This is a genomic window from Aggregicoccus sp. 17bor-14 (assembly GCF_009659535.1).
Classification (GTDB): domain Bacteria; phylum Myxococcota; class Myxococcia; order Myxococcales; family Myxococcaceae; genus Aggregicoccus.
This window is the reverse complement of record NZ_VJZZ01000006.1, coordinates 337,011-392,265: the sequence shown is the minus strand read 5'-3', so window position 1 is coordinate 392,265 and position 55,255 is coordinate 337,011. Positions and strand designations below refer to the sequence as shown.

Annotated in this window: 50 protein-coding genes (2 of these 50 only partly in view); 21 read left to right on the top strand and 29 right to left on the bottom strand. The window is 73.7% G+C overall.

The window, feature by feature from the left end; genetic code table 11:
* The 5 genes from FGE12_RS14390 to FGE12_RS14370 form a co-directional block, all read right to left on the bottom strand.
* A protein-coding gene (locus FGE12_RS14390; RefSeq protein ID WP_153867033.1) for an alpha/beta fold hydrolase crosses the window boundary here: on the bottom strand, nt 1-379 show its 5' end (the start). It extends 659 nt beyond the left edge of the window; only the first 379 of its 1,038 coding nucleotides appear in the window; its start codon is at nt 377-379; its stop codon lies beyond the left edge, outside the window.
* A 2-nt stretch (nt 380-381) separates the two neighbouring features.
* On the bottom strand, nt 382-2,046 hold the full coding sequence (locus FGE12_RS14385) for a hypothetical protein (protein WP_153867032.1): 1,665 nt from the start codon (nt 2,044-2,046) through the stop codon (nt 382-384).
* A gap of 65 nt (nt 2,047-2,111) precedes the next feature.
* Nucleotides 2,112-2,726, bottom strand: a complete 615-nt coding sequence (locus tag FGE12_RS14380) for a hypothetical protein (RefSeq protein ID WP_153867031.1) — start codon at nt 2,724-2,726, stop codon at nt 2,112-2,114.
* 71 nt (nt 2,727-2,797) lie between these two features.
* Nucleotides 2,798-3,799 carry a 3-oxoacyl-ACP synthase III family protein gene (locus FGE12_RS14375; protein WP_153867030.1) on the bottom strand — a complete coding sequence of 334 codons (1,002 nt, stop codon included), beginning with the start codon at nt 3,797-3,799 and terminating at the stop codon, nt 2,798-2,800.
* The gene (locus tag FGE12_RS14370; RefSeq protein ID WP_153867029.1) at nt 3,796-4,455 is read right to left on the bottom strand and encodes a TetR/AcrR family transcriptional regulator; all 660 of its coding nucleotides are present in this window, start codon (nt 4,453-4,455) and stop codon (nt 3,796-3,798) included. The genes FGE12_RS14375 and FGE12_RS14370 overlap by 4 nt, the downstream gene beginning before the upstream one ends.
* 142 nt (nt 4,456-4,597) lie before the next feature.
* Between FGE12_RS14370 and FGE12_RS14365 the strand changes: the two genes are divergently transcribed.
* From FGE12_RS14365 to FGE12_RS14335, 7 genes are all read left to right on the top strand, one after another.
* Complete coding sequence (locus tag FGE12_RS14365) at nt 4,598-5,344, top strand: SDR family oxidoreductase (protein ID WP_153867028.1); 747 nt, start codon at nt 4,598-4,600, stop codon at nt 5,342-5,344.
* Nucleotides 5,345-5,359: 15 nt separating this feature from the next.
* Entirely contained in the window at nt 5,360-6,292 is a 933-nt protein-coding gene (locus FGE12_RS14360) for a LysR family transcriptional regulator (RefSeq protein ID WP_153867027.1), read from the top strand.
* A 73-nt stretch (nt 6,293-6,365) separates the two neighbouring features.
* On the top strand, nt 6,366-7,940 hold the full coding sequence (locus FGE12_RS14355) for an aromatic amino acid hydroxylase (RefSeq protein WP_153867026.1): 1,575 nt from the start codon (nt 6,366-6,368) through the stop codon (nt 7,938-7,940).
* A gap of 906 nt (nt 7,941-8,846) precedes the next feature.
* Nucleotides 8,847-10,109: a DNA polymerase beta superfamily protein gene (locus FGE12_RS14350; RefSeq protein WP_153867025.1), complete on the top strand. Its 1,263-nt coding sequence runs from the start codon at nt 8,847-8,849 to the stop codon at nt 10,107-10,109.
* Nucleotides 10,106-10,906: a DNA polymerase beta superfamily protein gene (locus FGE12_RS14345; protein ID WP_153867024.1), complete on the top strand. Its 801-nt coding sequence runs from the start codon at nt 10,106-10,108 to the stop codon at nt 10,904-10,906. Before FGE12_RS14350 ends, FGE12_RS14345 begins: the two co-directional genes overlap by 4 nt.
* A 6-nt stretch (nt 10,907-10,912) precedes the next feature.
* Complete coding sequence (locus tag FGE12_RS14340; RefSeq protein ID WP_153867023.1) at nt 10,913-11,668, top strand: DUF6597 domain-containing transcriptional factor; 756 nt, start codon at nt 10,913-10,915, stop codon at nt 11,666-11,668.
* 35 nt (nt 11,669-11,703) lie between these two features.
* Entirely contained in the window at nt 11,704-12,081 is a 378-nt protein-coding gene (locus FGE12_RS14335) for a hypothetical protein (RefSeq protein WP_153867022.1), read from the top strand.
* 23 nt (nt 12,082-12,104) lie between these two features.
* Here the strand turns inward: FGE12_RS14335 and FGE12_RS14330 are convergent, their stop codons facing one another.
* Complete coding sequence (locus tag FGE12_RS14330) at nt 12,105-12,959, bottom strand: hypothetical protein (RefSeq protein ID WP_370458982.1); 855 nt, start codon at nt 12,957-12,959, stop codon at nt 12,105-12,107.
* Between the two features lie 228 nt (nt 12,960-13,187).
* Here FGE12_RS14330 and FGE12_RS14325 point away from each other — a divergent pair, with 228 nt between their 5' ends.
* Nucleotides 13,188-14,249: a PHB depolymerase family esterase gene (locus FGE12_RS14325; protein ID WP_153867021.1), complete on the top strand. Its 1,062-nt coding sequence runs from the start codon at nt 13,188-13,190 to the stop codon at nt 14,247-14,249.
* Here the strand turns inward: FGE12_RS14325 and FGE12_RS14320 are convergent.
* Complete coding sequence (locus tag FGE12_RS14320; protein WP_153867020.1) at nt 14,200-14,499, bottom strand: helix-turn-helix domain-containing protein; 300 nt, start codon at nt 14,497-14,499, stop codon at nt 14,200-14,202. The genes FGE12_RS14325 and FGE12_RS14320 overlap by 50 nt on opposite strands.
* Before the next feature lie 123 nt (nt 14,500-14,622).
* Here FGE12_RS14320 and FGE12_RS14315 point away from each other — a divergent pair, with 123 nt between their 5' ends.
* Nucleotides 14,623-14,988, top strand: coding sequence for a VOC family protein (locus tag FGE12_RS14315; RefSeq protein ID WP_153867019.1), 366 nt, complete (start codon nt 14,623-14,625; stop codon nt 14,986-14,988).
* A gap of 115 nt (nt 14,989-15,103) precedes the next feature.
* Entirely contained in the window at nt 15,104-16,090 is a 987-nt protein-coding gene (locus tag FGE12_RS14310) for a M20/M25/M40 family metallo-hydrolase (protein ID WP_194797872.1), read from the top strand.
* On the opposite strand, the gene FGE12_RS14305 is transcribed toward FGE12_RS14310, so the two are convergent.
* The 4 genes from FGE12_RS14305 to FGE12_RS14290 form a co-directional block, all read right to left on the bottom strand.
* The gene (locus FGE12_RS14305; RefSeq protein ID WP_153867017.1) at nt 16,039-16,731 is read right to left on the bottom strand and encodes a YqiA/YcfP family alpha/beta fold hydrolase; all 693 of its coding nucleotides are present in this window, start codon (nt 16,729-16,731) and stop codon (nt 16,039-16,041) included. The genes FGE12_RS14310 and FGE12_RS14305 overlap by 52 nt on opposite strands.
* Nucleotides 16,732-17,244: 513 nt before the next feature.
* Nucleotides 17,245-17,643, bottom strand: coding sequence for a hypothetical protein (locus FGE12_RS14300; RefSeq protein ID WP_153867016.1), 399 nt, complete (start codon nt 17,641-17,643; stop codon nt 17,245-17,247).
* A 32-nt stretch (nt 17,644-17,675) separates the two neighbouring features.
* Entirely contained in the window at nt 17,676-18,578 is a 903-nt protein-coding gene (locus FGE12_RS14295; RefSeq protein ID WP_153867015.1) for a patatin-like phospholipase family protein, read from the bottom strand.
* Nucleotides 18,579-18,721: 143 nt separating this feature from the next.
* On the bottom strand, nt 18,722-19,435 hold the full coding sequence (locus FGE12_RS14290; protein WP_153867014.1) for an AraC family transcriptional regulator: 714 nt from the start codon (nt 19,433-19,435) through the stop codon (nt 18,722-18,724).
* A 96-nt stretch (nt 19,436-19,531) separates the two neighbouring features.
* Here FGE12_RS14290 and FGE12_RS14285 point away from each other — a divergent pair, with 96 nt between their 5' ends.
* Together FGE12_RS14285 and FGE12_RS14280 are read left to right on the top strand one after the other, a co-directional pair.
* The gene (locus tag FGE12_RS14285; RefSeq protein ID WP_153867013.1) at nt 19,532-19,999 is read left to right on the top strand and encodes an OsmC family protein; all 468 of its coding nucleotides are present in this window, start codon (nt 19,532-19,534) and stop codon (nt 19,997-19,999) included.
* A gap of 11 nt (nt 20,000-20,010) precedes the next feature.
* Nucleotides 20,011-20,628 (top strand): class I SAM-dependent methyltransferase, encoded by a 618-nt coding sequence (locus FGE12_RS14280; RefSeq protein WP_153867012.1) that lies wholly within the window; start codon nt 20,011-20,013, stop codon nt 20,626-20,628.
* 51 nt (nt 20,629-20,679) lie between these two features.
* Here the strand turns inward: FGE12_RS14280 and FGE12_RS14275 are convergent, their stop codons facing one another.
* Nucleotides 20,680-23,109, bottom strand: a complete 2,430-nt coding sequence (locus FGE12_RS14275) for an ABC transporter permease (protein WP_153867011.1) — start codon at nt 23,107-23,109, stop codon at nt 20,680-20,682.
* Nucleotides 23,110-23,382: 273 nt separating this feature from the next.
* On the opposite strand from FGE12_RS14275, the gene FGE12_RS14270 reads away from it, so the two are divergent.
* Both FGE12_RS14270 and FGE12_RS14265 read left to right on the top strand, forming a co-directional pair.
* Nucleotides 23,383-23,790: a hypothetical protein gene (locus FGE12_RS14270; RefSeq protein WP_153867010.1), complete on the top strand. Its 408-nt coding sequence runs from the start codon at nt 23,383-23,385 to the stop codon at nt 23,788-23,790.
* Nucleotides 23,787-24,074, top strand: a complete 288-nt coding sequence (locus FGE12_RS14265) for a sensor histidine kinase (protein ID WP_370458981.1) — start codon at nt 23,787-23,789, stop codon at nt 24,072-24,074. Before FGE12_RS14270 ends, FGE12_RS14265 begins: the two co-directional genes overlap by 4 nt.
* Before the next feature lie 2 nt (nt 24,075-24,076).
* Here FGE12_RS14265 and FGE12_RS14260 read toward each other — a convergent pair whose 3' ends face one another.
* Both FGE12_RS14260 and FGE12_RS14255 read right to left on the bottom strand, forming a co-directional pair.
* Nucleotides 24,077-26,506 (bottom strand): ABC transporter permease, encoded by a 2,430-nt coding sequence (locus FGE12_RS14260; protein ID WP_153867008.1) that lies wholly within the window; start codon nt 26,504-26,506, stop codon nt 24,077-24,079.
* Between the two features lie 297 nt (nt 26,507-26,803).
* Nucleotides 26,804-29,869 (bottom strand): helicase-related protein, encoded by a 3,066-nt coding sequence (locus tag FGE12_RS14255; protein WP_153867007.1) that lies wholly within the window; start codon nt 29,867-29,869, stop codon nt 26,804-26,806.
* 292 nt (nt 29,870-30,161) lie between these two features.
* Between FGE12_RS14255 and FGE12_RS14250 the strand changes: the two genes are divergently transcribed.
* Nucleotides 30,162-30,584, top strand: a complete 423-nt coding sequence (locus FGE12_RS14250; protein ID WP_153867006.1) for a hypothetical protein — start codon at nt 30,162-30,164, stop codon at nt 30,582-30,584.
* Between the two features lie 4 nt (nt 30,585-30,588).
* Here the strand turns inward: FGE12_RS14250 and FGE12_RS14245 are convergent, their stop codons facing one another.
* Entirely contained in the window at nt 30,589-31,851 is a 1,263-nt protein-coding gene (locus FGE12_RS14245) for a CotH kinase family protein (RefSeq protein WP_194797871.1), read from the bottom strand.
* Between the two features lie 170 nt (nt 31,852-32,021).
* Between FGE12_RS14245 and FGE12_RS14235 the strand changes: the two genes are divergently transcribed.
* Nucleotides 32,022-33,242: a low temperature requirement protein A gene (locus FGE12_RS14235; protein WP_153867003.1), complete on the top strand. Its 1,221-nt coding sequence runs from the start codon at nt 32,022-32,024 to the stop codon at nt 33,240-33,242.
* Nucleotides 33,243-33,249: 7 nt separating this feature from the next.
* On the opposite strand, the gene FGE12_RS14230 is transcribed toward FGE12_RS14235, so the two are convergent.
* Nucleotides 33,250-34,680: a hypothetical protein gene (locus tag FGE12_RS14230; RefSeq protein WP_153867002.1), complete on the bottom strand. Its 1,431-nt coding sequence runs from the start codon at nt 34,678-34,680 to the stop codon at nt 33,250-33,252.
* 220 nt (nt 34,681-34,900) lie between these two features.
* Here FGE12_RS14230 and FGE12_RS14225 point away from each other — a divergent pair, with 220 nt between their 5' ends.
* A complete protein-coding gene (locus FGE12_RS14225) occupies nt 34,901-36,772 on the top strand; it encodes an ATP-binding protein (protein ID WP_153867001.1) in 1,872 nt (623 codons plus the stop codon).
* A gap of 97 nt (nt 36,773-36,869) precedes the next feature.
* Here FGE12_RS14225 and FGE12_RS14220 read toward each other — a convergent pair whose 3' ends face one another.
* Nucleotides 36,870-37,523, bottom strand: coding sequence for a response regulator transcription factor (locus FGE12_RS14220; RefSeq protein WP_370458980.1), 654 nt, complete (start codon nt 37,521-37,523; stop codon nt 36,870-36,872).
* A 240-nt stretch (nt 37,524-37,763) separates the two neighbouring features.
* On the opposite strand from FGE12_RS14220, the gene FGE12_RS14215 reads away from it, so the two are divergent.
* Nucleotides 37,764-38,453, top strand: a complete 690-nt coding sequence (locus tag FGE12_RS14215) for an SDR family oxidoreductase (RefSeq protein ID WP_153866999.1) — start codon at nt 37,764-37,766, stop codon at nt 38,451-38,453.
* Here the strand turns inward: FGE12_RS14215 and FGE12_RS14210 are convergent.
* The 3 genes from FGE12_RS14210 to FGE12_RS14200 all read right to left on the bottom strand — a co-directional run bounded on the left by FGE12_RS14210 (nt 38,434) and on the right by FGE12_RS14200 (nt 46,008).
* On the bottom strand, nt 38,434-42,621 hold the full coding sequence (locus FGE12_RS14210; RefSeq protein WP_153866998.1) for a GAF domain-containing protein: 4,188 nt from the start codon (nt 42,619-42,621) through the stop codon (nt 38,434-38,436). The genes FGE12_RS14215 and FGE12_RS14210 overlap by 20 nt on opposite strands.
* A gap of 141 nt (nt 42,622-42,762) precedes the next feature.
* Nucleotides 42,763-44,115: an AarF/ABC1/UbiB kinase family protein gene (locus FGE12_RS14205; RefSeq protein WP_153866997.1), complete on the bottom strand. Its 1,353-nt coding sequence runs from the start codon at nt 44,113-44,115 to the stop codon at nt 42,763-42,765.
* Nucleotides 44,116-44,196: 81 nt separating this feature from the next.
* A complete protein-coding gene (locus FGE12_RS14200; RefSeq protein ID WP_370458979.1) occupies nt 44,197-46,008 on the bottom strand; it encodes a protein kinase in 1,812 nt (603 codons plus the stop codon).
* Nucleotides 46,009-46,452: 444 nt separating this feature from the next.
* Here FGE12_RS14200 and FGE12_RS14195 point away from each other — a divergent pair, with 444 nt between their 5' ends.
* Entirely contained in the window at nt 46,453-46,827 is a 375-nt protein-coding gene (locus tag FGE12_RS14195) for a PilZ domain-containing protein (RefSeq protein WP_153866996.1), read from the top strand.
* A 6-nt stretch (nt 46,828-46,833) separates the two neighbouring features.
* On the opposite strand, the gene FGE12_RS14190 is transcribed toward FGE12_RS14195, so the two are convergent.
* The 7 genes from FGE12_RS14190 to FGE12_RS14160 form a co-directional block, all read right to left on the bottom strand.
* Entirely contained in the window at nt 46,834-47,109 is a 276-nt protein-coding gene (locus FGE12_RS14190) for a DUF5985 family protein (RefSeq protein WP_153866995.1), read from the bottom strand.
* A 2-nt stretch (nt 47,110-47,111) separates the two neighbouring features.
* Nucleotides 47,112-47,369, bottom strand: coding sequence for a DUF5985 family protein (locus FGE12_RS14185; protein ID WP_153866994.1), 258 nt, complete (start codon nt 47,367-47,369; stop codon nt 47,112-47,114).
* Between the two features lie 6 nt (nt 47,370-47,375).
* Nucleotides 47,376-47,762: a hypothetical protein gene (locus FGE12_RS14180; RefSeq protein WP_194797870.1), complete on the bottom strand. Its 387-nt coding sequence runs from the start codon at nt 47,760-47,762 to the stop codon at nt 47,376-47,378.
* A 31-nt stretch (nt 47,763-47,793) separates the two neighbouring features.
* Nucleotides 47,794-49,080, bottom strand: coding sequence for a response regulator (locus tag FGE12_RS30330; RefSeq protein ID WP_153866992.1), 1,287 nt, complete (start codon nt 49,078-49,080; stop codon nt 47,794-47,796).
* A 164-nt stretch (nt 49,081-49,244) separates the two neighbouring features.
* Nucleotides 49,245-50,075, bottom strand: coding sequence for a hypothetical protein (locus FGE12_RS14170; protein ID WP_153866991.1), 831 nt, complete (start codon nt 50,073-50,075; stop codon nt 49,245-49,247).
* A 17-nt stretch (nt 50,076-50,092) separates the two neighbouring features.
* On the bottom strand, nt 50,093-50,458 hold the full coding sequence (locus FGE12_RS14165; protein WP_153866990.1) for a response regulator: 366 nt from the start codon (nt 50,456-50,458) through the stop codon (nt 50,093-50,095).
* On the bottom strand, nt 50,455-51,984 hold the full coding sequence (locus FGE12_RS14160) for an RAD55 family ATPase (protein ID WP_370458978.1): 1,530 nt from the start codon (nt 51,982-51,984) through the stop codon (nt 50,455-50,457). Before FGE12_RS14160 ends, FGE12_RS14165 begins: the two co-directional genes overlap by 4 nt.
* A 183-nt stretch (nt 51,985-52,167) precedes the next feature.
* On the opposite strand from FGE12_RS14160, the gene FGE12_RS14155 reads away from it, so the two are divergent.
* Both FGE12_RS14155 and FGE12_RS14150 read left to right on the top strand, forming a co-directional pair.
* Nucleotides 52,168-52,512, top strand: coding sequence for a hypothetical protein (locus tag FGE12_RS14155; RefSeq protein ID WP_153866988.1), 345 nt, complete (start codon nt 52,168-52,170; stop codon nt 52,510-52,512).
* A gap of 116 nt (nt 52,513-52,628) precedes the next feature.
* Nucleotides 52,629-52,952, top strand: a complete 324-nt coding sequence (locus tag FGE12_RS14150; protein ID WP_153866987.1) for a hypothetical protein — start codon at nt 52,629-52,631, stop codon at nt 52,950-52,952.
* Between the two features lie 14 nt (nt 52,953-52,966).
* Here the strand turns inward: FGE12_RS14150 and FGE12_RS14145 are convergent, their stop codons facing one another.
* A complete protein-coding gene (locus FGE12_RS14145) occupies nt 52,967-54,283 on the bottom strand; it encodes a DUF1501 domain-containing protein (RefSeq protein ID WP_153866986.1) in 1,317 nt (438 codons plus the stop codon).
* A 14-nt stretch (nt 54,284-54,297) separates the two neighbouring features.
* Nucleotides 54,298-55,255: the 3' portion of a hypothetical protein gene (locus tag FGE12_RS14140; RefSeq protein ID WP_153866985.1), read on the bottom strand. 1,052 nt of this gene lie beyond the right edge of the window; only the last 958 of its 2,010 coding nucleotides appear in the window; its start codon lies off the right edge, out of view; its stop codon occupies nt 54,298-54,300.

The following is a 55,255-nucleotide window of genomic DNA, read 5'->3' as shown; positions in this document are numbered from 1 at the left end:
AGCTCGCGGGCTTCTCGCTCTTGCCGTAGCCCGGCAGGTCCAGCGCCACCACGCGGTAGCCCTGCGCGGCGAAGGCATCCAGCTGGTAGCGCCAGAACTTGAGATAGCTGCCCAGGCCGTGCACGAAGAGCAGCGTGCGCGTGCCCTGGGGGTTGAGCTCCACGTAGGCGATGCGCGGCGGGTTCACCATGCCGTGCAGCGCGGCCGTCTTGGGCAGCGCGAGCTGCTTCACCGGCCAGGGCTTGCCGTCCAGCGAGGTGTAGGGCAGCTCCTCGAAGGAGAGCGGCGGGCGCTTCGCGTAGGAGGTGGCGCAGCCGGGGGTGGCGAGGACCGCGAGCGCGAGCAGGCCCGCGCGGCTGAGGGCTCGAGCGATGGTCATGGCTAGAACGCGTACCAGGTGAAGGTGGTGAAGAGGGCGTAGGGGTTCGCGGAGACGCGCGGCATGCCGTCGTAGAAATCGCCCTTGAACATGTAGCCGCCGTGCAGGCCCACGGTCATGAGGTAGCGGATGGTGTAGCGAAGCTCCGCGTTGATCTCGGTGCCGATGTACTTGCCGCGAGCAGACGTCGCATCCGCGAGCGCCACCGGATTCACCCCGCTCATCGCCGTGCCCACGCCCAGCTTGAGGTTGAGCTTGTTGGGGATGAAGTCGTGGGAGGCGCTCGCCAGCAGTGTCCGCAGGCCGTAGCCCTGGTTCGAGATGTCCGTGACTGCGCCCGTGTAGTTGTTCACCGTGCTGGTGAAGGGGAACAGCAGGAGCATGCCGTGGTTGAACCACACCGCCCCGGGCAGGCCGTACTCGTTGAGGGTGAACGCGCCCTTGTACTTGTCGTCGTTCAGGTCCGAGTCACCCGTGCTGAACAGGCCCTCAAGCCGCACGATGTCGTTCGCGCCGTGGCCGTAGCGGTACAGGAACTCGGCATCAGCCGACAGGCCGCTGATGTCCACGTGCTTGTTGAAGGTCGTATCGGGGTTCTGGCTCGTGAAGCGGCCGAAGTTGTACATGGCGAAGCCGCTCGCCCCGAACCGGCCCATGCGGAAGTCGATGTTGTGGTTGAAGTGCGCGCCCGCCCAGTAGACCGTGCCGTTGGGCCGCTCGATGTTGAAGCGCGGCACGCCAGTGAAGCCGCCCAGGCCTGTGGAAGAGGGACCGCTGCGCACGAGCCCCTCGTACGCGTAGGCGTCGCCCTTCGTGTCATCGCGCAGGCGCCAGAAGGACGCGCCTACGTTCGTGTTCGGCGCCAATGGGTACACGTAGTCGGCGCTGATGAGGTAGACGTACTTGAGGCGTGGATCGTCGCGCGCCGCCTTGTCCGACTGCGCGCTTCCCAGCGGCAGGAAGCTCAGCTTCGCGTGCCCCTTGTAGGAGCTGAAGACCGAGAGGCCGGTCGCATCCGAGCCGAGGAAGGTGAGCTTGTAGCCGGTCCGGGTGATGTCGTTGAGTGGCGTCCGGGTGGGGTCCTGGTAGCTGTCGTAGACGCTCTGGGTTCCGATGAGCAACGTGAGCTTGGTGGGGTCGCGGAAGGGATAGAACGCGACGTTGACGTTCTTCGTCTGGATGTTGATCTGGTCCGCGTTGAAGCCGCCGCCCTCGTTCTGCTGGACGGTGTTCGCCGACCGGCCCCAGAGGTAGTCGATCTCCATCTGCGCACGGAAGGCGGCGAGCCCATCCACGAACCAGGGCGTGTATTCGATGACGGGAATCCAGCGCTGCTCGATGTACGCGTTGGTCTTTCCGGACTCCACGCGCACGGAGCTACCGCCGACCTGCCCGATCGGACCGAGCGACACACCCTTGAGGCCTGAGGGATCACCCAACTGATTGGTAAGCGTGGCGCGGGTGAAGAAGTAGTTGATCAGCGAGAACTCGCGCGGCTGCGCGTCCTTCTCGCGCTCCTGCGCGTCCTGCCACTCCGAATAGGGAGCCGGGACGGACGGCCGCTGCGCCCACGCCGGCGCAGCGAAGCCGAGCAGGCCCAGGGCTAGCGCGAGCGCACTCCCCGACCGGAGGACATACGAACGACGTGCAGCGGCCCACTGCGACATGACGGCTCCTCGAGATGCGAGGGAAGGAGTGCGCCCAGGCGCACGGAGCGCCTGGGCGCTGAGCGCTACTGCTGGACGTAGACCTGCTGCGCGTTGCCCGTGAAGGCCGCGCCGTTCAGGGTCACCGTCTTTGAGCCGACCGCGCCGTTCACGCAGCGGTGACCCGTGGCCTGACCCGCGAAGAACAGCTCGAGGGTCATCGTCTTGCCGTCCTTGCTGAGCTTGCCACGGCCCTCCTGCCCGAAGCCGTTGTACGTGTACGTGACGTCGAAGCAGCTGCCGTCCGCGGCAACGTTCTCGACCAGCACGTTGGTCGTCGTGAACGGCGCGGCGTTCCCCGACTTGGTGGTGTTGTCGCAGATCGTGGTGCTGCCCTCGGTGCGGAAGGTGCCGAGGTCGCTGGTGACCGCGTACGTGGGGCCACCGGTGATCACCATGGTGACCTTGTTGTAGCACTGGCTGTACGAGCCGAGATTCTTGTTCTCGTCATACCCATTGGGGTGGCTCGGGATGTTGGCCCCCTCCATCAAGTAGGTCTTGCCCTCGAGATAGGTGTTGATCGCCTGGGCCGTGGTGAAGGCAGGCGTGGTGGGCTCGTTGGTGGTGCCCTCGTCGTCACCGCCACAGGCAGCGAGGCACAGCGAGCCGAGCATCAGGGCGGACAGCAGCTTGTTCTTCATTGTGGTGCTCCCTTCGACAGCGGTGGTGCGAGTGGTTCCAGAGGTGGGTTGAAGAATCTTCGGGGGGCCGCTCAGGCGGCGCCCTCCGTCCAGCGGAAGAGCGCGCTCGCCATGGCCAGGCCGCCGCCGCTCGCGCAGAAGGCGACCACGTCTCCGCGCTGCAGCTTTCCCTGCACCACGGCGTCGTCGAGCGTCATCGGGATGCAGGCGGAGCCGGTGTAGCCCCACTTGTCCATGGTGTAGTGCGCGCGCGCCATGGGCTGCTCGAGCCGCTCCATGGTGGCCTCGATGGTGCGCAGGTTGAGCTGGGTGAAGAGGAAGAGCTTCACGTCCCCGAGGCCCAGCTCCGCGCCCGCGAGCAGCTCGCGCAGCATCGCGGGCCAGCGCTCGGTGTTGAAGCTCGCGGGAAAGCGCCGCACGAACTCCACGTGGGGCCGTCCGCTCTCGGCGACGGCGTTCGCGGTGGCCGGACGGTGCGCGCCGCCGGTGTAGATGCCCAGCGCGTCGTGGTAGTCGCCGTTGGCGAGCAGCTTGGCTCCCAGGAACCCGGGCCGCTCGCTCGCGCGCAGCACCACCGCGCCCGCGCCGTCCGCGAACAGGGTGCAGGTGCGCTTGTCCTTCCAGTCCAGGAAGCGGCTCATGGCGTACGCACCCACCACCAGCACGTAGCGGTAGGCGGGGTCCGCGGCGATGCTCTTGCTCGCCACGTCCAGCGCCGTCACCCACCCGGCGCAGGCGCTGTTGAGGTCGAAGACCCCGGCGCGCCGCGCGCCCAGCTTCGCCTGCACCACGGCGCTGGTGGCGGGGCTCAGGTAGTCCGGCGTGTCGGTGGCCACGATGATGAGATCCAGCGCTTCCGGGGTGAGCCCCGCGCGCGCGAGCGCCTGACGGGCGGCGGCCACCGCGAGGTCGCTCGTGGCCTCGTCGTCCGCCATCACGTGGCGCTCGGCGATGCCCACGTGTTCGCGCAGCCACGCGTCCACGGGCTCCCCCAGCCGCCGCTCCAGCTCGGCGTTGGTGACCACGCGCTCGGGCACGTAGCGCCCGGTGCTGAGGATCTCCGCAAACCTCATCGTGCGGGCTTCCGGGTGCCGGCGCCCTTCGGGGCGCGCGGCTTCTCCGAGGGGTCCATGCCGTGCGCGAGCAGGCTCATCGCGGTCTCCAGCACCGCGTCCAGCTCGCGCCCGTTCTTCCACAGCACCCAGCGCATCCCGAGGAAGTCCGCGATGCCCATGAGGCAGTACGCGAGCGCCTCGGGGTCCATGCGGCGCACCTGGCCCTCGTCCATCGCCCGCGAGAGCCCGCGCACGTAGCCTTCCGCGAGCTTGTCGTAGTAGCGGTGGTAGGCGGCCTCGTCCACGAACTCCGCCTGGCGCACGATGCGGTAGAGCGCGCGGTGCTTGCTCGCGAACTCGAAGAAGACGCGGAAGCCCTCGCGCTCCACCTCGAGCCGGTCCGTGAGCCCCGCCACGCTCTCGGCGATGAGCCGGCGCAGCCGCGTGCCCATCTCGTCCACCAGCTCCACGTACAGGCTCTTCTTGTCCGGGAAGTAGACGTAGAAGGTGCCCAGCGCCACGTCCGCCTTGCGGGTGATGTCCGCGATGGAGGCGGCCTCGTAGCCCTTGGCGCCGAACACGGCCTCCGCCGCCTTGAGCAGCTTCTGGCGGGTACGCTGGCCGCGCGCGGTGGGCGGAGTCGCTGCGGTGGCTGAAGTTGAATCCCGATTCATATTTCAGATGAACAGAGCACTGCGCGCGGGCGCTTGTCAAAGGACTCGGCGCGCAAAATGCGCGAGGATTCGCCCCGCGCGCGGCAACGCGACGCGTCAGCCGCAGCAGGGCACTCTTCCCCGGGCAGTGGAGGCACGAGCGATGGAGCTGAAGGACCTGAAGGTGATCATCACCGGCGGTGCGCAGGGCATGGGCGCGCACTTCGCCAAGCGGCTCGCCGAGGCCGGCGCGAAGGTGGCCGTGGGGGACGTGAACGAGGCGCGGCTCGCAGAGCTGCCGGCGGGCATCCAGCGCCGCAAGCTGGACGTCTCGAAGGAGCAGGAGTGCGTGGACTTCGTGGCGTGGGCGCACGGCGCGCTCGGCGGCCTCAACGCGCTGGTGAACAACGCGGGCATCCTGCGCGACGGCCTGCTGGTGAAGAAGGACCGGGCCACCGGCGAGGTGAAGCGGCTGCCCACCGCGGACTGGGACGCGGTGATTGGCGTCAACCTCACTGGCGCCACCCTCATGGTGCGCGAGGTGGTGGCGAAGATGGTGGAGACGGGCGCGGGCCCCGGCGTGGTGGTGAACCTCTCCTCCATCGCGCGGCACGGCAACCGCGGGCAGAGCAACTACGTGTCCGCCAAGGCGGCGCTCGCGGCCAACACCTTCACCTGGGCGCGCGAGTTCGCCCCCTTCGGCATCCGCGTGGGCGCGGTGGCCCCGGGGATGATCGAGACCCCCATGACCCAGGGGATGAACCAAAAGGCCCGCGACCAGCTCGTCGCGAACATCCCGGTGGGGCGCATCGGGCTGCCCGAGGACATCTGGCGCGCGGTGAAGTTCGTCCTCGAGTGCGACTACTTCAACGGCCGCACCATCGACGTGGACGGCGGCCTCACGATGTAGCGACACTGGCCGCCCATGACCACCCGCAAGCTCGTGCGTCACCTCGTCTGGCTCGAGTCCTTCACGGCCGCCGTGGAGGCGGGGAGCCTGGAGGGTGCGGCGGAGCACCTGGGCGTGGCGCGCTCGGTGGTGAGCGAGCACCTGCGCGCGCTGGAGGACGCGCTCGCGGGTGGCGAGCCCCTCCTCGAGCGCGGGCCCGGGCGCCGGCTGCAGCTCACGTCGCGCGGGGAGCGGCTCTACGAGGGCAGCCAGACCCCGCTGCACCAGCTGGACCTCAAGCGCCTGAGAGACCTCGCGAGCACGGGCTCCACGCTGCGGCTCGCGCTCAACCCCACCCTCTCCACCGCGCTCTTCGCCGGCATCGCGAAGGACGCGGCCGCGGGGGACCTGAAGCTCGCGGTGAGCTTCGCCGGGCCCTACGAGCTGGTGCGCCAGCTGCAGTCGCGGCAGCTGGACCTCGCGCTCGCCTTCACTCCCCTGCCCCCGCACGGCGGCGTGGAGACGGCGGTGCTGCTGCAGCTGCCCTTCGTCGTGCTCGCGGCGCCGCAGAGCGCGCTCGTGGAGCGCCAGGGCGGCCGCCGGGCGGTGCGCGTGGAGGACCTGCAGGGCGAGGCCTTCGTGGACTGGCTTCGCAACGACCCCTACGGCGGCGCGAACAGCGCGCGCTTCGCCCAGCACGGCGTGAGCGTGCAGGAGGCGGCGCGCGCCGAGAGCTTCCTGCAGCTGTACGAGCTGCTGCGCGCCTACGGCGCCTGCGCCATCGCGCCGGACCTGCGCCCGATGCAGCCCTTCCCCCCGGACCTCCACGTGTGGCGGCTGCGCGAGGAGGCGCCGCAGACGGTGGAGATCGTCGCGCTGTGGCCCACCGGCGGCCCGGGCGCAGAGGCTCAGCGCATCCTCGCGGGCCTGCGCCGACGGCTCGGTGCGTCAGGCGGAAAATCGAAATAGTCTTCGGTTTTTATCGGATTCTCGTTGGCCCCTCCCGTGCCCATATTCGGGGCCTGGAGAGGAGTGTCCGACCATGACGCCGACCGAGAGGACCATCGCCCGCCTGCCTGCCCACCTGCGGCGCTACGTGGTGACGCAGGACTACGCCGGCTACACCCCGCGCGACCACGCGGTGTGGCGGCACATCCTGGGCAAGCTGCGTGGCCACCTCGGCGAGCGCGCGCACTCCGTCTACATGGAGGGCCTGGAGGCCACCGGCATCGGGCGGGAGAGCATCCCCAGCCTGGACGAGATGAACGAGCGGCTCGCGCGCCTCGGCTGGGGCGCGGTGGGCGTGCGCGGCTTCATCCCTCCCGAGGTCTTCACCGAGCTGCAGGCGCTGGGCGTGCTCGCCATCGCGGCGGACATCCGCACCCACGAGCACATCGAGTACACGCCCGCGCCGGACATCGTGCACGAGAGCGCGGGCCACGCTCCCATCATCGCGAACGCGCGCTACGCGGACTACCTCAAGCGCTGCGGCAAGGCGGGCTTCAAGGCCATCGCCACGGTCGAGGACCAGGCGGTGTTCGAGGCCATCCGCAACCTGAGCGTGGTGAAGGAGGACCCCACCGCGACCGAGGCGGAGGTGGCCCACGCCCAGGCCCGCCTCGAGGCCGCGGCGAAGAGCCGGCGCTACACGAGCGAGAGCACCCGCGCCTCGCGCCTGTACTGGTGGACGGCGGAGTACGGGCTCATCGGCGAGCTGGAGCGCCCGCGCCTCTACGGCGCCGGGCTGCTCTCGAGCATCGGCGAGGCGCAGCACTGCCTCACCCCGGCGGTGAAGAAGCTGCCGCTCAGCCTCGCGTGCGCGGACACCGAGTACGACATCACCCGGATGCAGCCGCAGCTCTTCGTGGCGCGCGACTTCGACCACCTCTTCGAGGTGCTCGCCGAGTTCGAGGCCACGCTCGCGTGGAAGCGCGGCGGGGACCACGGCCTGAAGGAGGCCTTGAACGCGCGCACGGTGAACCACCTGGTGCTCTCGGACGGGCGCGAGGTGACGGGGCGCGTGGTGGAGCTGCTCACGGGCGACGGCGAGGTCGCACCGGGGCTCGGCACGGCGCTCGCGCGGCTCGAGGGGCCGGTGATGGTGTCGCGTGGCGGCAAGGACGGGAGCAAGCCGCGCTTCATGCCGGCGCTGGTGGCCTTCGGCGGGGGCGAGCTGCCCGAGCGCGGCGCCTTCGAGCTGAGCCTGAAGAGCGGCCTGCGGCTGCAGGGCTTCGCGGTGGGCGGCGGCGAGGTGGTGGACCTGCGCGGCGAGCTGCAGGGGCGCGCGCTGCCGCTGCCCGCGGTGTGCGAGCTCTTCCTCAGCGCGGGGCTCCCCTCCGTCGCCGGTGGCCCTGCGGACCCGGGCACCTGGGACCGCTGGTTCGGCGAGCTCAACGCCTTCAGCGAGGGCGACGCCGAGGCCAAGGCGCGCGCGAAGAAGGCGAGCGCCCTGCCTCCGGCCGTGGCGGAGCTGTACCGCCAGGTGCGCACCCTGCGCGAGCAGGGCAACCCGAGCCCCTCGGCGCTGCAGCAGCTCGCACAGGCCTGCGCCAGCCACCCGGACGAGTGGCTGCTGCGCGCCGAGGTCGAGGAGCTGCAGCGGCTCGCGCGGGCCTGATCCGATTCAGGCAGGTCGCGAATCGAGGCGCGACGTTCTTGGATGTCGCGCCCTGACTCGGCGAACAAGAGCCCTCGGCCGAGTGCGCGGGCGTTGCCGCTTCACGCGCACCGTCCTCAGCACGGTGCGTTGGCTTGCCGGTGCGGGCGTCGAGGGTGGAAGGGTAACGGAGCGCCTGCGCCTTTGGCGTCGGGGCGCCGCCGGCTCGCGACGCTCAGGGGTAACGCGCTGGCGCTGCGCGCAAGAGGGCCGCCCGTTCCGGCGCACCGCCTGGAAGGAAGCTTCCTTCTGCGCTCTCCTGCGCGGCCTGCCGAGGGCGCACCTCGCGCGCAATGAAGCGTCCCTTCTCCGCGCGAGCCTCCCGCCTCCACGCCGCACTTCACTCTGCGTGCGTGCCCCCTCGGGAGCGGACGACTGCGTCGCGCAAAAACGTAAACTAGGTATTTACCTATTTGCAGCGCGCGCCGGTCCGCGCCCGGGAGGGGCGTCTCCTTTCGGGACAGGCGTCCACGCGTCGTGGACGGCTTCACCCACCTGGAGAAGCCCCGTTCCCTCCCGGCCTCTCCTTCTCGAGGCCGTGGCCCTCGCGCCACTCTCGTGTGTCCGTTGAGGACGGGAGCGTGGTGTGCCCTCCCAGGACCTACTTCTTCTCGAAGCGGAGCACGGGCACGCGCTCGCGCCGGGATGCTGCGCAGGCGTCACACGCGCACGCCGGTGCGTGGCGGTAGGCCTGCGGGTCCTCTCCCCAGGTAGCCCCCGCGGGCGCCTCGTGCTCTCCCACGTGGCCTGCGGCGCGTACACATGGCCAGCCGAAGGGCCCTCGCTCCGCGCAGCGCGGCGTCGCCCTCCAGGCTTTCCACTCGTCGGCATTCATCGGAGACTGAGGGTAGCGCGCTTCGCCTCCCCATGACCCAGCGACTCTCCGCATTGAGCGACATCGACCCGCTCTCCATCCCCCTGCCCCACGGCACGGAGGTGACGACGCGGGTGGAGCGCGTGGTGGATGGCCGCCGCATCCCGCAGGGGCTCATCGGTCGCGTGGTCCGCGCGCGGGATGGCGGCTTCGACGTGCTCATCGTCGGCGTGGGCGAGCTCTGGTTCGCGCGCGCCGAGCTCACGCCGCGCAAGGCGGGCCAGCTCGAGTTCGCCCAGCGGCGCGAGAGCTCCTGGGCCGCGCTCATCCCCTGCACGGTGCTCACCGGCACGGTGGGCAGCCGCGCGTGGGGGCTCGCGGACGAGGGCTCGGACACGGACGTGCGCGGCGCCTTTGCCCTGCCCCTGCTGTGGACGGTGGGCCTCGTGTCACCGCCCGTGGACCTGGTGAGCGCGGACGGGAGCCAGACCTTCTGGGAGACGCGCAAGCTCGTGCAGCAGGCGCTGCGCGCGGACCCGAACACGCTGGAGCTGCTCTTCGTCCCCTCGGCCGAAGCCACCGACGTCATCGGCGAGTGGCTGCTGGAGGCGCGCGACGCCTTCGTCTCCAAGCTCATGTTCGGCAGCTTCGGCCGCTATGCGCTGAGCCAGCTGAACAAGCTCTCCGCGAGCCAGCGCCTCGCGCAGCACCGCGACCTGGTGCTGGACTGGCTCGCGCAGGAGCCCTCTCCCACGTTGGACGAGGTGGCGGCCCGGCTCGCACGCATCTCCCCGCGCCAGGCGGCCTCCCCCGAGAACGCGCTGCTGCAGGCCAAGACGTACATCAAGCAGCTCTACCGCTCGCTCTCGGACCAGGGCCTCATCGAGGCCAACGACTTCGCCTCCATGCAGCGCTATGCGCGCTCGGGCGGCCGCAGGCCCGCGGACGCGAGGGAGCTGCGCCCGAAGAACGCCTACAACCTCTTGCGCCTCATCCACCTCGCCGCGGGCTGGCTGCGCGACGGCGCGCCGCAGTTCGAGGCGACGGGCGCCTTCCGCGAGCGCCTGCTGCGCATCAAGCGCGGCGAGGTGAGCCTCGACGAGGTGCTCGCCGAGGCAGAGGCCCTCGCCCCTTCGCTGGAGCAGGCCCGCGACGCGAGCCGCCTGCCCGAGCACCCTGACTACGTGCGCGCCGACGCGCTGCTCAAGCGCATCGGCGACGAGGTCGCTCGGCGCCACGTGCAGGGCGTGCCGGGTCCCTTCGGTGTTGCTGCGCCCCCGCCGCCCGAGCCTGTGGCCCCCGAGGAGGAAGCATGAGCCCCGAAGTGCAGGAGGTCCTCACGCCGCACCAGCGCGAGGTCGCGGCGCGCGTCCTCACCGAGGAGGGGGCGCACCGGCGCCACCTGGTGGTCTCGCTCTCGGGCGCACATGCGTACGGCTTTCCCTCGCCGGACTCGGACCTGGATGTGAAGGCGGTGCACCTGGACCCCACCGAATCCCTGCTCGGCTTCCCCCGCCCCGCGCGCGCCTCCGAGCGGCTCGAGGTGGTGGACGGAGTCGAGGTGGACTACTCGTCGAACGAGCTGGGGGGCGTGCTGCTCGGCGTCCTCAAGGGAAACGGGAACTTCATCGAGCGCTTCCTCTCGGGCTTCACCTTCGAGCACCAGCCGGTCCTCGCCTCGCTGCAGCCGCTGGTTCGCGGGGCGCTCTCCAAGCGCGTCCACCGCCACTACGCGGGCTTCGCTGGTCAGCAGAAGCAGGAGTGGGAGCGCACGGGGCGCACCTCCGCGAAGAAGCTGCTCTACGTGCTGCGCACCACCCTCACCGGCACCCACCTGCTGCTCACCGGCGAGGTGGTGACGGACGTGACCCGCCTGCTCGCACGCTACGGCTTCGAAGAGGCGCTGGAGCTGGTGGAGCAGAAGCGGCGGGGCGAGAAGAGCGAGCTGCCGCCGGAGATGGTGCGCCGCTGGGAGGCGCGCGTCCCCAGCGCCTTCGAGCGGCTCGACCGCGCGCTCGCCGACAGCCACCTCCCGGACGATCCTCCCAACACCGCCGCGCTCGACGCGTGGCTCATCCATCAGCGGCTCGCCCTGCTGGAAGAGGGGCGCTGAGTCGCCATGCTGCAGCAAGCCCCCTCCCCGCTCGCGCTCTCCCGCTGGGTGGACGCCTTCTGGCTCTACGAGGGCGCGGGCCACGCGCACCGCGTCCTGCCGGATGGGTGCATGGACCTGCTGGTGGACCTCGCGTCCGGCGAGGGCAGCATCGCGGGGCCGATGACGCGCGCCGAGGTGGTGGACCTTCCGGCGGGCACGCGGCTCTTTGGCGTGCGCTTCCGTCCCGGCGCCGCGGCGCTGCTGCTCGAGGAGCCCGCCCATGCGCTCGCGGACCAGCACGTGGCGGTGGCGGAGGTCGCCTCCCGGGCTGTCGCTGCGCTCGCCGAGCAGGTCGCAGAGGCCCGCACGCCCCAGGCGCGCATCGCCCGCGTGGAGGCGCTGCTGCAGCAGGCCACCCTGCGGCGGCGCGCCTTCGACCCGCGCGTGCACCACGCCGTGATGCTGCTCGAGCAGGCCCACGGCACGCTGCCCGTGCGCGAGGTCTCGGAGCAGGTCGGCGTCGGCGAGCGGCAGCTGGAGCGGCTGTTCCGCGAGCGCGTGGGCTATGGTCCCAAGCTCTTCGCGCGCATCGCGCGCCTCTCGCACGCGCTGGCTCAGCCGGAGTCCCTGGTGCAGGCCGCCCTCGCTGCGCAGGCAGGCTATGCGGACGAGTCCCACCTGCTGCGCGACTGCCGCGCCCTCACCGGCCGCACGCCCCAGGCGCTGCGCGCGGAGCGCGATGTCGGATTCGTCCAAGTCGAGGCCGCGACCGGGGCGTAGAAGAGACTCCACACCCGACGCGGGAGGACGAGACGATGAGCCTGAAGAAGCTGACGACGCTGCTGGTGGTGGACCGCATCGAGCCCTGCCTCTCCACGTGGCAGGCGCTCGGCTACGCGAAGGTGATGCAGGTGCCGGAGACGGGGGCGGCGGGCTTCGCCATCCTCGCGGGGCCCGCGGGCGAGCTGATGCTCCAGACGCGCGAGAGCCTCGCCGAGGACCTGCCGGTGGTGGCCGCGTTGAAGCCCACGCACGTGCTCTACGCCGACGTACCCTCGCTCGCCGAGGCCAAGCGCGCGCTGTCCGGGGCCCGCGTGCTCGTCGAGCAGCGGACCACCTTCTACGGCGCGACCGAGTCCTGGCTGCAGCTGGTGGGCGGCACGGTGCTCGGGCTCGCGGAGCACAAGGGGTAGGAGCTCGCAGGGAGAGGGAGCACTCAGCGCCCGGTGCTCGCCACGCGCCGGCGCTGCTGCGCGAGTCCCCAGACATAGAGCAGCGCGAGCGCTGCGAGGCACACCCCGCTCAACGTCACGTAGCGGCCGACGAGCGCACCCTGCGTCCAGCCGAGGTCCTCGGTGAGGCGGCTCGGGTCGCTCAGGCCCACCCCCTCCTGCAGGCCGTAGGGGATGCGCTCCGGGTCCCGCACGGCCGCCCACCACTGCTCCGCCGCGTCCATGAAGCCGAAGGCCCCGATGGCGAGGAAGCCCCAGCGCAGGCTCGCGGTGCGCAGGCGGCTCGCCTCGGGCGCGTAGAGCGTCGCCATCAGCAGGCTGCCCAGCACGAGGTCTCCCGCGTCCCCTCCGAAGAGGATGAGCCCCTGCGCTCGCGACGCGCTCAGCCCCAGGGTGCACACCGCCTGCACGAGCAGCAGAACGCCCAGGGGCGCTGCCGAGAGGGGCCCGTGCGCGCGCCACAGGCGCCAGCCGGCGTAGGCCAGCGCCGCGGCGATCACCAGCGAGACCACGACGGAGCGCTCGTCCGCGATGGAGGTGAACCAGAAGCCGGGCACCGCGGAGAAGCCGCACAGCCACGCCGTCACCGCGTGCCCCAGCTCGTGCAGCCACATCCCGAAGAAGATGCGCACCAGCGACCGCCCCAGCTGCGTGCCCTGCACGAGGAAGGCGAGCAGCAACGCCACCGGGAGCGCGAGCGCGCGCACCCCCAGCTCCCAGCGCTGCGCCTCGAGCTCACCCTCCCACGCAGGCGTCGGGGGCCGCAGCGCCCACGCGGGCTCCGGCTCGGTGTCAGTCGGAGGGGCCGCAGGCCTCGGCCGGGCACGCGCGTAGAGCACGCCGCAGCGCGGGCACTCGGGGCCCGCGGCGCGTGGGGCTTCGCAGCGGGGGCAGGAGTCGGGAAGCGGGCTGCTCACGGGGGACAGCGTAGCGCAGAGGCCCGCGGCGCCTCGTATCCCACCCCGGATGCCGGGGAGGAGCAGCGCACCCGGAGTGCTCACGGCCCGCGAGCGTGGCGCACACGGGCGCCCCGCGGCCCGACGCGGTAGAAGCACGGGCTCGCCACCATGAACCTGCGATCCCCGATCCTCCTGTTTGCGCTCTTCCTCCTCCTGGCAGGACTGCCGGCCTGTGGCCTCGCGGACGCGCCGGCGACGGCGCCTGCCGCGCTCACGCAGGTGACGAGCTTCGGCACCAACCCAGGCAACCTGCTCCTGTACACGCACGTCCCCGCGGGGCTGCCGCCGGGCTCCCCCCTCGTGGTGGTGCTGCACGGCTGCACGCAGTCGGCGGCCGACATCGAGGCGACGGGCTGGAGCGCGGCGGCCGACGCATACCGCTTCGCCGTGGCCTACCCGCAGCAGCAGGCGAGCAACAACCGCAGCGGCTGCTTCAACTGGTTCCTCCCCGGGGACACCACGCGCGGACAGGGCGAGGCGCTCTCCATCCGGCAGATGGTGGCGCACCTGCAGGGCACGCTCGCGGTGGACTCCCAGCGCATCTTCGTCGTGGGCTTCTCCGCCGGCGGCTTCATGGCGGCGGCGATGCTGGCCACCTACCCGGACGTCTTCGCGGCGGGCGCCATCAACGCGGGCGGCCCCTACGGCTGCGCCACGAACCTGGCCGAGGCCACGGCCTGCATGAGTCCGGGCGTGACGAAGTCTCCGGCCGCCTGGGGAGAGCTCGTGCGCAGCGCCTACCCCAGCTTCACCGGCCCTCGCCCACGCGTCACCCTGTGGCACGGCAGCGCGGACCCGGTGGTGGCGGTGGCGAACCTGGACGCGTCGGTGTGGCAGTGGACGTACGCCCTGCAGCTGGATGGGGCGGCGGGCACCGGGAGCTCCGAGGCGCGCTTCGCCCACCGCACCTTCGGCCCCGCGGGTGGCCCGGTGCTGGTGGAGAGCTACGAACTGTACGGCCTCGGCCACGCGGTCGCCGTGGACCCGGCGCTCCCCTTCGAGGGCAGTGGCCTCGCCTGTGGCAGCGTGGGCCTCTACGCCGCGAGCGCTCCGGGGCTCTGCGCCACCGAGCTGCAGGCGCGCTTCTTCGGCCTCGCGCCGGAGCAGGGCCCGGGGCCGCTCAGCGGCGCACCCAGGGTCGCAGCACCTCGTACACCGGCACCGCGGTGAGGCTCGCGCGCTCCGCGCGCACCAGGCGCCGGCGCTTGAGCACCCGCAGCGCCGCCTGCACGGCGCTCTTGGAGAGCCCCGTCTCCTCGGCCATCTGCGCGAGGCTGCGCGCCACCTGCCGCCCGCGCGTCCCCGCCGTCTGCTGCCACAGGTGCAGGTAGACGAGGAAGGCCGAGGGCGAGCGGTCGTGCCCCACCAGGTCCGGCATCAGCGTCTCCAGCACGTAGGTGTCCACCGGGGTGGTGCTCATCGCTCTCCCATCGGTCACTACAGTGACCCCTACTATAGCAGCCACGCGCAGCCTTCCACCGGCAGCACGAATGCGGTACCTGCTGGGGCTCGCGCCGCCCCCTGGCGCGCAGGGAGCAGAGACATGATCAAGATGGTGAAGTTCGTCGGCATCCCGGTGAGCGACCAGGACCGCGCGCTCGCGTTCTACACGGAGAAGCTCGGCTTCAAGGTCGCGACGGACCAGCCGATGGGGCCGAAGCAGCGGTGGATCGAGCTGCGCATCCCGGGGGCGCAGACCGCCGTGGTGCTCTTCACGCCGGAGGGCCAGGAGGACCGGGTGGGCAGCTTCTTCAATGGCGCCTTCGGCTCGGACGACGTGATGGAGAGCTACGCGCAGCTCAAGGCGCGCGGCGTGGAGTTCGAGGGAGAGCCCCAGAAGCAGCCGTGGGGCACCTTCGCCAAGTTCAAGGACCCGGACGGCAACCTCTTCGTCCTCTCCTCGCGCTGACGCGCACGCGGGCCGGGAGGCGCGCAGTGCGAGCGTGCGCGCGATGCGAACGCTGCTCTGTTCCCTCCTCCTGCTGTGCGCCTGCTCGAGCTCCGAGCCCACCGACCCGGGGTCCGTGCGCAGCGAAGACGTGCGCGCGCACGTCACGGTCCTCGCCGCGGACGACATGGAGGGACGCCTCACCGGCTCCCCCGGCGCCGCGCGCGCTGCCGACTACATCGCCGGACAGCTGGGCACTTTCGGGGTGACCCCGGCGGGCGACGACGGCTTCTTCCAGCGCGTGCCGCTGAAGCTGGACACGCGCTACAGCCCGCCCCGCCTCGTCCTCGTCCCGCCGGGGCAGGACCCCGCCTCCGTGCCCGAGGCCGAGCGGCGCACCGGCCTCAACGTGGTGGGGCGCCTCGAGGGCGCGGACCCCGCGCTGAAGGACGAGGTGGTGGTGGTGGGCGCGCACTACGATCACCTCGGCGTGGGGCCCGCGGTGAACGGCGACGCCATCTACAACGGCGCGGACGACGATGCGTCCGGCGTCGCGGCGGTGCTGGAGGCTGCCCGCGCGCTCGCGCAGGGGCCGCGCCCGCGCCGCACCGTGCTCTTCATTGCCACCACCGGCGAGGAGGAGGGAACGCTGGGGGCGAAGTGGTACCTGCAGCACCCGGTCGCACCCCTGGAGCGCACGGTGGCTGAGCTGGAGGTGGAGATGATCGGCCGGCCGGACCCGCTCGTGGGCGGCGCGGGGCACCTCTGGCTCACCGGCTACGAGCGCTCGACGATGGGCGAGTCGTTCACGCACGAGGGGCTCGAGATCGTGGCGGATCCGCGGCCCGCCCAGCACTTCTACGAGCGCAGCGACAACATCGCCTTCGCGCGGCTCGGCATCCCGGCCCACACGCTCTCGTCCTACAACCTGCACGCCGACTACCACACGCCCGCGGACGAGGTCTCACGCCTGGACATCGCGCACATGACGCAGGCGATCGAGTCCATCGTGTCCGCCGTGCGCCTGCTCGCAGACGGAGACGCACCCCAGTGGAAGCCCGGGCTGCAGCCTCAGTCCTCCGAGCCCGTCGAGCCCGTGCGCTCGCTCGCGAGCGCGGGGTAGGCCCGGGCGACTGCCGGTACGCCCGCGAGGAAGCGCAGCGCCTCCTCGCACAGCGCGTCCGCCACGTCCGTCAGCTCGTGGTCCGAGTCGTAGGTGACGAGCCGCGCGGCGGGCGTGCGCTCCACCCACTGCTGCACGGGGGCGAGCGGCACCACGTCGTCGCGCACCCCCTGCAGCACCAGCGTGGGCGCCTCCACGCGCGGCCAGGGCGCGTGGCGCTCGGCGTCGTGCAAGAGCCCGATGCCCAGCGGCGCCTTCGCCTTGAGCGCGTGGTGGTCCACCCACAGCCGCCCCGTGCGCTCCCACTCGGTGAGCGCGGAGGGCGGCACGCGCTCGCGCCAGCGCCGCGCGAAGTCCACCGCCGGCGCCATCACCACCAGCGCGTCCACCGGGTGCGCCTGCGCGTGCAGGAGCGCGAGGTAGCCCCCCATGCTCGAGCCGATGAGCACGTGCGGCCGTGGGGCCGCGCCGAGCAGGCGCTCCACCAGCGCGAGCTGGCGCGAGAGCGTGAGGTGCTCGAAGTCCCCCTCGTCCAGCGCGGGCACCTGCAGCGCGAGCCCGCGCCGCTGCAGGTGGTGCAGGAAGCGCTGCGCCTTGAAGGACTGGGGGCCGGAGGCAAAGCCGTGCAGGTAGAGGAGCATCGCGGTGGCTGCGCACTCTAGGCGAGGGCAGCCGGCGTCGCGGGTGCGGGATGCAGCGGATGCAACGGGCGGACTGCGGCCGTCGGGGAACCTGCCGGGGAGCCGGGGGCCTCTGGCCCTCTGCCTGCCCGGGGGCACCAGGACCGGAGCTCGCGCTCCAGCAAGGGGTGCCTCCACTCCTGCACCGCCCCTCAGGGGCAGCGCTCACGCGCGGTTCGACGGCGGCCTGCAGTCAGCCAGAGAGAACTCCCGCCGTCCCGGGGCCGGCCGGAGCGGAGGGAGGCGAGTCGCCCCCAATGGGCGGCTCTACCAGGGTCGGACCGGTGCTCGCGTCCTGCACGGAGCCTTAGCAACCGCAGTGCCACGGGCGGGGGCGCTCGTCGCTCTCGTGATTCCAGGGACTTGAGTCCGCGGCACGGCACGCACGCCCGCGGTCACCGTGACACGCCTGTCAGGTCCGGGCCTCTGACACCCGAGCCCCGCCAGTTTTCCGAGGCTTCCTGGAAAGCAGAGCTACCGGGTCCCGGCGTCGGCGGCGTCCCTGGCCACCCGCTCGCCGGTGCGCTGCAGCGCGTCGCCCGCACGGCGGGCGCCCTCTCCGGCCTTGTCGGCGGCGCGCTGCAGGGCGGGGCCTGCCTCGCGCGCGGCGTCCTTCCCCGCGGCCTCCACCTTGTCGGCCGCCTCGCGCAGCGCGGGCTCGGCCTCGTGCGCGGCCTTCTGGGCGGCGCTCGCGGCGCTGTCCAGCGCGGGGCCCGCCTCGCGGGCTGCCTTCTGGCCCGCGGCCTCGAGCGTGTCCGAGGTGCGCTTCGCGGCGTCCTCCAGCTTGCGCTGCGCGCGCTCGCTCTCCGACTCGCTGCAGCCCGCGCCCAGCGCGAGCAGCCCCAGCAGCAGCCCTGTGCTCCGGATGCCCATGGGGGGAAGGTAGGGCGCCCTGCGGGAGGCGGCTAGCGGGAGGCCTGGCGCTCGAGGGCGGCGCGGGTGGCGTCGAAGCCCGCCTCGTAGATGCGCTCGAAGGCATCCCCCTCGCCCTCCAGGGCCTCGGGCGGCGGCTCGGCGCCTCCGATGCGGATCTCCACCACCTCGCAGGGCAGGTCGCGCCCGTAGAAGGCGGGCTCGCTCGTCACGTTGAGGGTGAGCAGGCGTGCATGGGGAAAGAGCGCGCAGGCATCGTGCACCGGCACGGCGGCGACGCGGTCCGCGCCCGGGTCGAGCTCCTTCAGGTCGGTGCCCTCGAAGAGCAGCGGGTTGTTCGCGCTCGCGGCGACCGCGTGGGCGAGGTCTCCCTCGCGCGCCACCACCCGCTCGAGCCCGCCGTTCACCGCGCGCTGGTAGAGCGTGGCGAAGGGGAGGGGCAGTGACTCGATGCGCGCTCCGGCGAACTCCACCGCGAGCGTGCGCTCGAAGCGCGCGTGGTCCAGCTTCGCCACGCTGCCCAGGCCGCCGAGGCCGGTGAGTGCGCCCACCGCGGCCGCGAGCGCCGCGCTTCCACCGGAGAGCAGCACCGCGGCGAGCCCCACGGCGGCGCTCGCGAGCCCGCGGGTGCGCGCCTCGTCTCGCGTCTGGCGCGCGTACTCGGCGTAGAAGCGGCGGTAGCGCGTGCGCAGGTCCTCCTGCGGCGCGGAGGCATAGAGGCTGCCCACCACCGCGCCCATGCTGGTGCCCACCACGCAGTCGATGCGCTCGCCGCGTGCCTTGAGCGCGTCGATGGCGCCCAGGTGCGCGAGCCCCTTCACCCCGCCCACCGAGAGCACGAGGCAGGTGCGCTCGGGCGCGCGGCCCCGGCCTCCCGCACAGGCGGTGAGCAGGAGCGCGAGCAGAGCGAGCGGACGCAGGAGACGGGCGCGCATGCAGCCCGCATCCTGCGCGCGGGGGCGCCCGGAGGAAAGCAGGCGGGCAACCACCTGCGACGCGAAGAGCACCCGAGCGAGAAAGTTGAAGTGCACGGGCGAAGGTCTCCCCTCTCCCCGTGGGAGAGGGTCGGGGTGAGGGATTAGCGCCTGCGCTGTCGCACCGCGCCCGGCGTCATCCCGCACACCTTGCGGAAGGTGCGCGCGAAGTGCCCCTGGTCGCAGAAGCCTGCCTCCAGCGCAATCTCCGCGACCGCCCGCTCCGTCCGCACCAATTGCTCGCGCGCCCACTCCACCCGCCGGCGCCGCACGTACGCCGCGAGCGACTCCCCCTGCTGCGCACGAAAGGCCCGCGCGAGGTGCGCCGGATGGACGCCTGCCACGCGCGCGAGTGTCTCCAACCGCGGCGCCTCGAGCAGGTGGGCCTCCAGGTACTCCTGCACCCGCGCCATCCAGCGCCGCTCGGCCGTCACGCGCCCCGCCTCGCGCGTGGCGAGCGCCATCAACTGCAGCGCGAGGCCCTCGCGGGCGAGCGGCGCCGCGCTGTCGGTGGCCTTCAGCTCGAGGGCGAGCCCCCGGGCCACGCGGGTGAGCTCGGCGCCGTGCACCACCGGAGGGAGCGCGAGCGGGCGGTCCAGGTGCACGAGCAGGAGGCGCGCCCCGCGAGCGCCGAAGCGGTTCGCGTGGGGCTCTCCGGCCTGCGTGAACACGGCTCCGCGGGCGCAGCCGTGCGCGCCGCGGCGCAGCGAGAGCTCGAGCGAGCCCGAGAGCACGGCGGCGAGCAGGGGCGCCTCGTGGGTGTGGCGCGCGACGGTGGTGCCGGGCGCGTACGCTGCCTCCTCCATCCGCAGTCCCATGGGCACACCTCCGGGCCGATGCTCGGAATCTCCGCTCGCAACGTGCAAGACGCCGCCGGCCGGGGGCGAGTATTCCACCCCTCACGGGAGGTTCACATGGCGCAGGTGCATCGCTACGAGGTGGAGTGCCGGTGGGAGGGGTCTACCGGTGTGGGCTACGCGGACTACGCCCGCGCACACACGGTGCGGGCGCCGCCGGCGCGCACGGAGCTGCAGCTCAGCTCGGACCCGGCGTTTCGCGGAGACCCCGCGCAGCTCAACCCCGAGCAGCTGCTGCTCGCGGCGGCGTCCTCCTGCCAGCTCCTCTCATTCCTCGCGGTGGCGGCGCGCGCTCGCCTGGACGTGCAAGGCTACGAGGACCGCGCCGAGGCGCTGATGCCCGAGGACGTGCGCCCCGTGCGCTTCACCTCCATCGTGCTGCGGCCGCGCATCACGCTCGCGCGCGGTCCTACCGAGGAGCGCGTGCGCGCGCTCGTGGAGCAGGCGCACCGCGAGTGCTACATCGCGAGCAGCCTGCGCGCGGACCTGGACGTGCGGGTGGAGCCCGAGCTGCACTTCGTCTGAGGAGCCCCGCCATGCCGCTGCTCGATGCCGTCTTCGCCCGCCTCTACGACCCGATGATGGCGAGCGTGGAGCGGCGCGGGCTCGCGCGCGAGCGGGCGCGGCTGCTCGCAGGCCTGAGCGGCGACGTGGTGGAGCTGGGCGCAGGCACCGGCCTCAACCTGCCCCACTACCCTGCCTCCGCGCGCCTCACGCTCACCGAGCCCACGCCCGAGATGGCCGCGCGGCTGCGCGCACGCGTGGAGCGCGAGCGTCCCGGCGCAGAGGTGCTGCTCGCCCCGGCGGAGCAGCTCCCGCTCGAGGACGCGAGCGCGGACGCGGTGGTGAGCACGCTGGTGCTGTGCACGGTGGCGGACCCGCAGCGCGCGCTCTCCGAGGTGCGCCGCGTGCTGCGCCCCGGCGGGCGGCTGCTGCTCTTCGAGCACGTGGCGACGCAAGGGGCGTGGGGCCGCGTGCAGCAGCTCTTCGAGCCGGTGCAGCACTTCTGCGCGCGTGGCTGTCACCTGACGCGCGACACGCGCGGGGAGCTCGAGCGCGCAGGCTTCGACACCCGCGAGGTGCGGGACGCCGAGCTGCCCGGCTCACCGCCGCTGCTGCGCCGGGCCATCGCCGGGAGCGCACGGCGCCCCTGAGACGGACGGGGCGGAGGGCACCGGAGCCCCCCGCCCCTCCCCGCGCTCGCGCTACTCCTGGCGCAGCGCGAGCGCCGGATCGATGCGGGTGGCGCGATGGGCAGGCAGGTAGCTCGCGGCCAGCGCCACCATGCCGAGCAGCAGCGCCACCCCCGCGTAGGTGAGGGGATCTCCGCCGCCCACGCCGTACAGCATGCTCCCCAGCAGCCGGCTCGCGAGGTAGGCGAGGCCCACGCCGAGGGCGAGCCCCGCTCCCGTCACGCGCAGGTACTGCCCCAGCACCATCCCCACCACCTGGCGCGCGTCCGCGCCCAGCGCCATGCGGATGCCCAGCTCGCGGGTGCGCAGGCTCACCGCGTGCGTCACCACCCCGTAGATGCCGATGGCCGCGAGCAGCAGCGCGAGCCCCGCGAACACGCCCACCAGCAGCATGAAGAAGCGCGGCTGCGACACGGCGGAGCCCATCATCGCGTCCAGGGTGCGCACGTTCGCGACCGGCAGCCCCTTGTTCAGGCCGCGCACCTCGGCGCGCACCGCTCCCGCGAGCGCGAGCGGGTCTCCGTTGGTGTGCACCACCAGGCTCATGTCGTTGCTCCAGGCCTGCGCGAAGGAGACGTAGGCCTCGGGAGCCGGCTCCTTGTTGGGTGCGGTGAAGCGGGTGTTGCCCACGATGCCCACCACCACGCCGCCGAAGCCGCCCTTGCCGTAGTCCACACCGATGTCCACGGTGCGGCCGATGGGGTCCTCACCGGGCCAGTACTTCTTCGCGGCCTCCTCACTGAGCAGCACCGCGCGGTTGCCGGGGGTGGTGCCGTCCTCGTCCCGGAGCAGCCGTCCGCGCAGCAGCGGGACGCGCAGCGCCTCGAGGACGCCCGCGCTCACCACGCGGATCTCCGCCAGGTCCTCGTTGCCCGGCTCCGGCTCCGGGCGCGACATGTCCCGCAGGGTGCTGCGCATGTTGCGGCGCGAGAGCGGCAGGTGGACGCTGAGCCCCGCGCTCTTCACGCCGGGCAGCGCGCGCACGCGGCCGAGCAACTGCTCGTAGAACTGCGCCGTCGCGGGACTGGCCCAGGTGTACTGCGTCTCCGGCAGCGACAGGTCCGCCACGAGCACGTGGTCCGTCTGGTAGCCCAGCTCCACCTGCTGCAGGCGCACGAAGCTCTTGATGAGCAGGCCCGCGGCCACCAGCAGCACCACCGCGAGCGCCGTCTCCGCCATGATGAGGACGTTGCGCGCGCGCTGGCGCGGCCCGCCCGTGCTCCCGCCCTTGCCCACCTCGCCGAGGCTGCGGCTGAGCTCCACGCGGCTCGCCTGCAGCGCGGGGATGAGACCGAAGAGGCCGCTGGTGAGCACCGCGAGCAGGGCCGTGAAGCCGAGCACCTTCCCGTCGATGTCCACGTCCTGCAGGCGTGGGAGATTCTCCGGGCCCATGGCGACGAGCGCATCCAGGCCCCAGGTGGCGAAGATGAGGCCGAGCCCGGCGCCCAGCAGCGCGAGCAGGGTGCTCTCCACCAGCAACTGCCGCACGATGCGGCCGCGGCTCGCCCCCAGCGCGAGCCGCACGGAGATCTCCCCCTCGCGGCTCGCGGCGCGCGCGAGCAGCAGGTTCGAGAGGTTCGCGCAGGCGATGAGCAGCACCGCCGCCACGGCGGCGAGCAGCACGTAGAGCGCGGGCTGCACGTTGCCCAGCACCTCCTCGCGAAGGGGGATGACGCGTGCGCCGATGCCGGTGTTGTTCTTCGGGTACTGCTGCTCGAGCCCCTTGGCGATGCGCGAGAGCTCTTGCTGCGCGGCCGCAAGGGTCACGCCCGGCTTGAGCCGCCCGTACACGTTGAGGAAGTGCGCGCCGCGGTTCGCTGGGTCCGTCAGGTCCTTCTCCCAGGTCACCGGGCGCCACAGCTGGGCCTTGAGCGGGAAGTCGAAGCCGGGCGCCATCACGCCCACCACGGTGTGCGGCTCACCGCCCACCAGCACCGACTTGCCGATGATGCCGGGGTCACTGCTGAAGCGCCGCTTCCACAGCGCGTTGCCCAGGATCACCACCTTGCTCTTGCCCGGCAGGTCCTCGTCCGGCGCGAAGCCGCGGCCGAGCGAGGGCTGTACCCCCAGCACGGAGAAGAAGGGCGCGGTCACCGCCGCGCCCTGCAGCCGCTCCGGCTCGCCACCCGGGCCGGTGATGCTGAGGTCGGTCGCGTCGAAGCCCGCGAGGTCCGTGAAGGAGGTGGCCTGCGCCCGCACGTCGCGGAAGTTGAGGGACGAGGCGGGCAGCTTGTCGGTGCGCTTGTCCGTGTCGTACACGCGCACCAACTGGTCCGGGTCGCGCATCGGCAGCGGGTCCAGCAGCACCGTGTTGATCACGCTGAAGATGGCGCTGTTGGCGCCCATGCCGAGCGCCAGCGTGAGGATCGCGATGAACGCGAAGCCCGGGCTCTTGCGCAGCTTGCGCAGCGCGAGCTTGAAGTCCTGTCCGAGGGTGTCCATAGGGGGTGTGCTCGCTGTGCTCGAGGTGTTTCACGGGGGGCGACCGGGCAGGCTCGCAGCCCCGCAGGTCGCGGTCCCGCCTCAGTCCCCCTGAGCAAGGAGGGTGCCACGGCTTTCCCCTGCTGGGATTCTGCCGTGAAGCCCGGTACTTGGGCTGTGTGCCCGGCGCGGGCTCCCGCGCCCGATTCCGGAAGTGGGACACGCCCTTTCCGCTTCCGGGCAGCGGCCCCGCTGCGCCTTCCTCCGGGAGAGCGGGGAAAGTAGCTTCAGCGCATGAAGCCTCCGGAGCAGCGCGACACGCCCGAGCGGCAGCAGCCGGACGCGAGCCTCGAGAGCGAGCGGGCGCGGGCCGACAGCGAGCTGCTGCGCCGGCGCTTCGCCATCGAGCTGGCGGCGGATGCCGTGGTGGCGCTCGCGCGCGAGCGCGCAGACTCCCTGCTCACGCGCGAGCGCGCCGATGCGGATCAGCGCCAGAGACAGGCGGCGCTCTCGTCGCAGGAGCGGGCGCGGGTGCGCAGTGAGCGCGCGGAGGCGGACGGTCGGCTGCAGCAGGAGCGCACCGTGGCGGACGCGGAGCTGGAGCGCGAGCGCGAGGAGCGCCGGCGCTCCATCGCCCCGAGGAGGCGCTCTCCGCGCGCTTCGACGAGCCGCGCCTCCTGCAGGTGCTCGCGAACCTGGTGAGCAACGCCATCAAGTTCACGCCGCCCGGCGGCAGCATCCGGGTGCAGGTGGCGGCGGAGCCCGGGGCGGTGCACTTCCGCGTGCAGGACCGCGGCGCGGGCTTTCCGGAGGCCGCGAAGGAGCGCCTCTTCGAGCGCCACTGGCAGGCCACCCCGGGCCACGGTCAGGGCCTCGGGCTGGGGCTCTACATCGCGCGCGCCCTCGTGGAGGCCCACGGCGGGCGCATCCGGGCCGAGAGCGCGCCAGGGGAAGGCAGCACCTTCCACTTCACCCTGCCGCGCTAGCGCTACTCCTGGCGCAGGGCGAGCGCCGGATCGATGCGGGTGGCGCGCGAGGCGGGCAGGTAGCTCGCCGCCAGCGCCACGGTCCCGAGCAGGAGCGCAACGCCCACGTAGGTGAGCGGGTCTCCGCCGCCCACGCCGTACAGCATGCTGTCCAGCAGGCGGCTCGCGAGGTAGGCGAGCCCCACGCCCAGCGCGAGCCCCGCGCCGGTGACGCGCAGGTACTGGCCGAGCACCATGCCCACCACCTGGCGCGCGTCCGCGCCCAGCGCCATGCGGATGCCCAGCTCGCGGGTGCGCAAGGAGACCGCGTGGGTCACCACGCCGTAGATGCCGATGCTCGCGAGCAGCAGCGCGAGCCCCGCGAACACGCCCACCAGCAGCATGAAGAAGCGCGGCTGCGACACCGCCGCCCCCATCAGCGCATCCAGGGTGCGCACGTTGGCCACCGGGAGGTTCTTGTCCAGGCTGCGCACCTCGGCGCGCACCGCGGAGGCGAGCGCCAGCGGGTCACCGTCCGTGTGCACCACCAGGCTCATGTCGTTGGCCCAGGCCTCGGCGTAGGGCACGTAGGTCTCGGGCTTCGGCTCCCGGGTGGGCGTGACGAAGCGCGTGTTGCCCACGATGCCCACGACCACGCCGCCCAGCAGCCCCTTGCCCCAGTCCGCCGACAGCTTCACCGTGCGCCCGAGCGGGTCCTCGCCGGGCCAGTACTTCTTCGCGGCCTCCTCGTTGATGAGCACCGCGCGGTTGCCCTCGGTGGTGCCGTCCTGGTCCGTGAGCAGGCGGCCACGCAGCAGTGGCACGCGCAGCGTCTCCACGAAGCCCTGGCTCACGAGGCGCACCTCGGTGATGTCCCCCTTGCCGGGCTCGGGCTCGGGACGGGACAGGTCCTGGATGATGTTGGCCATGTTGCGGCGGCTGAGCGGCAGGTGCACGCTGGTGCCCGCGCTCTTCACACCGGGCAGCGCGCGCACGCGGCTGAGCAGCTGGTCGTAGAACTGCGCCACCGCCGGGGAGGCCTCGGGGTACTGCGTGGTCGGCAGCGAGAGGTCCACCGCGAGCACGTGGTCCGTGCGGTAGCCCAGCTCCACCTGCTGCAGGCGCACGAAGCTCTTCATCAGGAGCCCCGCAGCCACCAGCAGCACCACCGCGAGCGCCGTCTCCGCCACGATGAGGGCGTTGCGCGCGCGCTGGCGCGGCCCACCGGTGCTGCCGCCCTTGCCCACCTCGCCGAGGCTGCGGCTGAGCTCCACGCGGCTCGCCTGCAGCGCGGGGATGAGGCCGAAGAGGCCGCTGGTGAGCAGCGCGAGCACGCCGGTGAAGGCGAGCACCCTGGAGTCGATGCTCACGTCCTGCAGACGCGGGAGTTCCTCCGGCCCCAGTGCGACCAGTGCATCCAGACCCCAGGTGGCGAGGAGGAGCCCCAGCGCGGCGCCCAGCAGCGCGAGCACGGTGCTCTCCACCAGCAGCTGGCGCACGATGCGGCCGCGGCTCGCGCCCAGGGCGAGCCGTACGGAGATCTCCCCCTCGCGACTCGCGGCGCGCGCGAGCAGGAGGTTGGAGAGGTTCGCGCAGGCGATGAGCAGCACGGCCGCCACGGCCGCGAGCAGCACCAGCAGCGCGGGCTGCACGTCGCCCAGCACCTCCTCGCGCAGTGAGACGAGGCGAGCCCCCACGCCGGTGTTGTTCTTCGGGTACTGCTGCTCGAGCCCCTTGGCGATGCGCTTCACCTCCTGGTCGGCCGCCTGCAGGCTCACGCCCGGCTTGAGCCGCCCGTACACGCTGAGGAAGTGCGCGCCGCGGTTCTCCGGGTCCACCATGCTCTTCTCCCAGGTCACCGGGCGCCACAGCTGCGCGTTGAGCGGGAAGTCGAAGCCAGGCGGCATCACGCCCACCACGGTGTGCGGCTCGCCGCCCACCAGGATGCTGCGCCCGATGATGCCCGCATCACCTCCGAAGCGGCGCTTCCACACCGCGTTGCCCAGCACCACCACCTTGCTCTTGCCCGGCAGGTCCTCGTCCGGCGCGAACCCGCGGCCCAGTGCAGGCTGGGCCCCGAGCACCGAGAAGAAGGACGCTGTCGCCTCGGCGCCCTGCAGCCGCTCCGGCTCGCCGCCCACGCCGGTGAGGCTCAGGTCCGAGGAGTCCACCGCCATCATGTCCGTGAAGGAGGTGGCCTGCGCGCGGATGTCGCGGAAGTTCAGCGCCGAGGAGGGGAACTTGTCGGTGCGGCGGTCCGTATCGTACAGGCGCACCAGCTGATCCGGCTGCCGCATCGGCAGCGGGTCCAGCAGCACGGTGTTGATCACGCTGAAGATGGCGCTGTTCGCGCCCATGCCGAGCGCCAGCGTGAGGATCGCGATGAACGCGAAGCCCGGGCTCTTGCGCAGCTTGCGGAGGGCGAGCTTGAAGTCCTGTTCGAGGGTGTCCATGTCGGTGTGCTCGGTGTGCGCGCGGCGTGCTCGGCGAGGAGGGCGACCGGGAAGGCTCGCCAACCTCGGGGGCTCGGGGGCGCCCCTGCACTCCCGCTGAGCAAGGAGGGTGCCATGCGCGCACGGGAGCGGGAGGGTGCCGTGACCTCGCGGCCTTGCGGGGGCACGGCGGGGCGGGTGCCCCGGGGCTTTTGCGAAAGTGGGACGGCGGGTTTGCGCTTCCGGTACGCGGGGGCGCAGGGGTCACCGGACACCCTCACCCCGACCCTCTCCCAGGGGGAGAGGGAGGACGCGGCGTCAGCGCTCGAGGACGAAGCCGCAGGCGCTGTCGAGCGTCACCTTCGCGCTCGCGAGCGCGGTGAGGAGCGCGGCGTAGTGCGCGCGCTCGGCCTCGCGCTGGGCCTCGACCTCCGCGGCCGGCAGGCCCTGGTGGGACAGTGCCAGCTGCATGCGCGCGAGCGCCGCGTCGCGCTCGGCCTCGATCGCCGTGCGCGCGCGGCCCTGCAGCGCCGCGAGCTCGCCCTCCGCCGCGCGCTGCGCCACCGGCAGGGCCACGTCCACGAAGGCGCCGAAGCCCGGGAAGGCCCCGTGCACCTCGTCGCCCTTGAGCGCACGGCCCTCCGCCTCCAGCGTGCGCAGCAGCTTCGCGTCCGCCTTGGGTCCGCCGGCTCCGTCCACCACGGCCACCGGGATGAGCGTGCGCTCGAGGAAGCGCGCGAGCTGGCGGCTCGGCACGCGTGCGCCGGGGCTCAGGTCCTCGGGCTCGGGCAGCTGCAGGTGGAAGAGCAGCTCGAGCCCGCGCGCGCTCGCGGCACCCCGCTTCGCCGGCAGCACGCGCAGGCCGCTGCGGCCGTAGGGCCCATCGCGCAGAAAGCCGAACAGCGCCTCCACCAGTGGGTGCCCGGTGGCGAAGTACTCGAGCTCCTCGGCCTCCACCGCGGTGTCGCGCCAGAAGGTGCCCAGCACCGTGCGGTCCTCCGTCACGTCCACGCCGGGCAGCGCCTCCACCGTGAGCGCGTGGCCGAACTGGAAGGCGCACTGGAAGGCATCCACCTGCTCGTCCGTGTCCACGCCCAGGCCCACGCGCCGCGCGAGCTCCGTCACCGCCTCCTCCAGCCGCTCGTCGAGGTCACGCGCCACGCTCCACAGCCCGTCCTCGAGCGCCTGCTCCTCTTCGTCATCGGCCTCGATGCCCATGCGCCCCTGGGCGCGCGCGACGAGCCGCTCCACCGCCGCGCGGTCGAAGGAGCGCAGGTCGAGCAACGGGTCGTACGCGCGCCGCACGCTCGCGCGCGCCGCCTCCACGCGTGCCTCGAGTTCCCGGGCGTAGGCCTCGCGCGCCTCGCGCGGCAGCAGCGCGAGCTCCGCGAGCCGGCTCTCCACGTCCTCGAGCACCGCGTCCAGGCCGCCCACCGTCTCGCCGAACACGCCCACCGCGTCCGCGAGCAGCGCGAGCACGTCCGAGGCGAGGGTGCCCGCGGGGTCGAAGACGTGGATCTCCACCGGGTGGTTCTGCCCGATGCGGTCCAGGCGCCCGATGCGCTGCTCCACCGTGGAGGGGCTCCAGGGCAGGTCGTAGTGGACCAGGTGGTGGGCGAACTGGAAGTTGCGCCCCTCGCCGCCCACCTCGGTGCAGAGCATCACGAGCGGCCCCTCGGGGTCGCGGAAGCGCGCCACCGCGCGGTCGCGCTCGAGCAGGGGCAGGTCTCCGTGGTAGCCCAGCGCCTCGATGCGCTCGCGCGAGAGCTCCGTGCGCAAGGCCTCCAGCGTGTCGCGGCTCTCGGTGAAGACGAGCACCTTGGCGCCCCGCTCCTGCGCCCACACGCCGCGCAGCACCTGCAGGAAGGCGCGGAACTTCGCGTCGCGCGCCGGAAGACGCAACTCGGTTGCATGAGGCTGCAGCGCCCGGCTGCCCTTCACCGCCTCGGCGAAGGCGGCGGGGCTGCTCTCGAGCCGGCGCAGCGTGGAGGCGAGCGGCGCGCCGCGCAGCGAGCTCTCGGAGAGCAGCTGCAGCGCGCGGTCGCGCACCTGCAGCTCCTCGGGCGTCGGGCTCACCGGGTGGCGGTGCAGCCTGCGGGTGGAGAAGCCGCCCACCACGGCGCGGCGGTTGCGCACGAGGCGGTCACTGAGGCTGTAGGTCTCCGCGAGGTGCTCGAGCAGCTGCGCCCGCTCGGCGTCTCCCCTCCCGCTCGCGAGCGCCTGGAGGCGCGCGTCCTGGGGAAAGCGCCGGGCGAGCGCGCCCACGGCGGAGGCGTTCGCCTGGCCCTCGAGCAGCGCGCGCACCGCGGCGCTCAGCTCCTCCTGGCGCGCGAGCCGCTCCTCGAAGCCCTTCACGCTGGGGGCGCTCGAAGGGTCGATGAGGGTGAGCAGGCCGTGGTACTCGGCCGGGTCCAGCTGCATGGGCGTGGCCGTGAGCAAGAGCAGCCCCCAGCTGTTCTTCGCCAGCGCCTGGGCGGCGGCGAAGGCCTTCTCGCCTTTGAGGTGGTGTGCCTCGTCGATGATGACCAGGTCCCAGAAGGCGCTCTCGCTGCCCGCCTGCTCGCGGTGCTCGTCGCCGCGGCTGAGCAGCTCCAGGCTCGTCACCACGAGGGGAAAGCGCGCCCAGGGCGAGACGCCGGGCGCCTCGTCGAGGCTCTGCTGGTAGCGCTCGGAGTCCAGCAGGGTGAAGAGCTGGTTGAACTTGTGGAACAGCTCCGCGAGCCACTGCACGGTGAGGTGGCTGGGGGCCACCACCAGCACGCGGCGCGCGAGCCCCGAGAGGCGCAGGGCGCTGAACACCATGCCCGCCTCGATGGTCTTGCCCAGGCCCACCTCGTCCGCGAGCACGAAGCGCGGCCGCCGCGCGCTGAGCACGCGCTGCACCACGCCCACCTGGTGCGGCTTCACCATCACGCGGGAGGCGAGCAGCGCGCCCAGCGCGTCGCAGCGGCGCTCGTCGTCCAGCACCAGGGCCTGCTTGCGCAGGGAGAAGGCGCGCGCGTCCCCCACGCGGCCCTCGCACAGCGTGGAGAGCAGGTCCGAGCGCGGAGCGAGCGCCCGCAGCTCGCTCTCCGGCAGCTCGTCCTCCTCGCCCGTCTTCGCGTCGCGCACCACGTAGCGCCGCAGCCCGCGCGCACCCGGCTCCTCGCCCACCACCGTGAGCAGCTGCCCCTTCGCGGTGCGCGCTGCGTCCCCCGGCAGGAAGCGGTGCGGCACCAGCGCGCCGCCCTTCGTGGAGACGAGCACCGGCTCCTCGCCGCGCGTGGGGAAGAGCACCTGCGCCCGGGCGCCCTCCTCCTGCAGCGAGACCAGGTGCCCCACGCCCCATTCGGGCTGGGGGAGGTAGCGGACCTTGAGGCCTTCGACGAGCGCTGCGACGGACATGGGCGGTCCATACCCGCCCGGGCCCGAGGTGGCCACCGCCGCGCGCGCGGGGTCTCCAGGCTGAGCGGGGAGTCCGGGCAGGTAGGAGCAGGTGGGTTTGAAAGCGACTCACGGATTCCCGTAAGTCTGGGCAATCCGGCGTCCGCGAGCAGACACCGGACCGGAGGGCACTGGTTCCAGTGTGACAGGAAAGTGGCTGGCGGCAGCGCGGGCGGGAGGATGTGCACATCCTCCAGGGCACGAGGAAGGGGCCGCCATGCTGACCAGCGATACACGCGGGAGTGAGCACGGGATGTGGAAGCTGCTGAAGCACAGCCTCGGGCTGCCCTGGCTCGGGGGCGCCTCCGCGGCGCGGCGCCCCAGCCAGGCGGAGCGCGCGGCGGCGTGGCAGCAGGCGGTGCACCGCGCCTATCCGCGGCTGCACGCCCCGTCGATGTGCCGTCCCGCCGGGCCCTACGCGGCCTTCGTCGGCCGGGCCCCGGTGCGCGTGGCGCTGCGCGGGCTGATGGTGCTCACGGACGAAGCGCCCCAGGTGGGCTCGCTGCTCGAGCTCGAGGTGTTCGCGGACCCGGACGGCAACACCATCACGCTGGTGGTGAAGGTGGAGGCGGTGCACGAGAACCCGCCGGACGCCCCGGCGCGCTACGACGTGGCCATGGCCGTCTGCGACATGGACGCGGCTGCTCTTCCGCGCCTGCGCGAGTTACTCCAGTAGCGCTTCAGGGGTTTCGCTCCAGCCAGCCGCGCAGCCACGCCTCGCGCAGGCGAACGGCCTCCTTCAGCCGCACCACGTCCTCGTCCTTGTAGCGCGCGTGCGGGTCCGTGCGGGCGGCGTCCGCGATCTGCGCCCACCACGCGTCCACGCGCGCGTTGAGCCGGGCGGCCTCGAAGGCCTGGGCGCTGCGGCGCGCCGCGGCGAGGTAGCGCGCGTTCCACGCGGGGTCCGCGAGTACCAGGTCCGCGGGCGGCTGCAGCGTCTCCGGGCGGAAGAAGTTGTCGTCCGCGCCCGAGGGGAAGAGCGAGATGGAGCGGTCCAGGTCCGTGGGGATGAAGAGGAAGCCGCGGGTGGGGTGGTGGTAGAGGTAGTAGTTCCAGCCGAACATCCAGAAGTTGTCGCGCGCCGGCAGCGTGGCCTCCGCGGCCCACTCCTGCACGGCCTCGTCCAGGTCCGCGAGCGTCGAGAGCTGCGCGAGCGTGCGCGCGCTCCAGAAGCGCTGCACGTCGCTCGTGTCGCCGGTGTCCTCGTTGGTGCGCAGCTTGTTGCCGCTCTTCCAGAGGTTGCCGTCGTCCGCGTCCTTGCCGAACTGGCGCTTGAGGAAGTCCTGGTTCACGTGCTCGATGTTGCCGAAGAGCCCGTAGTACTGGCCGTTCACCACGAGGCGCGCGTGGTTCGAGCACGCGGCGGGCAGCCCCAGGTCGCGCATGAAGGACAGCGCGAGCCGCTCCTCGAGGTGGTGGCAGCCGCCGTGGTCGAGGTTGAGGCGGCGCAGGCCGTGGAAGCGCCCCTGGTCGTTCACGTGGTTGAAGGCAATGGCGAACTGCATCTTGTTGCCGCAGGAGGAGTGGTTGCCGCGCAGGCGCAGCGTCGCGTCCGGGTACACCTCGTCCCCGTAGCGGAAGGTGACGGGGAACTCCGTCTCGCGGCTCGGGTCCTCCTGGAACTCCTGCTGCAGCGCGGCCCAGTTCGCCGGCGTGAGCTCCACGCTGAAGGTGGGCAGCAGGTCCTCCGCGTAGAGCGCGTTGCAGGCGTGCGGGTCGGGCGGCGGAGGGGGAGGCTGCGGCGGCGGAGGGACCTGCTCGGGGACGACGGGGCCGGGCCCGGGCGGTACCGGAGGCGCTGGCGGCGGCGCGGGCGCGGGCGCCTCGGGCGCCACGGTCACGGGGGCCTCCGGGTTGCAGCCCCCGAGCCCACCGAGCCCGCCGAGCCCACCGAGCCCCAGCGCTGCGGCGAGCGCCCACCTCCGGCTTCTCCTGGCTCCCATGCCCCTGCCCTCCCCGTGCCGTGACGGGCGAACGTGGAGCCTGCTCGTCCGGGAACCAAGCACCCCATCGGGACGGGGCTGCCGTTCGCTGACGGTCGCACCAGGCGAGCAGCCAGACGTGGGACCCCGCGTGGCTTGCCGACGGGAGGGCCACGCCCCCACCTGAAGAGATGGGAAGCCGCAAGCCGCAGGGCGACGCGCAGGAGGACGGCGGCGAGAACGGCGAGGACGCGCAGGACGGCGAGAGCGGGCCGGAGCGCAACACCGCGCTCGAGTCCTTCTTCGACCTCGCCTTCGTCTTCGTCTTCACCCAGGTGACGCGCGTCCTCACGGACCACCCCACCTGGCTCGGGCTCGCGCAGGCCACGGCGCTGATGCTCGCGCTGTGGTGGAGCTGGTGCACGTACTCGTGGCTGACGAGCGGGCTCGCGGCGCACGAGGTCATCTTCGCGCGCCTGATGGTGCTCGGGGCGATGGTGCCCCTGATGCTGGGGGCCATGGCCATCCCCACGGCCTTCGGGCAGGGCGGGCTGCTCTTCGGGCTCTCGTACTTCGCGGTGCGGGTGCTGCACCTGTCGCTCTACGCGCTGGCCACGCGCGGCGAGCGGGAGAAGCAGCGCGCGGTGTGGCGGCTCGCGCCGGGCTTCCTCGGGGGCTCGCTGCTGCTGGTGGCGGCAGGGCTGGTGCACGGCGTGCCCAAGGCGCTGCTGTGGGCGGCGGCGCTGGGGGTGGACTACGCGACGCCGCTCGCGCGCGACACGAGCGGGCTCACCATCCACGCGAAGCACTTCGCCGAGCGCTACGCGCTGGTGATCATCCTCGCGCTGGGCGAGTCCATCGCGGGCATCGGCATCGACGCACCGGACCTGCGCTGGCGCACGCTGCTGGGCGCGGCGCTCACGGTGGTGGTGGCCGCCGCCCTGTGGTGGACCTACTTCGACTACACGCACCACGGCGCCACGCAGCTGCTGCAGCGGGCGCAGGGCCGCGAGCGCTCGCGGCTCGCGCGCGACGCGTTCACCTACCTGCACCTGCCGCTGGTGGCGGGCATCCTCCTGGTGGCGGACGGGCTGGACCACGTCATCGTCCACCCGGAGGCCTCGCTGGACACGGTGCCCGCGCTCGCGCTGAGCGGCGGCGCGGCGCTGTACCTGCTGGGGCTCACGGGCTTTCGCCTGCGCAACGTGGGCGAGTGGAGCGTGCCGCGGCTCGTGGCAGGCCTCGGCGCGCTCGCGCTCTACCCGCTGATGCACGCCGCCTCGGGCCTGGTGTCCGTGGCGGCGCTGGCGGCGCTGCTGGTGGGGCTCGCGGCGGTGGAGGCGCTGTTCCCCAACCGCCACCGCCGCAAGGTTCGCGAGGCCGCCCCGGACGGGCTGGGGGCCTCGCCGTGAGGGGCGCTCAGGGCCCGCGCAGCACGGTGAGGCCGGCGTCGGTGAGCACGTAGAGCATCGAGGGCGTGAGCGTAGGGTCGTAGACGAGCTGCAGCACCTTCCCGCCCGCCACCCCGTCCACCTTCTGCGGGGTGAGGCTTCCCGCCTCCAGGCGCCACAGGCCTGCGCCGTCGGTGCCCACGTAGAGGGCGCCGTCGTCCGTGCCGGCCAGGGCGCTCACGTTGGAGGTGGGAAGCGCGGTGACCTGGGTGTAGACGCCGCCGGAGCGCACGGGGCGCTCGAGTCGCCACAGTCCGTAACGCCGGCTCCCCACCCAGTAGTTTCCATCTGTCGTCTGGGTGATGGCGCGCCAGTCGTCGGGACTGTCGAGGTTCAGCCCGTTGAGCTTGGGGTTGTAGCCGCGGAACAGCCACGGGCTCGCGCCCTCGTAGCCGGTCTCGCGGTCCCAGTCCTTGAGGGGCGCGGAGGGGCGGATGGCGCCCACCATCCAGGGGTTGGCGATGAGCACGTCCCCCTGCTGGCCGATGCCCACCGCGTAGTCGCCGTCCGTGATGAGCGAGCCGCTCCACTGGTCGTGCGGGACGCCCGGCGGCCAGTAGTACCAGCCCGGGTGGCGGTGGCTGTTGTAGACGAGCCCCTGGATGCGGGTCACCCCGTGGTTGGACCCGATGTACAGGTCCCCCTTGAGCGGCCCGCGCATCACGCGGGCGCAGGAGAGGATCGTGCGGTCCTCGTCGAAGTGGTAGTCGTTGGTGTTGTGGATGCCCAGCGGCGTCTTGCCGCCGGAGGTGCCCACGCTGCGGAAGAGGTGCTCCTCGAGGCTCACCCGCCCGTCCTCGCCCACCTGCACCGCGTCCAGGTCTCCCTTCTGGTACTCGGCCCAGCGCGCCTCGCTGAAGCACTCCTCACCGGGCGAGGGCATCCACGCGTGGGGGTGTCCGCACACGCCGTTGATGCCCGCGGCGCGGTAGCCCACGTAGGCCTTGCCGGCGCCGCCGCCGCAGATGACGGTGGAGCCCACCGCGAGCGCGTCCACGCTGAAGCCGCGCGAGGCCTGGCCCACGCCGCGCGTCCAGGTGGGGCGCGTGTCGCCGGGGCGCAGCACGCCGATCTCGTCGCCGCGCAGCAGCCACACGTTGTAGGCCTCGTCCACGCCCACGCTCTGCACGTTCGCGCCCAGCGCGTACGCGCGCGTGTAGTCCTTCAGCCCGTCGGTGGGCCAGGGGCCGGGGTTGCCCGCGTCCGGCGTCTCCTGCACCACCGTGCCCGCGTCCGGCTCGGCCTGCGTGCCCGCGTCCGGCGCCGCGTCCTGCGGTCCGGGCGTTGGCGCCTCCACGGGCGGCGGAGCCACCGGCGCGTTGCGCTCGCCGTTCCCGCCACACGCCCACGCCGCGCACGCCACGGCCACCCCCACCGCCCAGCTCCACCGTCCTGCCATGTGCCGTTCCCCCGTTGCCCGCCGAACAGCCGGCGCGGCCGTACGGCGGGGCGTTCGCAAGCTGCATGCCACGGGGAGGACGCCTGCGCGGGCGCCCCCGCCCCCCCTGCCCCGCAGGACAGGTCCCGCGGGCCTCGCGCTTGCGCGAACATGCTGCGGCCCGCGGGTGTACGGCGTGCGTGCCGAGCTCAGCCGCAAGCCGTCGTGGGGGGGGTGGTCCATGCAGCGTTCCTGGAGCTCTGCACGCCGGTTGGGCGTGGGGCTGACGGCCTGTGTCCTGGCCGGAGTCGTCATCCTCGTGGTGACCCTGCTCGCGCTGCGCGCGGCGCTGTGGCAGGGGCCGGAGCTCGCGCGCCTCAGCCTCGAGCTCATCGTGGGCCTGGCCGCGGTGGGGCTCGCGGGGGCCACGGCGCTGGGGCTGCTGCTGCGGCGCGCCTTCCGCCAGCTGTACCGCGACCTGCAGGAGAGCGAGCAGCGCTTCCGGCTCTTCGTGGACGGGGTCCGCGACTACGCGCTGTGCGTGCTGGATGCGCAGGGCTGCGTGACGGAGTGGAACGCGGGCGCCGAGCGCATCAGCGGCTGGAGCCCGCGCGAGGTGACGGGCCGCCCGCGCGAGCTGTTCCACACCCAGGCGGCCGTGGCGGACGGGCTGCCGCAGGCGCAGCTGCTGCGCGCCGCGCGCCTCGGGCGCCTGCACGCGGAGGAGTGGCGGGTGCGCCGCGACGGCACGCGCTACTGGGCCGAGACGCTGCTCACCGCGCTGCGCGACGCGCGCGGCAACCTGCAGGGCTTCGCCGAGCTCACGCGCGACATCACCGAGCGGCGCCGCGTGGAGCGCGCCCAGCACCTCTTCGCGGAGGCCGGCCGCGTGCTGCACCCCGCCCTCAGCGTGGCGCAGCTGCACCGCGCGCTCACGGAGCTGTGCGTGCCGGAGCTCGCGGACGCGTGCGTGCTGCACGTGCCGGGCGAGGACGGGCGGGCGCGGGCGGTGGCCTTCCGCCACGCGCAGCCGGGGCTGCACGCGCAGCTCGAGTCGCTGGTGCGCAGGCTCCCCTGCGAGCCCGGGGTGAGCCCGGGCGCGCAGGCGGTGCTGGACACCGGCTGCCCCGAGCTGCTCTCGCCGCTGGACCCGGAGGACCTGCCCGCCCCCCTGCGCGCGACGCCGCTGGGGGAGCTCCTGCAGGGGCTGCAGGTGCGCGCGCTGATGACGGTGCCGCTCGCGGTGGGCGAGCGCGTGCTGGGCGCGCTCTCGCTGTACTCGAGCGACCCGCACCGCAGCTACAGCGAGCTGGACCTGCACTTCACCGAGGAGCTGGGCGCGCGCGCCGCGCTCGCGCTGGAGAACGCGCGGCTGCTGGGCCAGGCGCAGGCGGCGCTCGAGCTCATCGGCGTGGCGGCGCACGACCTGGGCAACCCCCTGCTCGCGCTGCAGCTCAAGCTGCGCCGCCTGCGCATGGGGCCCGGCGCGGAGGCCCCCGTGCGCGAGGGGCTCGCGGGCGCCGAGCGCCAGGCGCGCACGCTGGGGCAGATGATGTGGAACCTGCTGGACCTCTCGCGCCTCTCGGCGAACCGGCTCTCGCTCGAGCCCGAGCCCCTGGAGCTGGGCGCGCTCGTGCGCGAGGTGGCCGACCGCTTCCAGGACCAGGCACAGGAGGCCGGCTGCGCCCTGAGCGTGCGCGTGGAGGGCGAGGTGCACGGGGTGTGGGACCGGATGCGGCTGGACCGGGTGGTGACGAACCTGCTCTCCAACGCGCTGAAGTTCGGCCGCGGGGCCCCCGTGCAGGTGGGCTTGAGCGTGGACGGGGCGCTCGCGCGCCTGAGCGTGCAGGACGGCGGCTGCGGCATCCCGCCCGAGGCGCAGGAGCGCATCTTCCACCGCTTCGAGCGCGTGACGGGCGAGCGCGCCCAGGCAGGCTTCGGCCTGGGGCTCTACATCGTTCGCGAGCTGGTGGAGGCGCACGGCGGCAGCATCCGCGTGGCGAGCGAGCCGGGTCGCGGCGCCCGCTTCACGGTAGAGCTGCCCGGCGTGGTGACGCAGGGCCTGCGGCCGACAGAGCCGCGCGGCGGGGCGGCGCTGCACGCGCTGGGCTGAGCGACGGGGACGCAGCTGCGCCCCCTTCCCTCACCCTGACCCTCTCCCAGAGGGAGAGGGGACGGCTTCGCTCACCTGCTCCCTCTTCGCAGAGGGCTCAGACGCTGAGCGGGCGCGAGACGCCGAGGCGGCAGGCCAGCATCGCCATCTGGGTGCGGTTCTCCGCGCCCAGCTTGCGGTAGATGCTGGTGATGTGCGCCTTCACCGTGCGCTCGGTGATGTCCAGGTAGGCGGCGATCTTCAGGTTGTCCGCCCCGGCCGCCACGTAGCCGAGCACCTCGCGCTCGCGCGGGGTGAGGCTCGCCAGCGCGTCCGGGATCTGCGGCTCGTTCGTCGCGTGGCCCGGGGAGGGGAAGGCCTCCGGAGGCATCAGGCGCTCGCCGTTCGCCACGGCCTGCACCGCGGCGAGCACGTCGTCGCAGCTCGCCGTGAGCTTGCAGAGGAAGCCGCTCGCCCCGGCGCGGAAGGCGCGCTCCATGGTGTCCGTGTCCCGGCTGCCGCTGAGCACCAGCGAGCGCACCTGGGGGTGGAAGTCGTGGATCTGCTGCACCACGGTGAGCCCGTCCTCGGCGACCGGGCTGTCCTGGCGCTCGAGCCACAGGTCCACCACCGCCACGTGCGGCGGGTCCCGGCTCACGCGCGCGAGGAAGTTCTTCGAGTCGCCGCAGCGCGCGAGGACCTCCAGCCCCGAACCCTCCAGGAATGCCACCAGACTCTCGCGGAAGACCGTCTGGTCCTCCAGGATTGCCACTCGGATTCGTGTATCCATTGGTACCTCTCCTCCCCCATGAGGACCCTGCGGCGCGGCGCTGCGGTACGGCACTCCGGTACAACCCCGCGTGCCACAGCATAGCCTCGGGCCGTGGCAACTGCTTCGCGGGGAGGTTGCGCGGAGGTCGGGAATATCCACCCGGTGCCCGAGCACTCCCATTGTACCCCCAGTGGGGTGAGACTGATCTCAGGCGTACAGCGCTGTCGTGGAGAGGACCCCATGCCCGTCCCCCGTCCAATCCCCTCCCCGCGCCGGCTCGCGGTCGCGGGCAGTACGGGGGCGGTGGGCCGCACGCTCGTGCGGCTGGCCCCCCAGGTGCAGCCCGGGCTCGCGCTCGTGCCGCTCGTGCGGCGGCGCTCGGCGGCGAGCGCCCCGCCGGGCGCGGCGCTGGTGGACTTCCAGGGCCCGGACGCGGTGGAGGAGCTGGCGCGGGCGCTGCGCGGCGCCACCACGCTGCTGCAGCTGGTGGGCACCATGCGCCGGCGCTTCGCGAGCGGGGACACCTACGAGACGAGCGACGTGGGCACCACCCGCACGCTCCTGCAGGCGGCCGTCCGGGCGGGGAGCGTGGACCACGTGGTGCTGCTCAGCGCCACCGGCGCGGGGCGCCCCGTGGGCGCCTACCTCAAGGCCAAGGCCCAGGCCGAGGCGCTGGTGCGCGCGAGCGGCCTGCCCTTCACCCTGGTGCGCCCCAGCGCCTTCGAGGGCGAGGGGCACCGCCCACCGCCCGGCAGCCACCTGCTCGCGCACCTGCCGGGCCTGCGCGCGCTGCGCCCCATCCCGGTGGAGGCGCTCGCGCGGGCGCTGCTGCACGTGGGCGCCACCCGCACGGGCCTCGGCGCGGTGCTCGAGGGCGAGGCGCTGTGGGCGATGGTCCGGGAGAGCGGCGCTAGCCCTCCGGCAGGGTGAAGAAGAAGCTGGTCCCCTGCCCCGCCTCGCTCGCGACCCAGATGGCGCCGCCGTGCGCCTCCACCACCGCGCGCGCGATGTAGAGGCCGAGGCCTGCGCCCGGGTGGCCGCGGTCCTTGCCGCGCCAGAAGCGGCCGAACACCTGGGGCAGCTCCTCGGCGGAGAGGCCGGGCCCCTCGTCCGCGACGCAGAAGAGGAACTCGCCCTCGCGCGCCTCGCCCCGGATGGTGACGGCGCCGCCGCGCGGGCTGAAGCGCAGCGCGTTGCCCACCAGGTTGTTGAACACCTGCAGCACGCGCTCGCGGTCGCAGAACACCGGGGCCTCGGGCACGGGCAGCGCGCTCACCAGGCGCACGCCGCGCTCGGCGGCGAGCGGGCTGTGCGCCTCGAAGGTGCCCTCCACGAGCGAGCGCGCCGGGTGGCGCTGGGGGCGCAGGGGGAGCCGGCCCGCCTCGAGGCGCCCGAGGTCCAGCAGGTCTCCCACCAGCCGCCGCATCCCGGCCACCGACTGCTGGATCCACCGCACGCGCTCGCGCGCCGCCGCGCCCGCCTCCCCCGCCGGCAGCTCCTGCTGCAGCACCTGGGCGGTGGTGGTGATGGCGAGCAGGGGCGTCGCGAGGTCGTGGCTCACGAAGGCCATCATGTCCTCGCGCGCCTGCAGCGCCCCTTGCGTCTTGCGGTACAGGCGCGCGTTCTCGATGGCGAGCGCGGCGCGCCGCGCGAGCTCCTCGGCGAGCGCGAGGTCCTTCTCGTCGTAGCGGCGCTCGGGGCGCGCGGAGACGAAGGTGAGCGCGCCGAAGGTGCCACCGGGGGTGCGCAGGGGCGCGGAGATGAGCGAGTGCATGCCCACCTCGCGCAGGGCCGCCACCAGCTCGGGGTCCTGCTGCGAGCGCTCGATCGCGGAGGGGTCCAGCTGCGCCACCAGCTGCCCCTGCCCGGTGCGCAGCACGCGGGTGACGGCCCAGTCGGTGTCCGGGTGCACGCGGTGGCGCACCCGCTCGAGCAGCTGCGCCTTGGTGGGGTCCGCGTGCGCCACCAGCACCTCCTCGCCGAAGGGCGGCTCGCGGCGCACGAGCGTCACGGCGCACCAGTCGGCGAGCTCGGGCACGGCGAGCAGCATCGCGCGCTGCAGGGTCTGCTCGTAGTCCAGGGAGCTGGCGAGCACACGGCTCGCCTCGCTGAGCAGGCGCTGGCCGGCGGCCGCGCGCCGCTGCTCCGTCACGTCGAAGAAGGCGGTGACGGCGGCCACCACCCGTCCGCTCGCGTCGCGCACGGGCCCGGCGCTCTGGCGCATCACCCCGCGCGTGCCGTCGCCGCGCAGGAACTCCGTCTCCTCGCCCAGCACCGTCTCGCCGCGGCGCACCGCGCGCGCGAGCGGCCACTCCTCGGCGGGCAAGGGGCTTCCGTCCGCGCGGAAGCCCTGCACGCGCCCGTAGCCGTCCACCGAGTCCACGGGGCTGTTGGGGGTGCGGACGATCTCCTCCACCCGCCGGTTCACCAGCATGCTCTTGCCGCTGGGCGCCTCGGCGATGACCACGCCGGCGGGCATCTGCTGCAGCACCGCCTCCAGGAGGAAGCGCTCCGTGCGCAGCTGCGAGAGCAGGTGCGCGCGCGCCTGCTCCGCCACCTTGCGCGCGCTGATGTCCAGCACCGTCATCCCGATGCCCATCAGCCAGCCGCCCGGGGTGCGCACCGGGTAGTAGCTCGCGAGCCCGTGCAGCCTCCCCTCGCGAGGCTCGCGGCCGTGGCCGCCACCGCCGGGGCCCTCGCGCAGGTCGAGCGGTGCGGCCGGCGCCGGCAGCTCCAGCTCCTGGTCGAAGAGCGGCTCGCCCGAGTCGCGCACCTGGCGCAGGCGCGCCTCCAGCGCGGCGTGCATGGCGGGGGGCAGCGCGGTGGGCAGGAAGTCGCGCGCGGCCCGCCCCAGGTGCGCCGCCACGCTGCGCCCGTTCATGCGCGCGAGCGCGTCGTTGATGCGCACGCAGCGCAGCTCCAGGTCGAAGAGCGCGTGGCCGAAGGGCGCGGTGTGCAGCAGCGTGTCCAGCAGCGCGAGGCTCTCCTCCTTGCGCCGCAGCGCCCCTTCCGCCTCGCGCGCGAGCCGCGCGTTGTCCGCGGCCTGCCCGATGCGGCGCGCGAGCTCCTCGGCGAGCGCGAGCATGGCGATGTCCGAGTGCCCGGGGCGCCCCGGGCGCTCGGACTGGACGAGCAGGAACACCGCGCCCAGCTGCAGCCCGCGCGACGCGATGGGCACCCCCACCCCCACCACGCCCTCGAGCCCCGCGGCGCGCAGGAGCTGCAGCTGCTGCTCGTCCTCTGCCGCGGCCTGCAGCTGCGCGTCCGTCACCGGCGCGAGCCGCGGGGTGCGCTCGGGGCCCAGCAGGCGCAGCAGCGGCGAGGGCGCGGCGCGCCGGTGCGGGCTGCGGCGGGCGAGCGCGTGCAGGGCCGCCTCGCAGCCCGGGTCCACGTGCGCGGCGGCGCGCCACGCGGGGTCCGCCGCCTCCGCCTCCCCCACCTCCACGAGCAGGTCCACCACCACGCCGTCCACCAGCTCGGGCACCGCGAGCCGCACCACGGCGTCCAGCGTCTCCTCGGGCTCGGGCGCGCTCGCGAGCAGCTTGCTCGCCTCGGCGAGGAAGGCGGCGCGCGCGCTGGTGGCCTCGGCCTCCGCGCGGGCGCGGTGCTCGGCCTCGTAGAGGCGCGCGCGCTCGAGCGCCTGGCTCAGGTGCTGCGCCAGCGCGAGGAGGAAGGCGCGGTCCTCCGGCCCGAAGTACTGCGCGGTGGGAAAGCCCAGCGAGAGCGCGCCCACGGTGCGCCCGCCCGCGCCCGTGAGCGGGATGGCGGCGAGCGCGCGCGAGCCGGTGTGCGGCAGCGTGAGGGCGCTGAAGGCGGGGTACTCCTGGGCGTAGGCCTCCGGGGTGCCCAGCCACTGCGGCTCGCCCGTGCGCACCACCTGGGTGAGGGGCGTGCGGGTGCTCAGGGGGATGCGCTGGAAGCGCTCGCGCACGGCGGCCGGGATGTCCTGCGAGGAGAGCAGCTCGAGCGCCTCGCCGTGCAGGTCCAGCAGCGCCACCGCGCCGGTCTGTGCGCCGAGCGCCTCGCGCGCCTGGCCCATCACCACCTCCACCACCTCCACGCGCGTGAGCGCGGTGCCCAGCGCGGCGATGACCCGCTGCAGGCGCTGGGTGCGCTCGGTGGCCGCGTGCGCCTGGGCGTAGAGCCGCGCGTTGTCCACCGCGAGCGCGGCGCGCCGGCCGAGGTCCGCGGCGAGCGCCAGCGTCTGGGCGCCGGGAAGCCTTCGTCCGCCGGGGCTGCTGAGCAGGGTGAGCGTGCCCAGGGTGCGGCCGCGCGCGAGCAGGGGCACCACCGTGCAGCAGCCCACGTCCAGCACGCCCACCAGCCCCAGGGGCCCCGCGCGCCCGGGCACGGGATGCAGGGGCTCGAGCAGCAGCGGCTCGCCGCGCTCCAGCACCTGCGCGCGCGCGCTGCCCGGCTCGGGGCGCAAGGGGGTGGCGCGCACGGCGGCCGCGAGCGATGCGAGCGCGGGGTCCGCGTGGGCCACCGCGCGCTGGGCCGGGGCCTCGGGGCGCTCGGCGAGGTCCACCACGCACCAGTCGGCGAGGAAGGGCACCGCCACCTGCGCGCACGCCGAGAGCGTCTGCGCCTCGTCCAGGGACTGGGCGAGCGCCACGCTCGCCTCGGCGAGGAAGTGCTCGCTCGCGGCCGCGAGCTCGCGCTCCGCCTCGCCCTCCTCGCCTGCGGCCGGCTGCAGCAGCAGGAGCGCGCCCTCGAGCTCCCCGCGCTCGCCGCGCAGCGGCACCGTGCTCGCGCGCACCTCGCGCCTCGCCGTGCCCGCTCCCCCGGCCGCGGGGATGCTGAAGCGCTCGGCGCCCACGGCGCTCTCGCCCGCGAGCACGCGCGCGGCGAAGGAGGCGGGGCGGGCCTGGCCCTGCAGGGGCCGCAGCCCGAAGCGCTCGGGCAGCTCCGCGAGCGGGCCGCGCAGCTGCCCGGCGCTGGTCCCGAAGAGGCGCGCGGCGGCGTCGTTCGCCCAGAGGATGAGGCCCGCGGCATCCGAGACGAGCACCGCCTCGGGCAACAGGGCGAGCACGCCCTCCAGGCGCTGCAACACACCCTGCACCGGCGTGGCGGCCTCGCCGCCGAGCTTCCGCTTCATGGGCGTCCCCCCCGGGACCGTGGCCCGAACCGCGGCCGCAGAGGGTCTTACCCCAGACGCGGGGCGCTTGTCAGAGGGGGCGTGCGCAAGAGGTGCGCAGCAGGACGGTCACTGCAGTGTCACAGGAGGTCTGCACCGTGCTCACAACAGGTCTGCGACCTCCTGGAACACGCGGCGGAAGTCGCCCGCGGCCTCGATCAGGCGCAGGTTCTGCCCGAGGCCCCCGGTGGCGCGCAGGAAGAGCACGGCCTCGGGGGGCGGGCGCACCTTGAGCGCCTTGGCGGCGTTCTTCGTGAAGTGGCGGCGCAGGTCGGCGTTGATCTCGCAGCGCGCGTAGTCGTACGCGTCCGTGCGCCAGGGGCGCCCGGCGATGTCCAGGATCTCGAGCAGGAAGGCGGCCGCCTCCGCCTCGGGCAGCTCCACGGTGAAGCCCACCGCCCGGCAGAGCGAGAGGGCGTCGCGCGCCTCGAAGCGCAGGGCCTGCAGGAACAGCGTGCGGTTGGCCTGCACGAACGCCGGGCTGAAGCGCTTGATGCTGCCGAAGTCCAGCACGCCGAGCCGGCCGTCAGGCAGCACCAGGAAGTTGCCCGGGTGCGGGTCCGCGTGGATCAGCCCCTCGAGGAAGAAGGGGCCGTAGATGGCGCGCACCAGCTGCCGGCTCACGCGGAAGCGCTCCACGGCGGGCGGCCGCGTGGGCACCCAGTCCTTGAGCGTGGGGCCGGGCAGGAGCTCCAGGGTGAGCACGCGCTCGGCGCTGCGCGCGTCCACCACCCCGGGCACCACCAGGTCGGGCAGCCGCTCGACGGAGGCCGCGAAGGCGCGCGCGAGCTCCGCCTCGCGCCGGTAGTCCAGCTCCAGGAGCAGCTCCTGGCACACCTCGCGGTAGTAGGCGCTGCCGTCCAGCCCCTTGCCGGCGAGCGACACCGTCTTCACCACCAGCCCCAGGTTGTCCAGGTCCCCCTGCAGGCTCTGGCGCACGCCCGGGTACTGCACCTTCACCGCCACCTCGCGCCCGTCCTCGAGCCGCGCGCGGTGCACCTGGCCGAGGCTCGCCGCGGCGAAGGGCGCGCGCTCGAAGTGCGCGAAGAGCCGCTCGGGCGGGGCGCCCAGCTCCTCCTCCACCACGCGCGCCACCTGGGCGTACGCCATGGCGGGCGCCTGGTTCTGCAGCCGCGCGAGCACCTGCCGCACCTCGGGGCCGAGCAGGTCCGGGTCCATGGCGGCCATCTGCCCCAGCTTCATCGCCGCGCCCTTCAGGTCCCCCAGCGTGGCCACCAGCTTCTCGGCGGTGCCGCGGCTGAGCAGCTCCGCCTCGCCGCCCGTGAGCCGGCGCGCGCCGCCGCGCAGCGCATCCACCCCCAGCTGCGCGCCCAGCCCCGCGAGCCGGCGGAAGCGGTCGAAGCGCCCGGAGGGCGGGAGGGAGCCCTCGCCGTCGTCAGCGGGAGAGGAGGAGGCGCTGCGGTCGGAGTCTCTGTCGGGGGGAGCGGAGGCCATGGGGTGCGGAGGGGGATCATGCAGCGGATGCACGGGGAGAGGCCACGTTGCGCACGCCTGCCCGGTCTCCCCCCGCCCGGCTCATGCAGCAGGCGGGGCGCTCGTGCGCAGGCGCAGGGCGCGCCAGAGGCGCAGCAGCTCGAGGTGCAGCGGGTCGTGGCGCAGGGCCTCCTCGCAGCTGAGCAGCGCGGCGGCGCGCTGGCCGGCGGCCTCCAGCGAGCGTGCGGCCGCGAGCGCGCGCTCGCTGGGCTCGGCCGCCCGGCGGGCCTCGGAGAGGTGGCGGCGGCGCGCCTGCTCCAGCTGGCTCACGGTGAGCCCCTCGGCGAGGCAGCGCGCCACGCCCTCGAGGTTGCCCAGGCCCGCGTCGTAGTCCACGCGGCGCTCGGGGTGCCCCAGCACGTGCAGCGCCCGGCTCACGCGCTCGAGCGTCCCCTCCACCTGGGTGCGCTGCGCGGCGGAGAGGGGGCCGGAGAGCAGCGGCTCCAGCGTGCGGCGGCAGGCGCGCGCCGCGTCGCGCAGCGCCTCCTGGCCCGCGTTGGGGGGCACGCCGAGCACCGCGTAGTGCGAGCCCTGCAGCCGGCGGCGGAAGTCGCGCAGGCAGCGCTCGGCCTCGGCGCTCTCGCGCGGCGCGGGCCCGGGGGCCATGGGCGGCGCCAGGCGCTCTCCGGAGAGCAGCCGCGCGAGGGCCTCGAGCAGCGCGGGCGTCGCATCGCGCAGCTCCACGCCGTAGCCGGCGGCCATGCCCCAGGTGCGCGCCTGCTCCGCCGTCACGTGGCGCACCACCTGCCCCGTGCAGGGCAGCTCGCCGCCCGGCAGCTGCAGCAGCAGCGCCACCTGGGAGAAGAGCGGCGGCGGCGCGCGCTCGGTGCGCAGCAGCAGCCCGCTGCGCCCCACCCGCTCGCAGGCGAGCCGCTCGTCCTGCGCGCCGCTGCTCGCCGTCAGCACCCGGGCGAAGAAGTGCGCGGGCACGCACGCGGCCTCCAGCGCGCGCTTGAGCTCGAGCGCCGAGCCGTAGCGCTCGCCGGGCCTGCGCGCCATCGCCCGCTGCAGCACCCGCGAGAGCGCCTCGGGCACCGCGGGCGCGAGCGCGTGGGCCGGGGGCGGGGTGTGCTGCAGGTGCGCGAGCAGCACCTCGGCGGCGTGGCTGCCGGTGAAGGGCAGCCGCCCGGTGAGCAGCAGGTAGCCCATCACCCCGGCCGCGTAGAGGTCCGTGCGCGCATCCACGGGCTCCTCCGCGCCCTGCTCGGGGGCCATGAACTCGGGGGTGCCCAGCACCAGGCCCCCGAGCGTGCTCGGCTCACCGGGCGCGCGCCCCAGCTGCTTCGCGATGCCGAAGTCCAGCAGCTTCACCCGCGGGGGCGCCCCGCCCTCCGCGGGCAGCACGAGCACGTTGGCGGGCTTGAGGTCGCGGTGGATGATGCCGCAGGCGTGCGCGGCGGCGAGCGCCTCGCACACCTGGCCCAGCAGGGCCACGGCGCGCGCGGGCGGCAGCGGCGCGCCGCGCGCGTGGACATCGAGGCTCTCGCCCTCCAGGTACTCCATGACGAGGTAGGGGCGGCCGTCGCGCAGGTCCAGGTCGAACACCTGCACCACGTTGGGGTGCTGGATGCGGCTCACGGCGCGCGCCTCGCGCAGGAAGCGCTCCACCAGCCCCGCGTCCGAGGCGAGGTGCGCGTGCAGCAGCTTGAGCGCCACGCGCTTGCCGATCAGCGCGTGCTCGGCGAGGTACACGCGGCCCATGCCGCCCTCCCCCAGCACGCGCAGCACGCGGTAGCTGCCGAGCCGCTCTCCCGGAGTGAGCCTTGCGCCGAGCCCCGCGCGCGCGCGGGGAGAGGCGGCCGCGGGGCCCTGCGAGAAGAGCAGCGTGCCGCTCGCCTCGCCGCGGGCGCGCACCAGCGTCGCGCCCCCCGACAGGCTCGGAGACGGACTGCGCGCCGGGCACGGCGCGGCGAGGGGATGGACGGTGGAGCAGGAGCAGGAGCGGGTGGGGAGCACGGGGAGCACGGGGAGCGCACGGGTGCTGCGGGCAAGGTGGAAGACGGGCGTGCTGCGCTGCAGAAGTCCCGGGCCCCCCCACGGCCTTCCCCCCACCGTCCGCCGCCCAGGTGGGGACGGCCCAATGCGAGGCGCGTGCCGCCGCGGCGCGATCGCAGCGGGTGTCCGCAAGTGCGCGAAGGTCTTGCACTTCGCTACGGGTTCCGCTGCGGCTGCAGCGCCCGGGGGCCTGTACGCCGGAAAGAAGGACAGCGTCCTCCCGGCAACTCTTACCGTCGGGGGATGTGAACCTTGCGAGGGCGCTGGCACGGCCCTACCTCGTCGCCGCTGCTCCCCGTTCCCATGACGATCCTCCCCGAGCCCTACCCGCGCAGCCGCCAGCACTACCGGGTGGCGTGCCACCTGCCCGTGCGGGTGCGCAACGCGTGGCGCGCGGTGGAGGGGCGCTGCCGCGACCTGAGCCTGCAGGGGATGCTGCTGATGCCGGGGGCCGAGGGTGGCAATGCGCTGCTGCCGGTGGGCGAGAGCGTGGACCTGCTGCTGGAGCTGCCCGTGGGAGGGCCCGGCCCGGTGCGCGTGTGCGGCGAGGTCCGCTATCACTGCGCGCTGCCGGAGGGGCAGCCCGCGGTGGGCATCCTCTTCACCAACATGGCCGAGGGGCACCTCGCGCGGCTGCGCCGCTTCCTCGAGGCCGCCGAGCAGCTGCGCGGCAGCTGAAGCACGCTACGGCGCGCGCGCCCGGTTCTTGTCCCAGATGGCGTAGAGCAGCACGAGGAACGAGACGAGCCGGCCCACGTAGAGGAAGTAGCTGCGCTCGTCGTCCACGCGCAAGAGCGCGATGGCGGCGCTGTTCGCGCCCATGATGCTGAAGGCGAGCGCGAAGAAGCCGAAGAGCCGGTCGCGGCTGCTGCGCCAGTAGCGCAGGAAGAAGAGCGCCACGGTCCAGTAGCCCATCATCACCGCGCCGTTGAGCAGCAGCTTGAGGCTCTCGTACACCATGGCTAGTCCGCCTCCCAGATGAGGCCGAAGAGCAGCGTGCCCACGCCCAGCAGGGCGAAGACGGTGCGCACCAGGCTGAGGTCCGCGGTGGGGAACACCATCTTGTCCAGCACGAGGAAGAGGTTGTTGAGGAAGAGCGCCACGAAGCACAGCCCGCTCCAGAAGAGGAGCCGGTGGCCGCTGTGCCTGTAGCCGCGCAAGAGCAGCGCCGCGACGGCGGCGGAGGTGAGGGCGCACAGGACGTAGACCGCTTCAGCCATGGCGTGTCAGTCCTTCTTCAACCGGAAGGCGTTGGCGAACGACTTCAGCCGGTCCGCGGGACGGCTGAAGATGAACGAGATGACGCTCACCCGTCGAGTCGAATAGCTCGCCGCGAGCTCGGTCACCGCCTGCGCGTCCTCGGAGGAGGCCGGCGCGAAGCGGTAGGTGGCGGGCGCCCCGCCCTCGCACGCGAGCAGCCCGCGCGCGCACAGGTCCTCCATGCGCCCGGTGGCGCTGGCCTCCATGATGCGCAGCTCCTGCGCGACGCCCGCGGAGGTCCAGGTGCGGCCCGGCTGGGCGCGCAGGAGCAGGAGCACCTCCAGCTTCTCGATCGAGTCGATGTGCGACTCGATGAAGCGCTGGACGCGCGGTGGGAGGGACGCTTCGGACACGCCTTTCCCTTTGCCCGAAGATGCGTGGAGGTCAAACCTTTTCTGCGGGTGCCGCCCCATCCGCCGGCAGACGTGCCCGCAAGGTGACGCCTGGGCCGCCGCCCGCTGCGCCTCCGGCCTCTCCGGCCGCGCCATCGGGCTCGATCTCCAGCCGTCCGCCGAGCCGGCGCAGCAGATGGTGGGCGAGCCACAGCGCGAGCGCGTCCGAGCGGGCGGGGTCCGGCGGCAGCTCCGCGTCGAGCACCGGGCCGGGGTCCTCGGGCGCGCGGCCCGCGTGGCGCACGCACAGCTGCACCTCGCCCCCTTCGGTGTGTGCGAGCTCGAGCGCCACCGCCCCACCCTCGCCGTGGCGCAGCGCGTGGCCGAGCAGCGCGGTGGCCACCTGCTCCAGGCGCCGGCGATCCCAGCGCCCGCGCAGCCCGCCCTCCGGCAGGCGCAGCGCGAGCGGACGGCCGCTGCGCGCGAGCGGCTCGTGGAAGTGCGCGGCCACCTCGCGCGCCAGCGCCGCGAGGTCCATGTCCGCGAGCTCCAGCTCCAGCTCGCGCTGCCCCGCGCCCAGGCGGCTGAGGTCCAGCAGGTTGTCCACCAGCACGTCCAGCCGGCGCGTGGGGTGCTCGAGCGAGCCCAGCGTGGCGAGCAGCTCCTCGCGCGGCACCCGCGCGGGCTCCGGCAGGTCCTGGGCGCGGCCCAGCGCGTGGCCCAGCTCCAGCGTGAGCGCGCCCACGGTGAGCTTCAGCTCCTGGCTCGTGAGCGAGAAGAGCCCCTCGCGCAGCCGCAGCGCGCGCATCTCCTCGCGCAGCACCTGCTCGCGCGCGAGCGCCCGCTCCATCTCCAGCCGGCGCGCGGCCTCGGCGAGCGCGCGCTCGTGCTCGCGCGCCTGCGCCTCGTGCAGCGCCTCCTGCTGGCGGCGCGCGAGCACCGTCTTGTGGTGCAGGTCCACGAACACCGAGACCTTGGAGCGCAGGATGTCCGGGTCCGCGGGCTTGAACAGCACGTCCACCGCGCCCACCGCGTAGGCGCGCATCTCCGGCAGCTCCGAGCGCCCCAGCGCGGTGAGGAAGAGGATGGGGGTCTGCCGGCTGCGCTCGCGGTCGCGGATGAGCCGCGCCGTCTCGAAGCCGTCCAGGTCCGGCAGCATCACGTCCAGGATGATGGCGGCGAAGTCGTGGTGCAGCAGCTGGCGCAGCGCCTCGCGCCCGCTGTGCGCGGGCACCAGGATCTGCTGCAGCGGCGCGAGCGTGGCCTCGAGCGCAGCGAGGCCCTTCGCGTCGTCGTCGACGAGCAGGATGCGTGTCGGCTCGCTCGTGCGCAGCCCCATCCGGTGGTCCCCCCTGCGCCGGCCCCGCCCGCGTGCAGGCGGGGCTCTCCACTTCTTCGCCCGTTGCGGGCCTGGGGCCCAAACGCCGGACCGGGGCAGCTGACGGGTCCCCGACACTGGCCCCGGCCGCGCGTCGCGTGCGGGACGCTCGGAGGCCCGCGCGCCTAGTTCTTCACGCGCGGGGGCGGGGCGAGCACGCGCACGGTCATCTCGCCGTCCTCGGCCACCACCTGGCTCACCGCCTCGCGCTGCTCGGGGCTGAGCCGGGCCACCGCGCGCAGCGTGGCCACCAGCACCAGCACCTCCACGGGCGAGGGCAGCCCGATACCCTGGGGGCCCGTCTTGAGCGGCAGGGGCACGCGCGCCGCGCGCCCCGCGGCCGCGAGCGCCTCGGTGGCGTAGGCGGGCTTGTCGTCCAGGGTGACGGCGATGGCGGGCAGCCTCCGCGCCGCCTCCGCGTGGCCGTGGCCCTGCAGGTCGGTGAGCGTGCGCAGCGCGCCCGGCTGCAGGTAGAGCGCGAGCCCCACGTCCTGCTCCCCCTGCCCGAACACGCTGCCCTCGAAGGTGTGCGAGAGCGGCCCGCTCACCATCACGTCGAAGCCCTGCGCGTCGTCCCAGCGCTGCCAGGGGCGCGCCTCCCAGAACTCCGCCGTGGCCTGCAGGAGCAGCAGCGCCTTGTCCGAGCCGAGGCTCGCGAGCCCCCGCTGGCCCCAGGCCATGAAGGTGGCGATGGCGGCGCGCTGCGCGAGCGCGGCGAGCGGCGGGGGCGCGGGGTGCACGCCGAAGGGGGCGGCCACCTCGCGCAGCGCGGGCTCGCAGCGCACCTCCGCGGGGTCCAGCCCCTGCAGGAGCTCGCCGAGTCCCGCGCGCGCTCCCTCCTCGCCCTCGGGCGCGAACACCGGCGGCGCGAAGTCCCCCGAGTCCGCGATGCGCAGGTAGACGTGGACGTGGCCTTCGGAGAGCGGGACGGGGCCCAGGCGCAGCAGGTGGTACATGGGGCAGCCTTACAGGGTCAGGGCGGCGCTGTCTGCACCAGCTCGCGCACGCGGCTGACGAGGTCGTCCACGTCGAAGGGCTTCTGGATGAAGGGCACGTCCGGGTGCTGGGTGCGCGTCTTGGCGGCGTCCACCGCGCTCATCAGCAGGATGGGGACGCTCGCGTAGGCGGGGTTCGCCTTGAGCGTGCTGATGAGCTTCAGGCCGTCCATCAGCGGCATCATCCAGTCGGTGAGCACCAGGTGCGGGCGCTCCTCGGCCATGCGCTCCAGGGCCTGCTGGCCGTTGCTCGCGGTGAGCACCCGGTAGCCCTCGTCCAGCAGCAGCGTGGCGAGCGCCTCGAGGAGCGCGAACTCGTCGTCGACCACCAGCACCGTCTTCATGGCAGCTCGGGCGCAGACTCGGCGCCGGGCGCCGGGAGGGAGGGCTCGCGCGTGAGCCCCGCGAGCAGCGCTTCACTGCCCTCGAGCGGGGTGCTCACCTCGAGGCCGCGCGCACCGATGCGGAACTCGCGCACCGCGGCGTCGAAGCCCGCGTCGCGCACCTTGAGCACGCTGACGAGCCGGCGGGTGTGGGCGTGGTGCTCGAGCAGGCGCAGCACCACGGCGTTGTCGGCCAGGCCCGAGACCGCCGGGAGCACCGGGAGCTCGGCACCGGTCGCTCCGGCGAAGCTCGAGGGCGCGGTGAGCAGCGTGGTGACGCCGCGGTGGCGCAGCACCTGCACCAGCGCGGGCAGGAAGGTGCCCAGCCGCTGCGCCCCACCCTCCGCGGCCTGCAGCCCGCCCAGCCCGTCCAGCACCAGCCGGCGCGTGCCCAGGCGCTCCACCGCCTCCAGCAGCCGCTCGGCCAGCGCATCCAGCGTGTCGTCCACGGGGGCCTGCCACAGGTGCGCGAAGCCCTCGCCGAGCTGCAGCCCCAGCCGCTGCGCCTTGCGCTGCAGGGGCAGGGGCGGCTCCTCGAAGTTGAAGAGCAGGCCGGGCTCGCCGCGCGCGAGCCCCTCGGCGAGGAAGTGCAGGCCCAAGAGCGTCTTGCCCGCCCCCGAGGCGCCGAGCACCAGGGTGAGGCTGCCCGCGCTCACGCCCTCCGGCAGCATGGCGTCCAGGGAGGGCACGCCCAGGTGCACGCGCGCGCTGCCGTCGCCGGGCGGGGGCGTGCGCGGGGCGCAGGCCTCGAGCCGCGGCCACACGCGCACGCCGCTGTCGCGGATGGAGAGCAGGTGGCTGCCGGGCAGCGTGGCGCTGCCGCGGAACTTGCGCACGGTGAGCGAGCGCGCGCCCGCCTCGCGCCCGTCCCCCAGCTGCTGGCGCAGCTCGAGGATGCCGTCCACCATGGTCTGCTCGGGGGACTGGGGGCCCGCGCCCGGCGGGAGCACGTCCGGGGTGTGCGGGTGGGTGAGCAGCAGCACGGTGCAGCGGGTGAGGTCCGAGAAGGTCTGCAGCTCGTGCACGAACTTCTTGAACTCGCGCGCGCTGCCGGCCGTCTCCTCCGCCTGGATGAGCCCGTCCAGCACCAGCAGGCGGGTGCCGTGCTGGCGCGTCTCGCGGCGCAGCAGCTCGAGCAGCCCGGCGAGCCCGCCCTCCTCCAGCGTGCGGAAGGCGCTCACGTAGTACACGTCGTGCGGGACGCGCTCGGGGTCGAAGAAGGCGAGCGGCCGCAGGTACGCCATCATCCGCGCGTGGCTCTCGGCCAGCAGCGTGACGTAGAGGCAGCGCCCGCCCTCGCGCGCCTGGGCGAAGGCCACCTGGTTCGCGAGCAGCGTCTTGCCGGTGCCGGGCGTGCCGGTGACGATGTACACGCCGCCGCGCAGCAGCCCCCCGCCCAGCACCGCGTCCAGGCCGGGCACGCCCGTGTGCACGCGCTCGGTGAGCTCGGCCCTGGGCTCGACCCTGGGCTCGGCCTTCAGGTCCACTCGCGGCTCGGGTCTGGGGTCGACTCTGGGCTCGGTGGGAGTCATCGGCGGCGCACGCTCCGTCCGCCTTCCCATAGCCCGATTCGCGGGCGGGGCGAGCGCTTTTTGCGGGGGGCCCCGGCCACGTGTGCGCTGCGTGACCCGCAGGCGCCGCGCAGGGCCGGGCGCTAGGATGGAGGGGCGATGGCAGAACAGTCCCCGCCGTACTGGCGCCTCCTCTCGGTCCTCTTCAGCTCCCAGCCCCTCACCCCACCCCTCGCCCACGCGCTCCTGCAGGTGGCGCTGGACCTGCACCGCCGCGACGCGAGCGCGGGCGAGGTGCAGGGCGAGCTGCACAGTGGCCAGGTGCGCAACCTGCGCAAGCACGTGATGCTGGGGGCCATCGGCGGGCCCTCCTTCGAGGCCAGCGTGGAGACCGAGCGGGGGAGCGGCACCGTGCGCTTCCTCCTCACCCGCGAGGCGCTGGAGCTGCTGGACGCGCAGGGGCCGGAGGCCTCGCGGCCGCGCGCCCCCGCCTACCTCAACTAGCGAGGTGGGACGCCGTGCAGGCGGGCGGGCGCGCGCGGGTGGCTCCCCGCGCCCGGGCGGGTGCGCACCTTGAGGGGTGAAGTCCCCCGACCCCGGACAACCTCCAGAGGAGCGCCATGAGCCGCAGCGACGACCCCACCCACTGGCAGCGCGAGCACGAGCGTGCGCGCCTGCGCGAGAAGGAGCTCAAGGACCTGGAGGTGGAGCGCAACCGCGGCCCCCGTCCGCTCGAGGGGCTGTCCAGCGGCGGCCACACCACCTGGACGGGCCAGCAGGACGACCGGGCGGCGGCCGAGGTGCACGGCCACGACCGCGAGGACGCCGAGGCCGCGAGCGAGGAGCAGGTGCGAAGGCTCGACGCGAGCGGCGACGCGGACGCGGATGTCCATGAAGGTGAAGCGGCGCCCGCCTCGCGCGAGGACGGGCCGCCGCGCCACTAGGCGGGGGCGCCCGCTCAGGCGAGCGCGGCGCCCACCACCTTGCCGGTGCTGATGTTCTCGTCCACCGCCGCGGCGCTCACGCCCAGCGCGGTGCCCAGGGTCTTGCCCACCGCGCCCAGCGTGTCGCCGAAGGCGATGTCCGCGCCGTCCTGCCCGGCGCCGGTGCGCGAGTCGATGGCCATGGCGCCGTAGTCGCCGGACATGGGCTTGAGGCCGCCCACCACGCTGCCCTTGAGCCCCTTGCCGATCATCACGGTGCAGTGGTGGTTGCTCCAGTGGTCGCGCCCCGCGGTGCCCTTCTTCTTCAGGGTGCGGCCGAACACGTTCATCGCCGCGAAGGTCACCTGGTCCTGCAGGCCGAGCTCGGTGAGGCGCGCGTAGAGGCTCGCGATGCTCGCCACGCCGGAGATGGTGCGCGTGGCCTCGCCCTGCAGGTTCGCGTCCGTGTGGTTGTCCCCGCCGAACGAGATGTGCACGCTGACCACCGGGCTCACGTTCATCTTGATGAGCGCCGCGGCGGCGAGCATCTGGTTGTTCGTGTCGTCGCCGGTGATGCTGGAGAGGTTGTCCAGGAGCGCCTGCGAGATGTTGCGCGCCTCGCGCTGGCTCTGCGCCATGCGGTCGAGCATCGCGCGCTGGGCGCTGGTGCCCTCCTGCTTGAAGAGCGCGTTGAGCCGGTCCAGGTCCTGGTCGCGCAGCTTCTGCAGGTTGGTGAGGGGCCCTGCGGGGCTGAGCAGCGCGTCGCGAAGGCCACTGGGGCTGAGCTTGGGCAGGGTGCGGCCCTCGTAGGAGAGCAGCTCGCCCACGCCCGAGGCGCCCACCGCCACCGGCTCGCGCTGCACCGTCTGCAGGCACGCGGAGAGCTCGCGCGCGTACACCGAGACGAACATCTCGGAGCGCCGGGTGCTGCCCATCAGGCGCATCACCTTGGGCTGCTGCGGGTGGTTGTTGGCGAGGGTCGCGTGGTGGAAGAAGCAGGTGCGGTCCAGCAGGCCCTGCGGGAGCCCGGCCCAGGGTGCGGCGGCCTCGGTGGCCTTGCCCGCGAGCGTGAGGGACGTCTTCGCCATGCCGGGGTCCGGCGGGTGCGCGATGTCCGCGAAGGCGTAGGTGCCGGGCACGTTCGCATTCAGCGGGTCGCCGGAGTCCGAGGTGCAGAAGACGAGGTACTGGGCCTTGCCGGCCGGAGGGCACACGCCGCTGGGCTCCTCGGCGCGCGCGGAGAGCGGGCGCAGCAGGAGCGAGGCGGGCACGCCGGTGGCGAGCGCGCGCAGGCCCACGGCGCCCGCGCCGAAGAGGAGGTTGAGCAGGGCCGTCCGTCGGGTGAGTTCCATGGTGCGCTTTCCTTTCAGAGGCCGACGGCGGTGACGGAGGGAGACTGGCAGGCGAGCACGAAGGTGGAGCGCAGCGCGTCCGTGGCCCGGGCGCCGCCCTTCACGGCGGCGTCGTAGTGCTCGGTGAGGATCTGCAGCGCGGCGGCCGCGCGCGGGTCGCCGTCCGGCAGGCCCATCAGCGCGTGCACCATGTCCGCGAGGCCCGCGGCGCGCGAGGAGGCCGAGGTGCTCGAGTAGGGGCCGCCGGTGGCGTCCACCGCGCGCGCGGCCACCTGCGCGCAGAGGTTCTCGGTGCCCGCGCGGTAGAAGAGGCTGGTGTCGCGGATGGTGAGCGGGACCTCGGAGCCGCGGCTGTAGCCATCCAGCGGGAAGGTGGCGCTGATGCGGCTGGCCTGGGCGCTGAGGCCGCAGGGGTTCGCGAGCTTCAGGCGCGTGGCGAGCGCGGTGCACAGGTGGTCCTTGCGCGCCACGCTCACCGGCTCGCCCTGGTCCGTGCGCGTCTTCGTGCTGGCGAAGCCGGTGACCAGCGGCGAGGTGAGCAGCTCGCGCAGGAGCACGCGGAAGTCGTAGCGGCTCGCCTCGAAGGCCAGCGCCACGCGCTGGAACTCGGGGTCGTCCGCGACGCAGGGGGCGCTGTTCACGTAGCTGCACAGCTTCTGGGTCCAGGCCTCGGCGAAGGCGGGGTGCGAGGCCACGGTGGCCGCGTAGTCCGCGACCTCGTTGGTCTTCACCGAGACGCCGGCGAAGCTGAAGACGCTGTCGGTCTGCTGCGGCGCCGCGTCCAGCTGCTCGTGGTAGCCGAAGGTGTAGTTGCGGCGGAACACCTGGCGCATCGGGTCCAGGGTCTTGTGGCAGCTGTAGCAGACGGTGCTGGGGTCCGCGTGCTCGGCGTCCAGCGCGGGCTCGGAGAGCGGCACGGTGGTGTCCGAGCCCTCGATGCTGTGGTTGAGCGCGACGATGAGCGCCTGGTTC

Coding starts and splice junctions, on each gene's coding strand:
- FGE12_RS14385 (WP_153867032.1), bottom strand. CDS start 2,046: ATGTCGCAGTGGGCCGCTGCACGTCGTTCGTATGTCCTCCGGTCGGGG.
- FGE12_RS14380 (WP_153867031.1), bottom strand. CDS start 2,726: ATGAAGAACAAGCTGCTGTCCGCCCTGATGCTCGGCTCGCTGTGCCTC.
- FGE12_RS14375 (WP_153867030.1), bottom strand. CDS start 3,799: ATGAGGTTTGCGGAGATCCTCAGCACCGGGCGCTACGTGCCCGAGCGC.
- FGE12_RS14370 (WP_153867029.1), bottom strand. CDS start 4,455: ATGAATCGGGATTCAACTTCAGCCACCGCAGCGACTCCGCCCACCGCG.
- FGE12_RS14365 (WP_153867028.1), top strand. CDS start 4,598: ATGGAGCTGAAGGACCTGAAGGTGATCATCACCGGCGGTGCGCAGGGC.
- FGE12_RS14360 (WP_153867027.1), top strand. CDS start 5,360: ATGACCACCCGCAAGCTCGTGCGTCACCTCGTCTGGCTCGAGTCCTTC.
- FGE12_RS14355 (WP_153867026.1), top strand. CDS start 6,366: ATGACGCCGACCGAGAGGACCATCGCCCGCCTGCCTGCCCACCTGCGG.
- FGE12_RS14350 (WP_153867025.1), top strand. CDS start 8,847: ATGACCCAGCGACTCTCCGCATTGAGCGACATCGACCCGCTCTCCATC.
- FGE12_RS14345 (WP_153867024.1), top strand. CDS start 10,106: ATGAGCCCCGAAGTGCAGGAGGTCCTCACGCCGCACCAGCGCGAGGTC.
- FGE12_RS14340 (WP_153867023.1), top strand. CDS start 10,913: ATGCTGCAGCAAGCCCCCTCCCCGCTCGCGCTCTCCCGCTGGGTGGAC.
- FGE12_RS14335 (WP_153867022.1), top strand. CDS start 11,704: ATGAGCCTGAAGAAGCTGACGACGCTGCTGGTGGTGGACCGCATCGAG.
- FGE12_RS14325 (WP_153867021.1), top strand. CDS start 13,188: ATGAACCTGCGATCCCCGATCCTCCTGTTTGCGCTCTTCCTCCTCCTG.
- FGE12_RS14320 (WP_153867020.1), bottom strand. CDS start 14,499: ATGAGCACCACCCCGGTGGACACCTACGTGCTGGAGACGCTGATGCCG.
- FGE12_RS14315 (WP_153867019.1), top strand. CDS start 14,623: ATGATCAAGATGGTGAAGTTCGTCGGCATCCCGGTGAGCGACCAGGAC.
- FGE12_RS14305 (WP_153867017.1), bottom strand. CDS start 16,731: ATGCTCCTCTACCTGCACGGCTTTGCCTCCGGCCCCCAGTCCTTCAAG.
- FGE12_RS14300 (WP_153867016.1), bottom strand. CDS start 17,643: ATGGGCATCCGGAGCACAGGGCTGCTGCTGGGGCTGCTCGCGCTGGGC.
- FGE12_RS14295 (WP_153867015.1), bottom strand. CDS start 18,578: ATGCGCGCCCGTCTCCTGCGTCCGCTCGCTCTGCTCGCGCTCCTGCTC.
- FGE12_RS14290 (WP_153867014.1), bottom strand. CDS start 19,435: ATGGGACTGCGGATGGAGGAGGCAGCGTACGCGCCCGGCACCACCGTC.
- FGE12_RS14285 (WP_153867013.1), top strand. CDS start 19,532: ATGGCGCAGGTGCATCGCTACGAGGTGGAGTGCCGGTGGGAGGGGTCT.
- FGE12_RS14280 (WP_153867012.1), top strand. CDS start 20,011: ATGCCGCTGCTCGATGCCGTCTTCGCCCGCCTCTACGACCCGATGATG.
- FGE12_RS14275 (WP_153867011.1), bottom strand. CDS start 23,109: ATGGACACCCTCGGACAGGACTTCAAGCTCGCGCTGCGCAAGCTGCGC.
- FGE12_RS14270 (WP_153867010.1), top strand. CDS start 23,383: ATGAAGCCTCCGGAGCAGCGCGACACGCCCGAGCGGCAGCAGCCGGAC.
- FGE12_RS14260 (WP_153867008.1), bottom strand. CDS start 26,506: ATGGACACCCTCGAACAGGACTTCAAGCTCGCCCTCCGCAAGCTGCGC.
- FGE12_RS14255 (WP_153867007.1), bottom strand. CDS start 29,869: ATGTCCGTCGCAGCGCTCGTCGAAGGCCTCAAGGTCCGCTACCTCCCC.
- FGE12_RS14250 (WP_153867006.1), top strand. CDS start 30,162: ATGTGGAAGCTGCTGAAGCACAGCCTCGGGCTGCCCTGGCTCGGGGGC.
- FGE12_RS14245 (WP_194797871.1), bottom strand. CDS start 31,851: ATGGGAGCCAGGAGAAGCCGGAGGTGGGCGCTCGCCGCAGCGCTGGGG.
- FGE12_RS14235 (WP_153867003.1), top strand. CDS start 32,022: ATGGGAAGCCGCAAGCCGCAGGGCGACGCGCAGGAGGACGGCGGCGAG.
- FGE12_RS14230 (WP_153867002.1), bottom strand. CDS start 34,680: ATGGCAGGACGGTGGAGCTGGGCGGTGGGGGTGGCCGTGGCGTGCGCG.
- FGE12_RS14225 (WP_153867001.1), top strand. CDS start 34,901: ATGCAGCGTTCCTGGAGCTCTGCACGCCGGTTGGGCGTGGGGCTGACG.
- FGE12_RS14215 (WP_153866999.1), top strand. CDS start 37,764: ATGCCCGTCCCCCGTCCAATCCCCTCCCCGCGCCGGCTCGCGGTCGCG.
- FGE12_RS14210 (WP_153866998.1), bottom strand. CDS start 42,621: ATGAAGCGGAAGCTCGGCGGCGAGGCCGCCACGCCGGTGCAGGGTGTG.
- FGE12_RS14205 (WP_153866997.1), bottom strand. CDS start 44,115: ATGGCCTCCGCTCCCCCCGACAGAGACTCCGACCGCAGCGCCTCCTCC.
- FGE12_RS14195 (WP_153866996.1), top strand. CDS start 46,453: ATGACGATCCTCCCCGAGCCCTACCCGCGCAGCCGCCAGCACTACCGG.
- FGE12_RS14190 (WP_153866995.1), bottom strand. CDS start 47,109: ATGGTGTACGAGAGCCTCAAGCTGCTGCTCAACGGCGCGGTGATGATG.
- FGE12_RS14185 (WP_153866994.1), bottom strand. CDS start 47,369: ATGGCTGAAGCGGTCTACGTCCTGTGCGCCCTCACCTCCGCCGCCGTC.
- FGE12_RS30330 (WP_153866992.1), bottom strand. CDS start 49,080: ATGGGGCTGCGCACGAGCGAGCCGACACGCATCCTGCTCGTCGACGAC.
- FGE12_RS14170 (WP_153866991.1), bottom strand. CDS start 50,075: ATGTACCACCTGCTGCGCCTGGGCCCCGTCCCGCTCTCCGAAGGCCAC.
- FGE12_RS14165 (WP_153866990.1), bottom strand. CDS start 50,458: ATGAAGACGGTGCTGGTGGTCGACGACGAGTTCGCGCTCCTCGAGGCG.
- FGE12_RS14155 (WP_153866988.1), top strand. CDS start 52,168: ATGGCAGAACAGTCCCCGCCGTACTGGCGCCTCCTCTCGGTCCTCTTC.
- FGE12_RS14150 (WP_153866987.1), top strand. CDS start 52,629: ATGAGCCGCAGCGACGACCCCACCCACTGGCAGCGCGAGCACGAGCGT.
- FGE12_RS14145 (WP_153866986.1), bottom strand. CDS start 54,283: ATGGAACTCACCCGACGGACGGCCCTGCTCAACCTCCTCTTCGGCGCG.